The 57,671-nt window shown below is 60.2% G+C and carries 51 protein-coding genes and 2 pseudogenes (1 of these 53 running past the window's edge); 34 read left to right on the forward strand and 19 right to left on the reverse strand.

Going from position 1 to position 57,671, the window contains the following annotated elements:
• Positions 1–136: 136 nt before the first annotated feature.
• Positions 137–451: pseudogene (locus BN1800_RS23230) on the forward strand (transposase); the annotation flags it as partial.
• A gap of 52 nt (positions 452–503) precedes the next feature.
• Positions 504–818, forward strand: a complete 315-nt coding sequence (locus BN1800_RS23235; protein WP_087001346.1) for an EthD family reductase — start codon at positions 504–506, stop codon at positions 816–818.
• A 198-nt stretch (positions 819–1,016) separates the two neighbouring features.
• On the opposite strand, the gene BN1800_RS23240 is transcribed toward BN1800_RS23235, so the two are convergent.
• Positions 1,017–2,186, reverse strand: coding sequence for an IS630 family transposase (locus tag BN1800_RS23240; RefSeq protein WP_425299058.1), 1,170 nt, complete (start codon positions 2,184–2,186; stop codon positions 1,017–1,019).
• A 145-nt stretch (positions 2,187–2,331) separates the two neighbouring features.
• Between BN1800_RS23240 and BN1800_RS44005 the strand changes: the two genes are divergently transcribed.
• The 3 genes from BN1800_RS44005 to BN1800_RS40515 all read left to right on the forward strand — a co-directional run bounded on the left by BN1800_RS44005 (position 2,332) and on the right by BN1800_RS40515 (position 3,715).
• Entirely contained in the window at positions 2,332–2,646 is a 315-nt protein-coding gene (locus tag BN1800_RS44005) for an immunity protein Imm33 domain-containing protein (RefSeq protein ID WP_425299059.1), read from the forward strand.
• Between the two features lie 97 nt (positions 2,647–2,743).
• Positions 2,744–3,076, forward strand: coding sequence for a hypothetical protein (locus BN1800_RS23245; RefSeq protein WP_087001347.1), 333 nt, complete (start codon positions 2,744–2,746; stop codon positions 3,074–3,076).
• Positions 3,077–3,490: 414 nt separating this feature from the next.
• Positions 3,491–3,715, forward strand: a complete 225-nt coding sequence (locus BN1800_RS40515; protein WP_132567587.1) for a hypothetical protein — start codon at positions 3,491–3,493, stop codon at positions 3,713–3,715.
• A 416-nt stretch (positions 3,716–4,131) separates the two neighbouring features.
• Here the strand turns inward: BN1800_RS40515 and BN1800_RS23255 are convergent, their stop codons facing one another.
• The gene (locus BN1800_RS23255; RefSeq protein WP_244564610.1) at positions 4,132–4,668 is read right to left on the reverse strand and encodes a GNAT family N-acetyltransferase; all 537 of its coding nucleotides are present in this window, start codon (positions 4,666–4,668) and stop codon (positions 4,132–4,134) included.
• A 284-nt stretch (positions 4,669–4,952) separates the two neighbouring features.
• Here BN1800_RS23255 and BN1800_RS23260 point away from each other — a divergent pair, with 284 nt between their 5' ends.
• A complete protein-coding gene (locus tag BN1800_RS23260) occupies positions 4,953–5,666 on the forward strand; it encodes a DNA helicase (RefSeq protein ID WP_087001349.1) in 714 nt (237 codons plus the stop codon).
• A 224-nt stretch (positions 5,667–5,890) separates the two neighbouring features.
• On the opposite strand, the gene BN1800_RS23265 is transcribed toward BN1800_RS23260, so the two are convergent.
• On the reverse strand, positions 5,891–6,364 hold the full coding sequence (locus BN1800_RS23265; protein ID WP_087001350.1) for a nucleoside deaminase: 474 nt from the start codon (positions 6,362–6,364) through the stop codon (positions 5,891–5,893).
• A gap of 234 nt (positions 6,365–6,598) precedes the next feature.
• Positions 6,599–7,009: a GFA family protein gene (locus tag BN1800_RS23270; RefSeq protein ID WP_087001351.1), complete on the reverse strand. Its 411-nt coding sequence runs from the start codon at positions 7,007–7,009 to the stop codon at positions 6,599–6,601.
• A 280-nt stretch (positions 7,010–7,289) separates the two neighbouring features.
• Here BN1800_RS23270 and BN1800_RS23275 point away from each other — a divergent pair, with 280 nt between their 5' ends.
• Entirely contained in the window at positions 7,290–7,691 is a 402-nt protein-coding gene (locus BN1800_RS23275) for a GFA family protein (protein ID WP_087001352.1), read from the forward strand.
• Between the two features lie 83 nt (positions 7,692–7,774).
• On the opposite strand, the gene BN1800_RS23280 is transcribed toward BN1800_RS23275, so the two are convergent.
• The gene (locus BN1800_RS23280) at positions 7,775–8,173 is read right to left on the reverse strand and encodes a cupin domain-containing protein (RefSeq protein ID WP_087001353.1); all 399 of its coding nucleotides are present in this window, start codon (positions 8,171–8,173) and stop codon (positions 7,775–7,777) included.
• 131 nt (positions 8,174–8,304) lie between these two features.
• A pseudogene (locus BN1800_RS42690) lies at positions 8,305–8,473 on the reverse strand (adenylate cyclase); the annotation flags it as partial.
• 152 nt (positions 8,474–8,625) lie between these two features.
• Between BN1800_RS42690 and paoA the strand changes: the two are divergent.
• Genes paoA through paoC form a run of 3 tightly spaced genes read left to right on the forward strand, consistent with a single transcriptional unit; the run spans position 8,626 to position 12,410 of the window.
• Positions 8,626–9,261, forward strand: a complete 636-nt coding sequence (gene paoA / locus BN1800_RS23285) for an aldehyde dehydrogenase iron-sulfur subunit PaoA (protein WP_087001354.1) — start codon at positions 8,626–8,628, stop codon at positions 9,259–9,261.
• The gene (locus tag BN1800_RS23290) at positions 9,258–10,208 is read left to right on the forward strand and encodes an FAD binding domain-containing protein (RefSeq protein WP_087001355.1); all 951 of its coding nucleotides are present in this window, start codon (positions 9,258–9,260) and stop codon (positions 10,206–10,208) included. The genes paoA and BN1800_RS23290 overlap by 4 nt, the downstream gene beginning before the upstream one ends.
• Before the next feature lie 3 nt (positions 10,209–10,211).
• Positions 10,212–12,410, forward strand: a complete 2,199-nt coding sequence (gene paoC, locus BN1800_RS23295; protein ID WP_087001356.1) for an aldehyde oxidoreductase molybdenum-binding subunit PaoC — start codon at positions 10,212–10,214, stop codon at positions 12,408–12,410.
• A 368-nt stretch (positions 12,411–12,778) separates the two neighbouring features.
• Here the strand turns inward: paoC and BN1800_RS23305 are convergent, their stop codons facing one another.
• Positions 12,779–13,672: a LysR family transcriptional regulator gene (locus tag BN1800_RS23305; RefSeq protein WP_087001358.1), complete on the reverse strand. Its 894-nt coding sequence runs from the start codon at positions 13,670–13,672 to the stop codon at positions 12,779–12,781.
• Between the two features lie 487 nt (positions 13,673–14,159).
• Between BN1800_RS23305 and BN1800_RS23310 the strand changes: the two genes are divergently transcribed.
• The 5 genes from BN1800_RS23310 (at position 14,160) to BN1800_RS23330 (ending at position 17,153) form a co-directional block, all read left to right on the forward strand.
• A complete protein-coding gene (locus tag BN1800_RS23310) occupies positions 14,160–14,342 on the forward strand; it encodes a hypothetical protein (RefSeq protein WP_087001359.1) in 183 nt (60 codons plus the stop codon).
• An 87-nt stretch (positions 14,343–14,429) separates the two neighbouring features.
• The gene (locus BN1800_RS23315; protein WP_027510357.1) at positions 14,430–14,663 is read left to right on the forward strand and encodes an AbrB/MazE/SpoVT family DNA-binding domain-containing protein; all 234 of its coding nucleotides are present in this window, start codon (positions 14,430–14,432) and stop codon (positions 14,661–14,663) included.
• On the forward strand, positions 14,660–15,064 hold the full coding sequence (locus tag BN1800_RS23320; RefSeq protein WP_027510356.1) for a type II toxin-antitoxin system VapC family toxin: 405 nt from the start codon (positions 14,660–14,662) through the stop codon (positions 15,062–15,064). Before BN1800_RS23315 ends, BN1800_RS23320 begins: the two co-directional genes overlap by 4 nt.
• Before the next feature lie 459 nt (positions 15,065–15,523).
• The gene (locus BN1800_RS23325) at positions 15,524–16,846 is read left to right on the forward strand and encodes a type II toxin-antitoxin system HipA family toxin (RefSeq protein WP_087001360.1); all 1,323 of its coding nucleotides are present in this window, start codon (positions 15,524–15,526) and stop codon (positions 16,844–16,846) included.
• 13 nt (positions 16,847–16,859) lie between these two features.
• Positions 16,860–17,153, forward strand: coding sequence for a helix-turn-helix domain-containing protein (locus BN1800_RS23330; RefSeq protein WP_027510354.1), 294 nt, complete (start codon positions 16,860–16,862; stop codon positions 17,151–17,153).
• A gap of 131 nt (positions 17,154–17,284) precedes the next feature.
• On the opposite strand, the gene BN1800_RS23335 is transcribed toward BN1800_RS23330, so the two are convergent.
• Positions 17,285–17,815: a dihydrofolate reductase family protein gene (locus BN1800_RS23335; RefSeq protein WP_027510353.1), complete on the reverse strand. Its 531-nt coding sequence runs from the start codon at positions 17,813–17,815 to the stop codon at positions 17,285–17,287.
• 325 nt (positions 17,816–18,140) lie between these two features.
• Between BN1800_RS23335 and BN1800_RS23340 the strand changes: the two genes are divergently transcribed.
• From BN1800_RS23340 to BN1800_RS23365, 6 genes are all read left to right on the forward strand, one after another.
• Complete coding sequence (locus BN1800_RS23340) at positions 18,141–19,025, forward strand: AraC family transcriptional regulator (protein WP_087001361.1); 885 nt, start codon at positions 18,141–18,143, stop codon at positions 19,023–19,025.
• A 206-nt stretch (positions 19,026–19,231) separates the two neighbouring features.
• Positions 19,232–20,317 carry an ABC transporter substrate-binding protein gene (locus tag BN1800_RS23345; RefSeq protein WP_087001362.1) on the forward strand — a complete coding sequence of 362 codons (1,086 nt, stop codon included), beginning with the start codon at positions 19,232–19,234 and terminating at the stop codon, positions 20,315–20,317.
• Positions 20,318–20,399: 82 nt separating this feature from the next.
• Positions 20,400–21,221 carry an ATP-binding cassette domain-containing protein gene (locus BN1800_RS23350; protein ID WP_087001388.1) on the forward strand — a complete coding sequence of 274 codons (822 nt, stop codon included), beginning with the start codon at positions 20,400–20,402 and terminating at the stop codon, positions 21,219–21,221.
• Positions 21,218–22,468: a sugar ABC transporter permease gene (locus tag BN1800_RS23355; RefSeq protein WP_087001363.1), complete on the forward strand. Its 1,251-nt coding sequence runs from the start codon at positions 21,218–21,220 to the stop codon at positions 22,466–22,468. The genes BN1800_RS23350 and BN1800_RS23355 overlap by 4 nt, the downstream gene beginning before the upstream one ends.
• A gap of 25 nt (positions 22,469–22,493) precedes the next feature.
• Complete coding sequence (locus BN1800_RS23360) at positions 22,494–23,222, forward strand: SDR family oxidoreductase (RefSeq protein ID WP_027510348.1); 729 nt, start codon at positions 22,494–22,496, stop codon at positions 23,220–23,222.
• 2 nt (positions 23,223–23,224) lie between these two features.
• Positions 23,225–24,859, forward strand: coding sequence for an FGGY-family carbohydrate kinase (locus BN1800_RS23365; protein ID WP_087001364.1), 1,635 nt, complete (start codon positions 23,225–23,227; stop codon positions 24,857–24,859).
• A 32-nt stretch (positions 24,860–24,891) separates the two neighbouring features.
• Here BN1800_RS23365 and fhuB read toward each other — a convergent pair whose 3' ends face one another.
• From fhuB to BN1800_RS23385, 4 genes are all read right to left on the reverse strand, one after another.
• On the reverse strand, positions 24,892–26,892 hold the full coding sequence (gene fhuB / locus BN1800_RS23370; RefSeq protein ID WP_087001365.1) for a Fe(3+)-hydroxamate ABC transporter permease FhuB: 2,001 nt from the start codon (positions 26,890–26,892) through the stop codon (positions 24,892–24,894).
• Entirely contained in the window at positions 26,889–27,746 is an 858-nt protein-coding gene (locus BN1800_RS23375; RefSeq protein WP_087001366.1) for an ABC transporter substrate-binding protein, read from the reverse strand. The genes fhuB and BN1800_RS23375 overlap by 4 nt, the downstream gene beginning before the upstream one ends.
• A complete protein-coding gene (locus BN1800_RS23380) occupies positions 27,746–29,866 on the reverse strand; it encodes a TonB-dependent siderophore receptor (protein ID WP_087001367.1) in 2,121 nt (706 codons plus the stop codon). The genes BN1800_RS23375 and BN1800_RS23380 overlap by 1 nt, the downstream gene beginning before the upstream one ends.
• A gap of 152 nt (positions 29,867–30,018) precedes the next feature.
• Positions 30,019–30,783 carry an ATP-binding cassette domain-containing protein gene (locus BN1800_RS23385; protein WP_210191291.1) on the reverse strand — a complete coding sequence of 255 codons (765 nt, stop codon included), beginning with the start codon at positions 30,781–30,783 and terminating at the stop codon, positions 30,019–30,021.
• 185 nt (positions 30,784–30,968) lie between these two features.
• Here BN1800_RS23385 and BN1800_RS23390 point away from each other — a divergent pair, with 185 nt between their 5' ends.
• From BN1800_RS23390 to BN1800_RS23420, 7 genes are all read left to right on the forward strand, one after another.
• Positions 30,969–32,690 (forward strand): ABC transporter ATP-binding protein, encoded by a 1,722-nt coding sequence (locus BN1800_RS23390; RefSeq protein ID WP_087001389.1) that lies wholly within the window; start codon positions 30,969–30,971, stop codon positions 32,688–32,690.
• Between the two features lie 60 nt (positions 32,691–32,750).
• Positions 32,751–33,419 (forward strand): GntR family transcriptional regulator, encoded by a 669-nt coding sequence (locus BN1800_RS23395; protein WP_027510342.1) that lies wholly within the window; start codon positions 32,751–32,753, stop codon positions 33,417–33,419.
• A gap of 156 nt (positions 33,420–33,575) precedes the next feature.
• Positions 33,576–34,583, forward strand: a complete 1,008-nt coding sequence (gene bioB, locus BN1800_RS23400) for a biotin synthase BioB (protein ID WP_027510341.1) — start codon at positions 33,576–33,578, stop codon at positions 34,581–34,583.
• Entirely contained in the window at positions 34,580–35,725 is a 1,146-nt protein-coding gene (locus BN1800_RS23405) for an 8-amino-7-oxononanoate synthase (RefSeq protein ID WP_087001370.1), read from the forward strand. The genes bioB and BN1800_RS23405 overlap by 4 nt, the downstream gene beginning before the upstream one ends.
• Positions 35,722–36,360, forward strand: coding sequence for a dethiobiotin synthase (gene bioD, locus BN1800_RS23410; RefSeq protein ID WP_087001371.1), 639 nt, complete (start codon positions 35,722–35,724; stop codon positions 36,358–36,360). The genes BN1800_RS23405 and bioD overlap by 4 nt, the downstream gene beginning before the upstream one ends.
• The gene (locus tag BN1800_RS23415) at positions 36,357–37,637 is read left to right on the forward strand and encodes an adenosylmethionine--8-amino-7-oxononanoate transaminase (protein ID WP_087001372.1); all 1,281 of its coding nucleotides are present in this window, start codon (positions 36,357–36,359) and stop codon (positions 37,635–37,637) included. The genes bioD and BN1800_RS23415 overlap by 4 nt, the downstream gene beginning before the upstream one ends.
• Entirely contained in the window at positions 37,625–38,614 is a 990-nt protein-coding gene (locus BN1800_RS23420; protein ID WP_087001373.1) for a beta-ketoacyl-ACP synthase III, read from the forward strand. Before BN1800_RS23415 ends, BN1800_RS23420 begins: the two co-directional genes overlap by 13 nt.
• A gap of 34 nt (positions 38,615–38,648) precedes the next feature.
• On the opposite strand, the gene BN1800_RS23425 is transcribed toward BN1800_RS23420, so the two are convergent.
• The 6 genes from BN1800_RS23425 to BN1800_RS23450 all read right to left on the reverse strand — a co-directional run bounded on the left by BN1800_RS23425 (position 38,649) and on the right by BN1800_RS23450 (position 46,989).
• Positions 38,649–39,635 (reverse strand): ABC transporter permease, encoded by a 987-nt coding sequence (locus BN1800_RS23425; RefSeq protein ID WP_087001374.1) that lies wholly within the window; start codon positions 39,633–39,635, stop codon positions 38,649–38,651.
• Positions 39,632–40,612: an ABC transporter permease gene (locus BN1800_RS23430; RefSeq protein WP_027510335.1), complete on the reverse strand. Its 981-nt coding sequence runs from the start codon at positions 40,610–40,612 to the stop codon at positions 39,632–39,634. Before BN1800_RS23430 ends, BN1800_RS23425 begins: the two co-directional genes overlap by 4 nt.
• Entirely contained in the window at positions 40,609–42,162 is a 1,554-nt protein-coding gene (locus BN1800_RS23435; protein WP_087001375.1) for a sugar ABC transporter ATP-binding protein, read from the reverse strand. Before BN1800_RS23435 ends, BN1800_RS23430 begins: the two co-directional genes overlap by 4 nt.
• Before the next feature lie 81 nt (positions 42,163–42,243).
• Positions 42,244–43,368 carry a sugar ABC transporter substrate-binding protein gene (locus tag BN1800_RS23440; protein ID WP_027510333.1) on the reverse strand — a complete coding sequence of 375 codons (1,125 nt, stop codon included), beginning with the start codon at positions 43,366–43,368 and terminating at the stop codon, positions 42,244–42,246.
• Positions 43,369–43,762: 394 nt separating this feature from the next.
• Complete coding sequence (locus BN1800_RS23445) at positions 43,763–45,130, reverse strand: sigma-54-dependent transcriptional regulator (protein ID WP_087001376.1); 1,368 nt, start codon at positions 45,128–45,130, stop codon at positions 43,763–43,765.
• Positions 45,127–46,989 carry a sensor histidine kinase gene (locus BN1800_RS23450; RefSeq protein ID WP_087001377.1) on the reverse strand — a complete coding sequence of 621 codons (1,863 nt, stop codon included), beginning with the start codon at positions 46,987–46,989 and terminating at the stop codon, positions 45,127–45,129. Before BN1800_RS23450 ends, BN1800_RS23445 begins: the two co-directional genes overlap by 4 nt.
• Positions 46,990–47,227: 238 nt before the next feature.
• On the opposite strand from BN1800_RS23450, the gene BN1800_RS23455 reads away from it, so the two are divergent.
• Entirely contained in the window at positions 47,228–48,562 is a 1,335-nt protein-coding gene (locus tag BN1800_RS23455; protein ID WP_027510329.1) for a dicarboxylate/amino acid:cation symporter, read from the forward strand.
• 65 nt (positions 48,563–48,627) lie between these two features.
• Here BN1800_RS23455 and BN1800_RS23460 read toward each other — a convergent pair whose 3' ends face one another.
• Positions 48,628–49,632, reverse strand: coding sequence for a LacI family DNA-binding transcriptional regulator (locus BN1800_RS23460; RefSeq protein WP_087001379.1), 1,005 nt, complete (start codon positions 49,630–49,632; stop codon positions 48,628–48,630).
• 181 nt (positions 49,633–49,813) lie between these two features.
• Between BN1800_RS23460 and BN1800_RS23465 the strand changes: the two genes are divergently transcribed.
• The 5 genes from BN1800_RS23465 to BN1800_RS23485 all read left to right on the forward strand — a co-directional run.
• A complete protein-coding gene (locus BN1800_RS23465) occupies positions 49,814–51,739 on the forward strand; it encodes an ABC transporter substrate-binding protein (protein ID WP_087001380.1) in 1,926 nt (641 codons plus the stop codon).
• Between the two features lie 82 nt (positions 51,740–51,821).
• Positions 51,822–53,930, forward strand: a complete 2,109-nt coding sequence (locus BN1800_RS23470; RefSeq protein ID WP_087001390.1) for a family 10 glycosylhydrolase — start codon at positions 51,822–51,824, stop codon at positions 53,928–53,930.
• 108 nt (positions 53,931–54,038) lie between these two features.
• Positions 54,039–55,025, forward strand: coding sequence for an ABC transporter permease (locus tag BN1800_RS23475; protein ID WP_087001381.1), 987 nt, complete (start codon positions 54,039–54,041; stop codon positions 55,023–55,025).
• 10 nt (positions 55,026–55,035) lie between these two features.
• The gene (locus BN1800_RS23480; protein ID WP_087001382.1) at positions 55,036–56,226 is read left to right on the forward strand and encodes an ABC transporter permease; all 1,191 of its coding nucleotides are present in this window, start codon (positions 55,036–55,038) and stop codon (positions 56,224–56,226) included.
• A 10-nt stretch (positions 56,227–56,236) separates the two neighbouring features.
• Positions 56,237–57,671, forward strand: the 5' portion of a protein-coding gene (locus tag BN1800_RS23485; protein WP_087001383.1) for an ABC transporter ATP-binding protein. 272 nt of this gene lie beyond the right edge of the window; 1,435 of the gene's 1,707 nt are visible here — the first part of the coding sequence; the start codon lies at positions 56,237–56,239; the stop codon falls past the right edge of the window.

Consider the following 57,671-nt stretch of genomic DNA (forward strand, 5'->3'; position numbering starts at 1 on the left):
GCAGACGAAATCCTCGCCTCCGTCAGACGCTTCTGCCAAAAAACAATGAACCGAACTTCGGATTCAGGTGACTAGGTCACACACTCATAAACTGCTGGCGGTAGCTGCAAGGTTCTGATTCAAGCTTCTTGAAGGGAGCGCCGCCGACATGCTCGATACGCTCGGCTGTGGCGACGTGCTGCTCGCCGATCGCGCCTACGACAGTGATGCCTTGCGCCTCGATATGGCCGCGCGCGGTGCATGGGCCGACATCAAGCCGATGCCCCGCCGCAAACGCCGCCCGCCGTTCAGCGCCTTCCTCTATCGCTACCGCAACCTCGTCGAACGCTTCTTCAGCAAACTCAAGCACTTCCGTGCCGTCGCCACCCGCCTCGAAAAGCACAGCGAAAACTACCTTGCTCTCGTCAAACTCGCTTCAGCCAAAATCTGGATGCGCTTTACGAGTCGGTGAGCTAGAAAGGCCCATCGGACGCTCGGAGAGGCGTTCAGACAGGAGCCCGACCATGATCAAGATGAGCGTCTACTATCCGGCCGATGGCGGCTCGAAGTTCGATCACGACTACTACCGCACTCGCCACATGCCACTGATCCAGGAACGGCTCAGCGATGCCTGCCTGCGCTACGAGGTCGATAAAGGCCTTGCGGGTCGCGAACCTGGAAGCGCGCCGGAGTTCGTCGCGGCGTGCCACATCTACTCGCCGACCCTGGAGATATTCCAGGAGGCGTTCGGTCCTCACCGCGCGGAGATCGTCGCGGACGTCGCCAACTATACGGACATCGCACCCATCGTGCAGATCAGCGAAATCGTTGGAGGGTAGGGGGCTTCGGCGCGTCAGGCGTAGCCGTGGAACTTTCCGGGATCGGCGTAGTGCCGGCGCACCTGATCCATGGTGACGTAGCCGGTGCCGAACCGGTCGACGATCGGGAACATGTGGTTGCCGTTGAAGCGAAAACTACCTTGCTCTCGTCAAAACTCGCTTCAGCCAAAAGCTGGATGCGCTTTATGAGTCGGTGACCTAGTCACCTGAATCCGAAGTTCGGTTCATTGTTTTTTGGCAGAAGCGTCTGACGGAGGCGAGGATTTCGTCNTAGTCACCTGAATCCGAAGTTCGGTTCATTGTTTTTTGGCAGAAGCGTCTGACGGAGGCGAGGATTTCGTCTGCGGATTTGACCCATTTGTAGGGCTTGGGGTTTTCGTTGTGGGCCTTGATGAAGGCGGCGATGTCGGCTTCGAGTTCCGCCGTGGATCGATGGACGCCGCGTTGCAACTGCTTGCGCGTCAGCTCGGCAAACCACCGTTCGACCTGATTGATCCAGGACGCCGATGTTGGTGTGAAGTGAACATGCCAATGGGGTCGGCGCGCCAGCCAGGCCTTGATCTTCGGTGTTTTGTGGGTGGCATAGTTGTCCATCACGAGGTGTACGTCCGGTCCCTCGGGCATCACGGCGTCGATCCGCTTGAGAAAGTCGAGGAACTCGGTTGCCCGGTGACGTTTGTAGCATTTGCCGATCACGGCACCGGTGGCCACATCGAGCGCCGCGAACAGGGAGGTCGTGCCATTGCGGACATAGGTATGAGTGCGCCGCTCAGGCACGCCTGGCACCATGGGCAGGACGGGCTGCTCGCGATCCAGCGCCTGAATTTGCGATTTTTCGTCGACGCACAGCACGACCGCCCGGTTCGGTGGTGACATGTAGAGGCCGACAATATCCTGAACCTTGTCGACGAACAGAGGATCGCTCGACAGCTTGAACGTCTCAGACCGGTGCGGTTGCAGTCCAAACGCGGCCCAGATCCGGCGGATGGTGGTATGCGATAGCCCGGTCTCGGCTGCCATGGAGCGGATCGACCAATGGGTGGCGTCCTTCGGAGTGGTGTTCAGCGTGCGCTCGATCACCCGAGCCACCTGCGCATCCGATACCGTTCGTGGTCGGCCAGTACGATATTCGTCGGTCAGCCCTTCAATGCCATCCTGAACGAACCGCCGCCGCCATTTGCCGACCGTGTGCTCGTGGACACCGAGGCGTTCGGCAACTTCCTTGCTCTGCAGCCCCTCTGCACACAAAAGGACCATTCGGCATCGATCCGACAGTGAACGCGGCGCTTTGTGCCGCCGAACCTGCGCTTCGAGAAAAGCTCGGTCCTCGCCGCTCAACACGACCAAATCCGCCGGTCTGCCAACCATCACTAACCCTCCTGCCGTTCCAACAGAAGCAATATATAATGAGGCTTACTTCAGTTCCAGGTGACTAGTTACAGCCAGCATCATCTTTGATAACGGTTTTCCTGAAAAAAGGCAGGGGGCACTGGTGGATCGAGCGCAAGCCAAAGTGTGTCGACGATACGATGTGCTTCTCACACCTCCTGCGTCTTCGTCAAGGCTAGGAATTTCCGCGAGTGCGCTGCGCGGTGAACAGCCATTAAATGGTCTGAGGCATTCACCTGACGTGGGGATCAGTGGATGGTTCATTTGGGGTGGGCAAGAGTTTTCGACAGACCCGAAATTCTTCAACCCGATGCATGTCTCCCATTTGCAAGAACGTTGCCCCGCCGTGCTGCCGTACTTGGGTCTGCCGCCCGGTTGGCGCTTCTTGATTGCGCCCGACTACGAGGATGTGGTTCGACAGTGGCCTCCTCGACCTTGACTGACAGGCCCTTGCGGATGTTGGACAGCTCGCGGCGGCCCATAGCTCACGCTAGCAAGTCCGTGTAGTCTCGCGGCGAATCGCCACGGACACTGAAATGGCTCCGCTTACGCCGTCACCTAAGATCAAGCTTTCAAGATTGCGCGACATCGGTTGGTCCTCTTGGGACCCAATTGGCCTTCTGTCTGCGGGAACAAGATGGGATGAAGACGACAACCGATCATTCGCGGATGAATACGACAGCTATTTAATCGAAGCAGCCGGACGGCTGCGACGAGGCGCATCTGATGCTGACGTCGTTGATTTCCTCATGAGTATTGAAGCTGATCACATGGGCTTGGGGGAACAGCCCGACGCCCGCGCGAGGGCTCAATCAGTCGTGGCTGCGATCCGCGCGGACGATCAGCTTTGGACTTATCCCGATAAGTAAGCGCCGAATGCGCACGATGTTTGTCTCTGAAATAATGGCCGCTCATGGCGGCGCGAAGCGGAAGCGGCTCCTTGGCAGCTTCCGTACCGAGGCAGTCATCTGGTCGATGTGTAAATAAACAAAAGACCGAGTGTCCCCATCCCGAAAGAAAGCCAAACCAATTGTTTGCGTGGGACTTCGTGGATCGATTTGTATCGAGAGATGGCGGGGCCATAAGAGACCCCACATTGCGAATATGATGAGAAACGGGATAGCTTCGTCAAAGCTTTCGACCACTCCGCGTCTCCTGGTCCCGCAATGAATTCGATCTCGGCCAGCCGATACTGCTGTAAAAAAATTAATCCACGATTATTGACCGCAACTGGCGCATTTGCGTCATGACGGCCGTCGGCCCGAAGCGGACGAGACGCCCTCATGGATCAAAGCCAGTTCGACACGAGCAGAGGGAGAGCTAAGGCCATCCCGACCGGCGTCGCCATTCCGAACAGAAGGAAAAAAGCAACCGACGCAACACCCCAACTCCACCAGAAGATACGAAACCTCCCTGTCGTAAGCCCCGTTGCGCAGAGGGCCAAGGTGAGCAAGAAAAAGGTTAAACCAACTGCAAATCCTCTGATCCCGAACACCATCAGGACATGAGGAATGATCCCTACCAACATGGCTGTCGCAACAAGAGCTGGGGCCCTCGCAGACAGTTTTTGCATTGCATTGCCTTCTGGCATGGCGGTGGTCATCCCCAATGAAACGCACATTCGCGTGCGAGTTGCAGCCACTCTTTCTGAAAAGTGTTAATGTCCGATGTTGGCGCGATACGGCCGAAAACGACTATCGCTAACCCTTACGGATGGAATACCTCGGAAAGCTATTCCATCTCCGACACTTACCGCTATCGAGTTTTCAACGAACTCGCTTTAGCGACCATCGCCAGTTTCGGCAGTAACAGTTTTCGCCGCTAGGGTAGGAGGGATTTTCTGCCTGGCCTCTATCCGAGGTGGGCATCAATATCGTGCTCCGCCGCTGCACCTGAGCGAGGACTGATCAAGAGGGCGACGGAGCTACCCCGCCAAGGGGGCTTCCATGAAGATGAGATGCTTGCGCAGTTCAGGAGGTGCTTCGTAGTAGGGCGCGATCTCCTGGAACCCGAGAGAGCGGTAGAGGCTTAGCGCCTCATCGTGGTTGCGGCCGGTATCCAGCCGCATGGTGGTGTAGCCCCGCTCAGCAGCCACGCGCACGATGCTCTCGGCGAGACGGCGGCCCAGCCCTAAGCCTCGGCCATCAGGGCTGATGAACATGCGCTTCATCTCGCATGTGTGTTCGTCGATCCGCTGCATCATCACGCAGCCGACCACGTTTCCGTTCAGGCGGGCGACAAGAATCTCCCCATCTGGAGCCGAGTGGAGCCTCGGCAGGCTGTCCAGGAGTGCGGCCCATGCTTCTGGCGTGTAGTAGCGGTCGACGAACCAAGCGTTCTCCCCGTAGCGCGACCGACACCAGTCGATGAAGCCGTTGCACAAGGCTCGAATCGCAGTGAAGTCGTCAGGTCTGGCTGGGCCGATCTCCGAGTTCTGTTCCACCTCTGCGCCCCCACTCACGAATTCTGCTTTTGGTCTGGTGGTTTTTGCTTCCTAATGCCGCAAATTACTCGGCGCTTTTCAAGAGCGCAATGGCTTCTGTTTGGCGCGAAGCGGAAGCGGTCTTTAACGCTTGTGACGAATCATCAGGCCCGCTAGCTTCCGCTGTACAGGCTTGGCCCGCGCCTCCTCCCTCCTTTCGGGGAAGTATCGCACATACGGGGTGACATCATCATCATCGAACCATCTGTTCGAGCATCGCATAAGGAGGGGTTGCGTTTCTGGCTCGGAACGGAGGTCCTTTGATGAAACTTTCTGCCCCCATCTTCCAATTGAAACGCCGAGCCAAGCTCATGGCTCGGAATAGTAACGTCCCGCTGCACGAAGCCCTGGATCAAATTGCGCGAGAGGAGGGGTTCGCAAGATGGAGCCTGCTTTCCTCTCAAATCGCAACGGGGTCACTGTCCAAAACAATACTATCCCGACTGGATGATGGTGATCTGCTATTGATGGCCGGTCGGCCGGGACATGGCAAAACCACGCTGGGACTTCAGCTTTTGCTCGACGCTGCCCGAGACGAGAGAAAAGCGGTATTATTCACGTTAGAATTTACCGAGCAGCAGGCACGGAAACACCTTCAGTCTGTGGATGAAGGCTCTCACGGCGTTGGCGACAGTCTGGAAATCGTGACGTCGGATGAAATCAGCGCAGATTACATCATTCGCTATTTGTCGGGATCGAGGCCAGGAACGGTCGCCGTTATCGACTACCTGCAGATACTCGACCAGCAGCGAAGCAAGCCCGCACTTTCGGATCAGGTTCTCGCTCTTGGAGATTTCGCCAGAAAAACTGGTGTTGTTCTTGGGTTCATCTCACAGATTGATCGGTCGTTTGATCCAGAGAGCAAACGCCTGCCGGATATCCGCGACATTCGTCTACCCAATCTCGTCGATCTAGGGCTCTTCACCAAAGCCTGCTTCCTGCACAACGGCGAGGCCCAGCTTCAAGACGTGGCCTAACGTGCTCGATTACCGCGATGCCGCAGACTGGTCGCGGCAGTCGATCTTGCAATGACTGGTGTTGGCGCGAAGCCGCCGAAGGGTTCGTCTGCAGTCGGCCCACAGCGGCCATAGGGCGCGCGTTGCGCGGGCAATGGGTGAAGACCCCATTTGCGAAGATGCGTCGGAGGTGTCCAGACACACCTCCTCGATGTGCCCTCCAGCGGCATTTCGGACGAAAGAGACTATGCCTTGCCCAGATGCTTCGGCCAGAATTCCTGATGGACTTTGGCGGCATCGTCTTCGAGGTTCGTCGGACCAATCACAGTGACGTTGCGCGCGCCCGTTTGCAACACCGCCCGGCTCGGCACGTTCAACCCGATCCCAGCGATCTCGCCAAGCCGCGTTTCGGAGCACGCAAACACCATACGCCCGATGCCCGACCAATAAATCGCCCCGGAGCACATCGCGCACGGCTCCGTGCTGGTGTAGAGCGTGCAGTCACCGAGAAAAGCAGAGTCGTAGTGCTGCGCCGCCAGTCTTACCAGGTTCATCTCGGCGTGGTTCGTCATATCGTGGCCGGTGAAGACGCTGTTTTCGGCACGAAGGATTATTTCGCCGTCCTTCACAAGCACCGAGCCAAATGGTTCGTCGCCGCCTTCCATCGCGGATTTTGAGAGCGCAATCGCCTCGCGCAAAAACGGCTCATGGTTTTCCATCGGCGTCCCCCCCAACACTAGAGCGTGATGATCTTGTCTTGAATCGAAGAGATTTCCAAGGGCTGCCAATCAGATTCAAGATGCTGGCAGGGGGAAGGAGGCCGATATGGATGTCTCCTATTGTGAAGGGTTTCGGATGCCGGCTATCCACGTGTTGGCCTGGCGCCGGGCCGGCGTCCGAAAGCCGAAGCTCGGTGCGCCCACCGACTGCTAGCCTTCCCGCGTCGATTCCCGCTAATATTGGCCAATTGGAAGGCTTGGGAAAGGCTCTATCGTTTCGTCAAGCTGCACCCACTTATGTTTCGATTGTTCGAATACTGACATGGCAGGCGGCGCGAAGGCCGGCTCGGCAAATGAACCTACCGCCACCCCGATCCAGGACGGCGAAACATCAGCCTTCCAATAGACGGTCGAGCCGCAAATGGGACAAAAATGCATTCGGACCTTGCGACCGCTGTCGCCAGTACGAATGAATTCTGTCGACGTTCCAAATATTTCGACACAGTCAATCGAGTGGAACGCATTAGCGCTGAATGGCGCACCAGTCCTTCGCTGGCAAGCGAAACAGTGACACAGCGCAGTCAGTTGTGGTGGTTCGCTAAACATCAGTCTAAGAGCGCCGCAGGCGCATTGGGCAGTGGCCATGGAAACTCCTCCCGCTTGCACGGTGAGATTACGCTGGATTGAGGGCTGAAGCGCAGGCCCGAACCGCAATTCTTTGCGGTGGGCGACGCGAAGGGGCTGAGACCTGATACAATTTCAGGCTCACAGAAGCTCGAATGTAGATCGCGCAAATGCCGAAGTCTAGAGGAAACCCATCTGACCGCTTAGGGCGCGACACCAGCCGGACCGCGGCAATTGCGGTCATCGCGTGATTGGGGCAGGATGCCGTCCCTAAATGTGGAGCAGGATTGAACCTACGCTCATGCTGACGGGCTCATGTCATTGCGGCAAGGCGAGCTGGACGCTCGAAGGTGATCCCGGCTCGATCACGGCGTGCAACTGCACGCTCTGCCGACGCTACGGCGCTCTATGGGCCTATGATTACGAAGGAGAGCGTATCGCGGTCACCGGGCAGACTGCCTCCTACACCCGCGCAGGCAGGGATAAGTCGTCTCTCGAAATATTGTTCTGCCCATCCTGCGCGTGTGTATTGAGCTGGCGCGGCTTACGGCTTCAAGAGGATGGCCGACGGCGCATGGCTGTAAACTTGCGGCTTGCGCCGCCGGATCTCGTTCATGATCTGCCTATTGATCATTTCGACGGCCTCGACACGTTTGAAGACCTTCCTTCCAAAGGGCGCTGTGTGCGCGATCTTTGGTTTTAAGAGCATGCCGCGTGACTGCTTGGGGCCGATACTGTTAAACAACCCCCAAATCGGCGTTCGCCAAAAAACGAGGTTCGCGGGACCTACTTTGCAGGCTCGACGAGTGGTTGGCCTTTGCGGACGATGTAGGTTGCCAACTCCGATGCTTTGCCCCTACCGACATTCTTTGCCGAGTGAACCACGCCTGATGGAATGAACAAGGATTGCCCGGCCGCAAGTATGACCGGCTCTCGGCCTTGGAGCTCGTATTGCAGCGTTCCCTCGAGGACATAAGCAACCTCCTCGCCGGGGTGGAAATGCCTTGCGGCCAGAGCGCCTGGTGCGAAGTCAACGCGGACCTGCACGACTTGGTGACCGGGTATATCGACATCGTTCTTCAGCAGATCGGTGCGTTGCAATGGCTGCTCAGCCAGCGCCACGCTGAGAGGAGATAAGCTTCCCGCGAAAGCAAGGGCAAGCGCGATAGCATGGATAGTTTTCATTTCGTCATCCTTCGTAAAATTAGGCCATTCTCGGCCCTATGGGTCACATTGGGATTTCACACGAAATTTGAACCAGGGATGTGTCCCGAAACCTCATTTTTGTATCCGCGTGTATCTATGGCAGCACCGGTGGCCATTGCTCCGGCACAAGGTGAAAACATCGTTCCCCCCGCGTCGAAAACTGCAAGCAGACGCTTTGCGAGCGTCGTGAAGATCTCGGGCGTGATAGGATCCTGCGGCTCCACGAGATGAGAGCATTTCGCCCCGCTGGCTGGGGATTGGTGCCCACTCGCAGGTGAGACAAGGGACCTTTCATGAGCCAGATCGATAACGGCATGCGCGAAAGTCCCCCTAATCGCCGTCCCAGCATTCTCTACGTTTAGAACGGTGTCGTTGCTCGAGCGAACTCGCGCGCGCCTCCCCTCCGTCCAACGAACGAAGTGGAACTGGACATGAAGACCCTGAACCAACTTGAAATGTCCCGCCGGGACTTACTTATCTCGTCGGCCGCGACTGTCGCGGTCACCGGGGCCGCCGGGAAGGCGGTGGCACAGTCCGCGGGTAATGAAATGGCCTATACATCGAAGGTTTCATTCACGGTCAACGGCGAGAGCCGCGACCTCGACGTAGACAACCGGACGACGCTGCTCGACGCGTTGCGCGAGCATCTTCATCTGACGGGCACGAAGAAGGGATGCGATCACGGCCAGTGCGGCGCGTGCACGGTCATGGTCGACGGCCATCGCATCAATTCCTGCCTGACGCTGGCCGTCATGCACGAGGGTGACGAGATCACGACGATTGAAGGTCTCGGAAAGCCAGGCGATCTCCACCCGATGCAGGCGGCCTTCGTCAAGCACGACGGATTCCAATGCGGCTACTGCACGCCCGGACAAATCTGTTCGTCCGTGGCGGTGCTGGAAGAGATCAAGGCGAACATCCCGAGCCACGTCACTGGCGACCTAACCGCACAGACGGCCGTCACGCCGGCCGAAATCCGCGAGCGCATGAGCGGCAACATTTGTCGTTGCGGCGCTTATTCCAACATTCTCGACGCCATCGTCGAAGTCGCGGAGACAAAAGCATGAGAGCCTTCACCTACGAGCGTGCCTCGTCCGTCGAGGCCGCGGCCAAGGCGGCCGCCTCCAATCCGGACGCGAAGTTCATCGCCGGCGGTACCAACCTTCTCGACCTCATGAAGCTCGAGATCGAGACGCCGACGCATCTGATAGACGTCAACGACCTCGGCCTGGACAAGATCGAAGCCACCCCGGAGGGCGGGCTGCGCATCGGAGCGCTTGTCCGCAATACCGAGCTCGCCGCACGCGAAACAGTCCGTCGAGATTACGCGCTGCTCTCCCGAGCGCTCGTCGCCGGCGCATCCGGCCAACTCCGCAACAGGGCGACGACGGCGGGAAACCTCCTGCAGCGCACGCGCTGTCCCTATTTCTACGATACCAATCAGCCGTGCAACAAGCGGCAGCCAGGCACCGGCTGTTCGGCCATCGGCGGCTTCAGCCGCCAGCACGCTGTCGTCGGCACGAGCGACGCCTGCATAGCCACCCATCCGAGCGACATGGCGATCGCCATGCGGACGCTGGATGCCGTGGTCGAAACGTTGAAGGGGGACGGCAGCCGGCGTTCCATCCCCATCGCCGATTTCCACCGTCTGCCGGGCGATACGCCGCATATTGAGACCGTCTTGGAAAGCGGCGAGTTCATCACGGCGGTCATTCTCCCGCCGCCGATCGGGGGGCGCCACATCTACAGGAAGGTCCGCGATCGCGCCTCCTACGCCTTCGCGCTCGTCTCCGTCGGCGCCGTCATCCAACCGGATGGAACCGGACGGGTCGCCGTCGGTGGAGTTGCCCACAAGCCTTGGCGTGTCGAGGCGGCCGAAGCCGCTCTTGCGAAAGGTACGCGCGCCGCCGCCGGTATCCTTCTCGCGGACGCACGTCCTACCGAACAGAACCGTTTCAAGGTTGACCTGGTCGAGCGCACGCTCGCCGCGGTCATCGCCGAAGCCAGGGGGTGAGCCATGCAGTTCGATACGCCAGCGACAACCAACCCAATCGACCAGCTCAAAGTGGTCGGCCGCCCCATCCCCCGCATCGACGGCCAGCTCAAGACCACAGGCCGGGCCATGTACGCATACGAGTGGCATGACCCGACCACACCCTATGCCTATGGCTACCCGGTCGGAGCCGCGATTGCCAAGGGACGCATTAAGTCAATGGACGTCTCCGCTGCCAAGAAGGCGCCGGGCGTACTTGCCGTTGTGAGCGCGCCTGAAGTCGGCGAGCGGAAGAAGGGCAGGTTCAACACTGCCAAGCTCTTCGGCGGCGATGAGGTCCAGCACTACCACCAGGCGATCGCCGTCGTCGTGGCCGAAACCTTTGAACAAGCCCGCGCCGCCGCAGCGCTGGTCAAGGTCGACTATGCCGAAGAGAAGGGCGTCTTCGATCTCAGGGAGGCGATGGATTCGGCGGTGAAGCCGGACGAGTCGCAGCAGCCGGACTCAGCCGCCGGCGATTTCGAAGCAGCCTTCAGGACGGCTCCGATCACCCTGGACGAGACTTACACGACGCCGGACCAGTCCCACGCGATGATGGAGCCGCATGCTTCCATCGCCGCCTGGAACGACGAGGAGCTGACGGTCTGGACGTCCAGCCAGATGATCGACTGGTGGCGGTCGGATCTCGCGACGACCCTCGATATCGACAAGCAGAAGATCCACCTGATGTCGCCTTTCATTGGTGGCGGCTTCGGGGGGAAGCTGTTCCTGCGGGCCGACGCCGTCCTTGCCGCTTTTGGAGCAAAGGCTGCGAAACGACCCGTGAAGGTGGCGCTGCCGCGTCCGCTCATGATGAACAACACGACCCACCGGCCGGCGACCATCCAGCGCATCCGCATCGGAGCGGAACGCGACGGCAAGATTACCGCGATCGCTCATGAAAGCTGGTCGGGCGACCTTCCGGGCGGCGGTCTGGAGACGGCCGTCAACCAGACAAGGCTGCTTTACGCCGGTGCGAACCGCATGACGGCAATGCGGCTGGCAACGCTCCACCTCCCCGAGGGTAATGCCATGCGCGCTCCGGGGGAGGCGCCGGGGTTGATGGCGCTGGAGGTCGCTATTGACGAGATGGCCGAGAAACTCGGCATCAATCCGGTCGAGTTCAGGATCATCAACGACACCCAGGTCGACCCCGAGAAGCCTGAGCGGCCGTTCTCACACCGCGATCTCGTCGGATGCATGAAGCTCGGCTCTGAGCGCTTCGGGTGGAGCGCAAGAGGAAGACCGGGGTCGAAGCGCGAGGGCGACTGGTTGATCGGCATGGGCGTCGCGGCCGCCTTCCGCAATAATCTCCTTCTTCCCTCCGGAGCTCGCGTCCGCCTCGATCGGGAAGGGGTCGTTACCGTTGAAACAGACATGACCGACATCGGAACGGGAAGCTACACCATCATCGCGCAGACCGCGGCCGAGATGATGGGCGTCACCGTCGACAAGGTTGGCGTCCATCTCGGGGACTCCCGTTTCCCGATTTCTGCCGGTTCCGGCGGGCAGTTCGGCGGCAACTGTTCGACAGCGGGCGTCTACGCAGCCTGCGTCAAGCTCAGGGAAGCCGTCGCACAGAAACTTGGTTTCAATTCCGAGGACGTCGTCTTCGAAAACGGCGAGGTCCGTTCGGGCAACCGCTCAGTGCCGCTTGCTGAGGCGGCGGGTCCTGACGGTCTTATGGGCGAGGATACGATCCAATGGGGCGAGCTCTCCGAAACGCACCAGCAGTCGACCTTCGGAGCGCACTTCGTGGAGGTGGCCGTCGACGTCGCCACGGGCGAGAGCCGCATCCGCCGGATGCTCGCCGTCTGCGCGGCAGGGCGCATCCTCAACCCGATCACGGCGCGCAGCCAGGTTATCGGCGCGATGACAATGGGCGCGGGCGGCGCCTTGTCCGAGGAGCTTGCGGTAGATATCCGCCGCGGCCTCTTCGTCAATCATGACCTCGCAGGCTATGAGGTGCCGGTGCATGCAGATATCCCCCATCAGGAGGTGATTTTCATGGACGAGACGGATCCGATGTCGTCCCCGATGAAGGCTAAGGGCGTCGGCGAGCTCGGCCTGTGCGGTGTCTCCGCCGCGATCGCCAACGCCATCTATAACGCGACCGGCGTCAGGGTCCGGCACTATCCGATCACGCTCGACAAGTTAATCGGCGGCCTTCCGGACGTCGCTTGAAGCCAAGACGGCGGTCTCCGCAGGCCGCCGTCAACTCCAAAGGACCCGCCGCGAAGCAGATCTTCCCTCCAAACTTGCTACCAACGCCCGAGAACGCTTGCGACCGACGATCCCGCCCTTGCCGTCGATGCCTATCCTGAACCTGGTCGCAGCGGGAATTCCCTCGCTCTACGGCGCATGGAGTGTCGTTGCTGTCGTTTTCTCCTCCGCGTCCGATCCGCCTCGGGTCGTCGCTTCCCTTGGCCATCTTCGTCCAGTGACGCTGGCTCAACGCGAAGGACGCGGCAATCCCTCCGCCCAGTCCCAGGCGATGACGGTGTCGCCAGATTGCCAAAAATCGGATCGTCGCCGCACCTGACGGCCTGCCGTCATTCCCGATGGCGCAGAGCGTTCACAAGCGCCACGAAGGCCGGAGAGGGTTGTCTTCTGCTGGGGTAATAGAGGTGGTAGCCGTCCCAGTAAGGCGAATATGATTCCAGGACGCGTACCAGACGGCCTTCCGCTATATGAGGCAGAGCCTCGTCCTCCGGCACGTATGCCAGGCCAAACCCTTCCAATGCCGCCTCCAAGCCCTGATAGGAATTGTTGAACGCAAGCTGTCCCTCGACCCGGATCTTGATCTCGTGCCCGTTGTCTTCGAACTCCCATGGCCAGAAACCCCCATAGGTGGGCAGGCGCTCGTTGATGCAGTTGTGTCGGACGAGGTCCTGCGGAGTCTCGGGAACTCCCTTGGTCTCGAAATATGAGGGGGCGCCGACGACGGCGAACCGGAAATCAGGACCGATGCGTGCCGAGATCATGTCCTTGGCCACCTGCTCGCCCATCCGGACTCCTGCGTCGAAACGCTCCGTCACGATGTCCGACAGCCCGTTCTCGCGCACCAGCTCCACCTTGATGTCAGGGTTGTTTGGCAGAAAACGCCGGAGCTTGGGCCAGATGACCCAGTTTATCGCGTGGTCAGAGGCCGTGATGCGGATGTTCCCCGCCGGCTTTTCCCGCAGCTCTGTTAGAGCCTCGAGTTCGGCCTCGATCTCATCGAAATGCGGGCCAACGCCCTGGAACAGTCTCTCTCCGGCGTCAGTCAGCGAGACGGCGCGCGTCGTACGGGTCAGAAGGCGGACGCCGAGCCGCGTTTCGAGCTGCCGGACGATGTGGCTGAGCGCAGACTGTGAGACGCCGAGCTTCGCGGCCGCTCTCGTGAAGCTCCTCTCTCGGGCGACCGCCAGAAAGGCCATCAGATCATTGACACTCGCTCGCGGCATTCATCAAGCTCCTGCAGGGCAAATCGCGGTTGTACCGAATTTGCAGAGACTGGACATTGAAATCATTGTGAGCACTTGGCCAGCCCACCTTGCATCGTAGATGCGTCAATTCATGAAACTAGCTCACAACTACATGCGAGATCAGTCGACTAATCCAGGCCTCGTCATTCTGTTAGACGCTAAGCGACCATGGATCCGAACGAGAAACCACGATCAATGCAGGTCTCGATCGACGGCGTCTCATTGCCGTGGCGTTGGCGGGCTGCCTCTTCGCGATCTCGCAGCCCGACGACGTCGATGTGAATGAGCTCCTGTTCGGGCCTACCACCCAGGCTCAGTAGCCTGCCATTCGCCTATGTCTTGACCCGCTCAACGCGCGGAGTGTGCGGTTCCCACGACGTGAAACGAACAAGCTCAACAGTCGGACCGGGTCACTGATACCGCACGCGCCGAACCCAACAGCAGTACCCGCAAAAAGGAATGATCAATGTCGTTGCAAGCTATATCAGAGGAGTACAAGGACGAAGGACGTGTCGCCGCGTGGAGCGGCGTGCTCGCTCTGTCGCTTACTGCGTTCGCGCTTATTTCGTCCGAGTTCATGACGCTTGGTGCCGGAGGCCAGATCCCGCTTTCGACCTCCGCGGGTAGCAATCGGCTGGTTACTTTGTAAGGCCCTCGAGTGAATAAGGCGCATGATATTGATTTTAGTGCCTGAAGGTAATACCTTTGTGGCGTCCGGTATTACAAGGTCGCGGAAATGACGACAACAGTCACAGCAAAAGGTCAGGTCACGATTCCGAAGGCGGTTCGGGACCTGCTCGGAATCGCTCCTGGCAGCAAGGTAGATTTCCTTCGAGCTGCAGATGGAAGCGTTGTTCTGACAAGGGCTGACAAGAAGCAGCCGCCGAGCCGCTTCCAAAGACTTCGTGGCCATGCCGGGAAGGGTCTCGATACCGATGCCATCATGGCGATGACACGTGGCGAAGCGTGACGCTTGTTGACACAAATGTCCTGCTCGATCTTGTAACCAATGATCCGATTTGGGCGGACTGGTCTGTCGCGCAGCTGGAAGCTGCCAGCCTTGCAGGGCCATTGTTGATCAACGATGTGATCTATGCAGAACTCGCTGTTCGTTATGAACGCATCGAAGACCTGGATGCGTTCATTGAAGCGGCTGGCTTTGAACTTGCCTCGTTGCCGCGCGCGGCGTTGTTTCTCGCCGGAAAGGTATTTAGGCAATACCGCAGGGCCGGCGGTTCGCGCACTGGTGTGTTACCGGACTTTTTCATTGGTTCGCAAGCCGCCGTGCAAAAACTACCCTTGCTGACGCGGGACATAGGTCGTTATCGGACCTATTTCCCGACAGTTGAGCTGATCACGCCGGATTCGTAATGTCATATGGGGCAGGCGAGAAAGCTCCGCCGCTTCGGTTAGAGTCCGGCCGCCTTATGCCAAACCGGTCGCGTCGCCGAAGGAAATTCGCCGGCGCACAGGTCTCGCGGCGGCACGGCTCAGGCATATCGCAGCCAGCCAGTGGTCCACCCGCAAGTACATGAACATGGGTCCTCTTTACGCGGAGCAATATTTAACCCACGGAGCTGTCGCCTGAAAAAGTGCGAAACAATCTGGATACTACCTTTTGACGACATCAGAGAGCAATTTACACTCGATGACTAAAGCGGCTTTATCAGCGCGCCAACGAAGATCGCTCCGCACAGACAGCGAAGAAAATACAGACGCCGAGCCGAACTCTCTTGGCAGCAGAAGCGAGTAGCATCGTCTTTCAACCCATTAAAGTGGGTTGATTTTCTTTTAAATTAGCATTAATTGATCCACTGAAAGGGTCAAATAATGCAGCTGGCGCTTCAAACCCATCTTAACGGAGAGTGGCATCAAGCCGCGACCCTGGAACTTAAGGACGACTCGGCCGGCTATCAAGGTGCGTCAATAGTCGATTTCGATCTTGACTATTTCGTCACGCAGGCCTCGGCGGAATTCGCGGCGGGAAAGACGGTTCGCGACCATCGCGCCTTGTCCGTCCGCAATCCCGTGGACCTTGAAAGCCGATACAGCCCTAACTGGCCACCATTCCTTTTGGACCTGATGCCACAAGGGCACGCTAGGAGAAAACTGGCCGAATACCTCGGGCTTGCTGAAGGCTCGCGCGCTTCGGACCTTCCCCTGCTTCTCCGTTCGGCGACGGGCGGAGTAGGCAATATTCGCATCAAGGAAGCCGCTGACGCTCAAGCGGACCGATTGCGCGGCGTACGACGCCAAGGCGTGACAGAGGCGGAAATCCTCGAGCGGTCGGATCGCTTCATGGAAGTCGCAGATCGGTTTGGAATGCTCGCCTCGGGCTCCAGTGGCCTGCAAGGGGAGTGGCCAAAGGTTTCCATGACGCAAGCGAATGACGGGCTCTACTACCCAGACAGCTTCGTCGCCGATGGTGAGGCCGTGCGTTATGTCATCGTCAAGCTAGTTCGAAGCACTGAGCCCGTCGATCGCCTCATTCTCGAAGGCGAGGCGCTTTACTCTCGAATCGCCCTTGAGATCGGTCTGAATGTCCGCGAACCCTCCACCTATGCCGAAGGCGTGCTGATTATCCCCCGTTTCGACCGGAAGAAGGGTGGAGGCGGTGAAACCGTGCGGCTGGGACAGGAAAGCCTCGTGTCCGCGATCGGTGTCGCGGATTTCGGCCATGTCGGCACGCACGAGGCGTACATCGATGTTCTGCGTCGTTACTCGGCCGATCCGTTCGCGGATATTGCCGAATACCTGAAACGCGACGTCACCAACTTGGCGCTCGGCAATCCTGACAATCACGGCCGGAACTCGGCCCTCAGCAAACATCCTGACGGAACAATCCGTCTGTCTCCGCTATTTGACTTCACGCCCATGCGGCTCGCCAAAGAGGGGATTGTTCGCTCTACCCGCTGGGCTCTGATGGGCAACGGTGGTCGAGACCATCTCCCGGATTGGAAGTGCATTTGTGCCGAACTTATGCCTGAACCAGATCAGCAAGGCGGGCTTCTGATTACGCTTTCCGCGTTTGCCGAACGCCTACGACACGCACCCAGTATGGCAAAAGATATGGGCGCCCCATCGGAAATTCTGGAACGAGCCATGGGGCGGTGTGCCGAAATTGCTGATAGCGTTTCGGCGACGTGCTCGTGATTGGGAATGAGATATGGCACGCTGGAAGAAGCCCACCAAAGAAGAAATCCTGGAAAACAGGCGCAACCTGGCAGAGCGTGCGCGCAATGGCGACCTGCGGTTACCCGGCGCGGTCAGGGAAATCCGCAAGAGCTTTGGCACGACGCAAGACGAGTTTGCCAAGATGCTGGCACTTACTAGGCGCCAAGTCGCGGAGATCGAAGCCGGCACGGCAAACCCAACGCTTGAAACATTGGAGAAGATTGGTCGGTTGTTCGGATTTGGGGTGGGCTTTGTGCCGAGGACGCCGAACTCCAGCCAAATATAATAGATGGTTGAGTGCTCTGGGGTGGATTTCTCATTGCGCCCGCCGATAGGCAGTGAACTTCACCTCGATCGAATGCAAGCCCCAGCGCTGATTTGGCGAGCGTGTAGGCGGACGCGCGGCGAGTTGCGTGTTCAGGCAGGAACGTACGTCAACCTGATCACGTCCTCGCCGATTAAATCGCTCGCCATGAGGCGGAGCGGCGGCCGTGGGCCGGCAAAGAATGGCTTGCCGCGACCAAGCACGATTGGGTGGAAGTAGAGTCGATACTCATCGACAAGACCAAGGTCGGTTAGGCTTCGTGCCAGGTCTGGTCCGGAAACTGCAATCTCCCCAACGAGTTGAGCTTTCAGGCCACGGATCACCGCCTCGATGTCGTCCTCGACAAGTGTGGCGTTGGGACCGACCGCCTTCAACGAGCGCGACACGACCCACTTCGGTTGGCGCCGCCACGCCGCCGCGAACTCGTGTTGCTCCGCACCCCACTCAGGACGGTTTTCGTCCCAGTAGCGCATGACCTCGTACATGCGGCGCCCGTACACACTGCCGGTGAGGTCGCGCACGTGCTCTATCCAGTGACGAAAGAGCGCGGGATCTGGTGCAAATTCCTGATGGTCGACATAGCCATCCAGGGACTGGTTCATTCCGAAGACGATCTTCGCCATGCTGCAAAATCTCCATCCCACGTTCTTCAGCATAGCTTGAACAGCCGTTACACGTAAGTGAGGTTTGGGGCCGGTGTCGCACAACTCGGCGCCGGAACGTGCTGGCTTCGACGTTTGCCGTTGATCGGCTGTGCCGAGACGGAGAAACTTGCGCGATTTGCCACAAATTGCAGTAGAATTGTCAAAAAAGTATCAGTGAGGGGTCGATGGCGTAGTAGCGATCGCTGATGTCCGCGCGTAAAGTTCTGTCATAAGAAGCGATGACCTCTGGGAGGAGGCGCCATTACCGGAGAAACTCCGGTCAGAGCGCAGGGAGGAAGGTTCCATGAATCCGGATTTGGAAGTGGTCGCGATCGGCAGCGGCGAGTCCTTCAAGGCCTGGGAGCATGGCTACCCCTACCGTACGGTCCGTTGGCATTTCCATCCCGAATATGAAATCCACCATGTCGTCGCAACGACGGGGCAATATTTCGTCGGTGATTTCATCGGCGAGTTCGAACCGGGCAACCTTGTGCTCACCGGACCGAACCTGCCGCATAATTGGGTAAGCGACGTGCCGCCGGGCACATGCCTACCGCTGCGCTGCCGGGTGCTTCAATTCACTGAGTCTTTCCTTGCGGATGCAAGCCGGGTTTTTCCGGAGCTTTCGGCTTGTGCCGGCATTCTGGAAATGAGCCGCCGGGGTGCGCTATTCACGCCCGAAACGACGACGCGCGTCGGCCCGCTCCTCGGGGAACTGGTCGAAGCCAAAGGAATTCGCCGGATCGAGCTTTTCATGAACGTGCTCAACGCGCTGAGTTCTGCACAGGGCACGCGTGCCCTTGCAAGTGCGCTCTATCATCCGGATCCGTCGGGGTTCATGTCTGCTGGGGTGAACCAGGCGCTGGCCTATATCAACACGCATCTAACCGAACCCTTCAGCGAGGGTGACCTTGCCGAGTTGACTGGGCAAAGCCCGAGCGCGTTCTCCCGCAGCTTCCGCCGGCACACCGGAATGGCGCTCGTTCAATATGTGAACCGGCTGCGGATCAACTTTGCCTGCCACCTGCTGATGAGCGAGACAGCCATGTCGATCACCGACATCTGCTTTGCGGCCGGCTTCAACAATATCTCGAATTTCAATCGCCGATTTCTGGATCAGAAGGGCATGGCGCCCTCGCGCTTCAGAACATTGCTGGCACAAAACGCAAGAGCGGTGGAGGCCGCCTAAAAGGGAGGACCGGGGAGGAGGAAACGAACAATCAGGGCGAGGCGAACGGACACCAGTTGTCTGAACGGGATTGCTTGTCCGCACACCAGCCTGAAGCGCCGGTCAAGAACCCGCTTCGAAAGGCCGGATCGCACAAAGGGTGTCGAGCTCGAGGCGAGCTTGAGGCTTCATCGAAACAGTTACAATTTGGGAACGGAGAGATTCCTATGACTCAATTCGCATGGAAATTAGCAGGCGCAGCAGCGCTCGCCGTCGGTCTTCTCAGCGGTACGTCCGCCTTTGCGCAGTCTGCAAAGGTGACCGATGCAACGGTCGCCTTTCTGATGCCAGATCAGAGCTCCACACGCTACGAGGAGCACGATTATCCGGGCTTCGAAGCGGAAATGAAGAAACTCTGCGCCGGCTGCAAGGTGATCTACCAGAACGCAAACGGCGACGCTTCGCGCCAGCAGCAGCAGTTCAACTCGGCGATTTCGCAGGGCGCCAAGGCAATCGTGCTCGACCCGGTCGATTCCACAGCTGCCGCGTCGCTCGTCAAGATGGCGCAGAGCCAGGGCGTGAAGGTCATTGCCTATGACCGGCCGATCCCATCTGCCGCCGCAGACTATTACGTCTCCTTCAACAACGAGGAAATCGGCAAGATGATCGCCAAATCCCTCGTCGATCATCTGAAGGCGAAGAACGTCCAGGCCGGCGACGGTGGCCTTCTTCAGATCAACGGCTCGCCGACGGATGCTGCAGCAGGCCTGATCAAGAAGGGTATCCATGCCGGCCTTGCCGAAGGCGGCTATCCGATCCTTGCGGAGTTCGATACGCCGGAGTGGGCTCCGCCGAAGGCTCAGCAATGGGCAAGCGGCCAGATTACCCGGTTCGGCAAGAAGATCATCGGCGTTGTGGCCGCCAATGACGGCACGGGTGGTGCTGCCGTTGCAGCGTTTAAGGCTGCCGGCATCGATCCTGTGCCGCCGGTCACCGGCAACGATGCGACGATCGCGGGTCTGCAGCTCATCATCGCGGGCGATCAGTACAACACCATCTCCAAGCCAAGCGAGATCGTGGCCGCGGCTGCGGCGAATGTCGCCATCCAGCTTTTGTCGGGCGAAGCGCCGAAGGCCGACACCAAGCTCTTCGATACGCCGACGCAACTCTTCACGCCGGCGCTCGTTACCGCTGAAAACCTGAAGGCCGAGATCATCGACAAGACGGTCAATGGCAAGCCGATCCAGACGCCGGAGCAGCTCTGCACGGATCGCTACGCCGAAGGCTGCAAGACGCTCGGCATCGGCGGCTGATCGGTTCCCTCCCAAGTTGCCCTTCGACCGTCCTTGTGGGCGGCCGGAGGGTCGAAAATTCATGATGAAAGGCTCGCGACAGATGACTGACGCTCCCGATCAAACAGCCTCTGCCGGCGAATTGGTGCTCAGCCTACGAGGGATCTCGAAACATTTCGGTGCCGTCTCGGCGCTTACCGATATCGATCTCGATGTTCATGCCGGCGAAGTGGTGGCGCTCGTCGGCGACAACGGCGCCGGCAAGTCCACGCTGGTGAAGATCCTTGCCGGCGTGCACCAGCCGAGTTCGGGTGAGATCACCTTCCGCGGCAACAAAGTGACGCTGACCGACCCCAGTGCGGCCTTATCCCTGGGCATCGCGACCGTGTTTCAGGACCTTGCACTTTGCGAGAATCTTGACGTCGTTGCCAACATCTTCCTCGGCCGGGAGCTCGCTCCGCTGAGGCTTGACGAGACGGCGATGGAGGTTCGTGCCTGGACGCTCCTGAACGAGCTTTCTGCCCGCATTCCGAGCGTCCGCATTCCGATTGCATCGCTTTCCGGTGGACAACGCCAGACGGTGGCGATTGCCCGGTCGCTGCTCCTGGAGCCGAAGCTCATTTTGCTCGATGAACCCACGGCTGCCCTTGGCGTGGCCCAAACGGCCGAGGTGCTGAACCTGATCGAGCGCGTGCGCGACCGCGGGCTCGGGGTCGTGATGATCAGCCACAACATGGAAGACGTTCGTGCGGTGGCTGATCGCATCGTCGTCCTCAGGCTAGGGCGGAACAACGGAGTTTTCTATCCTGACGCATCCAACCAGGAACTCGTCACTGCTATTACCGGGGCGACGGAAAACGCGGTCTCGCGTCGCGCTGGCCGCCGCCAGGCGCAGCAGGATATCAGGCAGGAGGGTCACCCATGACCAGCGATGTGAAACAAACCGCAACGCTGCTTGATCGCGGCGATGTTCGCGTCAGTCATGATGCGGGCATCAGTGCGAAGATCCGCTCGTCCATCGACAAGGTGCGCTCCGGCGATCTCGGGTCACTGCCGGTGGTCGTCGGCCTGGTGATCATCTGGACCGTGTTCGGCACTCTCAATCCGACCTTCCTTTCCAGCAACAACCTTGCAAACCTGCTTTTCGACGCGTCGACTGTCGGTGTGATTTCGCTCGGTATAGTCTGCGTGCTGATGGTTGGCGAGATCGATCTGTCTGTCGGCTCAATCAGCGGCTTTGCTTCGGCCATGGTCGGCATGCTCTGGGTCAATCAGGGCTGGCCCGTCGCGGCCGCGATCATCGCCGCCGTCCTTGTCGGCGGATTGATCGGCTCGCTCTATGCGCTGCTTTTCAATCGTCTCGGAATGCCGAGCTTCGTTTCGACGCTCGCGGGTCTGCTGGCGGTGCTCGGAATGCAGCTCTATCTGCTCGGCGCCACAGGCTCGATCAACCTGCCCTATGGCTCGTCCTTGGTGAACTTCGGTCAGCTGCTCGTCATTCCACGCCCGCTTGCATATCTTTTCGCGCTGCTGCCGGGAGTCGTGATGCTGATTGCAGGCTATCGGGCCGCTCAACGGCGCCGGCAAGCCAACCTCTCGTCTCGCTCGATCGGTGGCCTCGTCACCAGCGTGGCTGCCATCACCATCCTTCTCGAATTCGTCGTCTTCTATCTCAATCAGGACCGCGGCATCCCCTGGATGTTTGCCCTCTTCGTCGTGCTGGCGATCGTGATGAACTACGCGCTGACACGGACTCAATGGGGGCGGTCGATGGCGGCCGTCGGCGGCAATCGCGAGGCCGCGCGCCGCGCAGGCATCAATGTACGGCGGATATACACCAGCGCCTTCGTTCTCTGCGCAATGTTTGCCGCACTTGGCGGGGTGCTCGCCGCGGCGCGTCTTGCCTCGGCGAGCCAGCAGGCCGGGACGGGAGACGTCAACCTGAATGCGATTGCAGCAGCCGTCATCGGCGGAACAAGCCTCTTCGGTGGTCGCGGCAGCGCTTACTCAGCACTTCTCGGCATCATCGTCATCCAGTCGATCGCAAGCGGTCTGACGATGCTCGATCTGTCTTCGGCCCTTCGCTACATGATCACCGGTGCTGTTCTTGCCATTGCAGTCATCGTCGACTCGCTGGCGCGCCGGTCGAGAGTTTCGCACGGCCGTGCCTGATACAACTACGAAAGCAAGGATTGATATGGGACAGGAACTTTCTGGAAAGGTCGCAGCGATTACCGGGGCTGCCTCGGGGATCGGTCTTGAATGCGCCAAGTCTTTATTAAAGGAGGGTGTGAGCGTTGCTCTCATCGACAGAGCAGGCGATTCTCTGAGGAGCATATGCTCCGAGCTGGGTACGGACGCCTTCCCTCTGGTCGTCGATCTGACCAACCCTGCCAGCGTCTCGACGATGATGCCGCAGATCCTGGAACGGTTCGGAAAGCTCGACATTTTCCACGCCAATGCCGGTTCCTACATCGGCGGAGACGTCGTCGACGGTGATCCCGATTCCTGGGACCGGATGCTGAACCTGAACATCAATGCGGCCTTCAGATCTGTCCAGGCGGTGTTGCCTCATATGGTGGAAAGGAAGACCGGCGACATCATCATGACCAGTTCGATCGCCGGTCTGGTGCCCGTGGTCTGGGAGCCGATCTATACCGCGTCCAAACATGCGGTGCAGGCGTTTGTCCATACGGTCAGGCGCCAGGTTATAAAACACGGCATTCGCGTCGGCGCGGTAGCGCCCGGTCCTGTCGTCACGGCGCTGATCAGCGACTGGCCTCAGGAAAAGCTCGATGAGACGATAGCCGCAGGAGGATTGATGGAAGCCACGGAGGTTGCAGAGGCGGTGCTGTTCATGCTGACGCGGCCACGCAACGTGACGATCCGTGACCTCGTCATCCTGCCGCATAGCACGGACCTTTGACCATGGCGCGGTTTTTTATCGGCGTCGACGTGGGTACAGGCAGCGCACGGGCAGGGGTCTTCGACGAGAACGGGGCGCTGCTGGCGTCCGCCAAACGTCCGATCACGATCTGGTATGAGGCGGGCCACATCGTCGAGCAATCCAGCGAACAGATCTGGAAAGCCGTCTGCGACAGCGCCAGGGAAGCCGTCTCAATGGCTGGGATCTCAGCCACCGCCGTCGCCGGCCTGGGATTCGACGCCACCTGTTCTCTCGTTGCGGTGAAATCCGATGGCGCGCCGGTCGCCGTCGGTCCTTCCGGCGATCCCAACCGCAATATTGTCGTCTGGATGGATCACCGTGCCGCTGGCGAAGCGGCCGAGATCAATGCTGGAAGCCACGCGGTCCTGCGTTATGTGGGCGGGCGGATCTCCCCGGAAATGGAAACGCCGAAGCTTCTCTGGCTGAAGCGCAATCTGCCGGCCTCCTTTTCCGCTGCCGGCCATTTCTTTGACCTTGCGGACTTTCTGACCTGGCGTGCAACCGGCTCGCTTAGCCGGTCTGTCTGCACGGTCACCTGCAAATGGACCTATCTTGCCCACGAAAAGCGCTGGGACGCCCAGTACTTTGAGGCGATTGGGCTCGAAGAATTGGCAGCAGAAGGCTTTTCCAGGATAGGTACGGACATCGTCGACCCAGGCACGGCACTGGCAGATGGGCTCAGCGAACACGCCGCTGCCGATCTTGGGCTGCCGGCCGGAACGCCCGTCGGAGCGGCACTGATCGACGCGCATGCGGGTGGCGCCGGCACACTCGGCGGCGCGGATGCAAACGGCCGTTCGGATGTCAGAAACAGGCTTGCCTATATCTTCGGTACGTCGGCCTGTTCGATGGCTTCAAGTGACAATCCGATTTTCGTCGGTGGCGTCTGGGGACCGTATTACTCAGCAATGGTGCCGGGGCTCTGGCTGACGGAAGGCGGGCAGTCGGCTGCAGGTGCGGCCATAGACCATCTGGTGACCATGCATCCGGCATCTGCCGAGGCGCGTGCAAAGGCGGAAGCGGCCGGTCTCACTCTCGTTGCATGGCTGGACAGGCAGGCCACGGAAATATGCCCGGACCTAACGCGTGCCGTCGAACTTGCGAAGTCTATCCATGTCGTGCCGGAATTTCTTGGAAACCGGTCGCCGCATGCCGATCCCGATGCACGGGCGATCGTCGCAGGCATTGGACTGGATGTCGATATCTCCAATCTGATTTCGCTCTATATTGCCGGCCTTTGCGGCATTGGTTATGGCCTCAAGCAGCTTTTGGAAAAGCTGGCGCAAGACGGCATCAAGCTTGACCTGATCGTTGCTAGCGGCGGTGCCGCGCAAAGCAATCTTGTCCGACAGCTTCTGGCCGACACGACGAATGTGCCGGTGGCAATCTCTGACACCGAAGAGCCGGTGCTACTGGGTGCGGCAATGCTCGGCTCCGTTGCCGCCGGACACAATGATTCTCTGCCCGAAGCGATGAAGGCGATGTCGCATCTGTCGAAAACGTTCCATCCAACGGGTGGCGCGATTGCGGTCCTGCACAAAAACAGGTTCCGCGCTTTCGAAGTGCTCCAATCGGCGGATCGCGAAATTCGTTCGCTTGCATTGAACGGCGATTGATCGTTTCGCCTCCAAAAGGCGGAAGGCGATGTCTATCGGGAGCGGCTCATCGCGATCAGAAAAAACGGGCCGCCGGCGAGAGCTGTCAGCAGACCTGCCGGTATCTGCCACGGAAAAATGATGGTTCTTCCCGCCCAGTCGGCCGCAATCAGGATGATTGCGCCGTAAAGGCCAGAAGCGAATATTTCGGCGGCCGGTTTGCGGAAACCCGACATTCTCGCGAAATGCGGCGCCATCAGCCCGACGAAGCTTAAAGGTCCAATCGCCAGTGTTGCGACGGCCGTCGGAATTGCGATGAGGCAAAGCAGGATGGCGCGAGCGGAAACGACACCGAGGCCTAGCGAGCGCGACACGGTTTCGCCAAGCGGCAGGACGGCGAGCCAGCGGACCGTCAAAGGCGCCAAAGAAAGAAGAAGGAGCGCAACAACCACTGTCGCAATCGCCTGGCTGGGCGTCGCCGTATAAGTGGAACCTGAAAGCCAGGCGAGCAGGAAGTCCGTTCTCGGATCGCCGCTCGCAAGAACGAGAGCGGCCAGCGCCGAAGCAAGCGTCGTCACAGATGTGCCTGCTAGTAGAAGCTTCTCCGGCGAAAGGCGCTGCCGGCCAGCGATAAACAGGACGAGCGCGAGTGTTGCGAAGGCGCCGAAGCTTGCGGCCACTCCCAGTGAAAGCCGATCGATGCTGGACGTGCCGACAAAAAGAGCAAGTACGCCGAGGCTCGCCCCACCTGAGACACCGATCACTTCGGGAGCGGCCATGCTGTTTGTGGTCATCCCCTGGAGCAATGTGCCGCAAACGCCAAACATGGCTCCGGCCGCAAGCGCCACGCCGATCCGTGGCAGCCGCAATTCGGCCAATTCGCCAATCTGTGCTGCCGCGATCCAACCCCAGCCGTTTGCACCCTTTCCCAGGAAGAAAGCAAGACCTGTTGCAACAACGAGTGCGACGGCAAGCAGAAGAAGCGCCGGCATTCCGCAAGGAGTGACGGCGGTGAATGTGCCCTCTCGGCTGCCCAGGGTGACGGTCTTCAAACGAAGCAGGAAGATGAACAGCAAGGGCGTGCCGAGTAGTGCTGTCGCAGCGCCTGCCGGAAATGCCACCTCTCCGAAGTGGAACTGGATCAGTTGATCGACCAGCCAAAGCTGCGAGGCGGCAATCAGAGGCGACCAGACCATGCGCTGCAGCAGCGTCCTTGCACCGGCTATGCGCGCGAAGGCAGGGGCGGCTAGTGCAATGAAGCTTATGACACCGGCTGCCGCAACGACGAATGCGCTCATTGCTACTGCAATCGAAAGACCGATCAGCCTGATGGCTGCCGGCCTCATGCCAAGGCTGCCGGCGCTTTCATCGCCGGCTTCCAGCAGCCGCAAAGGCCGCAGGAACATGAATGCCAAGACACTGCAAACAGCAATCTGCGGAAGGAGGGTTCGGGCGATGGCGTCGCCATTCTGGATCAACGATCCGCTCTGCCAGATGAAAAGATCCTCGGTGTACTCGCGGTTGATCGCCATGAGGAGGGCGCTCGCCGAGCCGCAGGTCAAACTGACGACAAGCCCCGAGACAATGACGGCCACCGGCGAAAATTGCCGGCGCTGTGCGAGCGCGAAGACGACGAGCGTCGTTAGCGCGCCGCCCAGAAGGGCGATGGCACCGCGTCCGTTTGCGAGCGCGTCGGGGGCGTAGAGCGTTGCGACAGTCAAGGCCAGCCCCGCTCCGGCATTCGTGCCAATCGTCGTCGGCTCTGCCAGCGGATTGCGAAGCAGATGCTGGATTAAGATGCCGGAGAGCCCGAGCCCCAGGCCGGCGAGGATGCTGACAGCGACACGCGGCATGAAGGCATGCCGGAAAAGCAGCTCTTCCGATTTCGCATTGTCGGTATTGACAAGCGCGGACCACCAGGAGGCCGGCGGCAACAGCCGTTCCGCGCCGCCAAAGGTCAGGACCATCGCGGCAATTGCCGGGATGGTGACGAGCAGGATCAGTTTCCAAAGGTCGCTGCGTTGCGCCGATATTGGCTGATCGATCACCATCATGCCTGCACGAAGTTCCTGATAAAAGTGGCGAAACGGGCGGCAGCGGCCAAACCGCCGAAGGGCCAGACCGGCGGGATCGTTGCGACATTTCCGGCTCTGACACAGGGCAGGTTTGTCCAGAGCGAACTCTGCTCAATGCGGATGCGGATATGCGGCGGGATGGGATCGAGCGAAATCAGGCGGGCATTGCCGATTGCCGTAAGCGCGTCGATGCCAACGGTTGAAAATCCCCATTGGGATGTCTCTCCGGTCCACGCGTTGACAAGGCCGACGCGGTCAAGCACGTCTTGAAACAGGCTGCCCCTGCCATAGACCCGCACCTGACGGTCGTCGAACATGCTGATGATCGCAATCGGTACAGCCCGACGGGTATGAAGGGCGTCTCTGGTATCATTGATCGTCCGCATGGTTTCGCTAACAAGGTTTCGTGCTGCGTCCTGCCGTCCAACGATCGCGGCGAGCTTTATGGTTTCGGCTTCCGCCTGGGCAAGCGGCGTGCTCATGCCTTCATAAAAAGGAACCCTGAACACCGGCGCAAAGCGCGTGTAAATCGTTTCGTCGATCCCGTAGCCATAGGCGCCTGCGATCAGATCGGGACGAAGCGCGCTGATCACTTCGAGGTTCGGTTCACCGCGAGCGCCGAGATCAAGTGTCGACAGGGGCAGGGCGGGCGCAGCGACCCAGTCCCGATAGCCTTTGAGATCGGCAACCGCCAATGGCGGCACACCGAGTGATACGAGCATTTCGGCCGACGTCCATTCGAGGCAGACTATGCGTCGCGGCAGCCCTGCGAAGGCCGCCGGTGCGAAAGGCGATGCTGCAAGCGCGCCGAGTAATGTCCGCCGGGTAAACATCACCAACGGTATTTCACCGAGCCGACGATCTTGCGGCCCTCGCCAAAAAAGCATCCGGCCGTTTCTGAAAAGCAAGAGGCCACATAGCGCTTGTCGAACAGATTACTGACGTTGAGCTGGAACTCGTAGTCCTTCCACTGGTAATTTGCGGCAAGGTCGACAAGCGTGGCGCTCGGAACCTTGAAGGAATTCGCATCGTCGCCATAGGTCGATCCGATATAACGGACACCTGCGGCAAGGCCGAGACCCTCCAGCGTGCCGCGCTGGACCGTGTACTTTGCCCACAGCGACGCGCGATGGCGCGGCACGGCGTAGGGCGTGTTGCCGCCGGTTCCCTCGGTATCGTCCATGATTTCGGTATCGAGATAGGCATAAGCGAGCTTGATATCCCAGCCCTGATCGAGGCTTGCGACGCCTTCGAGTTCGATGCCGCGTGAGCGGATTTCTCCGCTCTGCACGGCAGTACTTCCTTGATAGCGAACGGCATTGTCTTTCGTCAGATCAAACGTCGAAAGAGTGACGAAGCTGTTATAGCCTTCCGGCTGATACTTCACGCCGACCTCGTACTGCCGTCCGGTTTCCGGGTCGAAGCTCGGATCGTCAAGGACCGGCATGAACGAGGTCGAATAGCTGGCATAAGGTGCAAGACCGTTGTCGGCCAGATAGACAAGGCCGAGGCGGCCGGTAAAGGCGCTGTCGGATTTGTCTGTACGGCTACCGTCAAGCTGCTCGAGCGTTTCCGTTCGCGCCCAGTCGTGACGCAGACCGCCCGTCAGCACGAATTTATCAAATTTGACCTGGTCGTTCACATAAAGGCCGACCTGGTGCTGCGTCGTCTTCGCGTCGGTATAGACATCAAGTGCTGGCAGCGGCGAACCGTAGACTGGATTGAAGACATCGATAGGATCGACGTCGGCATAAGTGCCCCAGTCTTTGAAATGCGTATACTGATAATCCAGCCCGAAAAGCATCTTATGCTCGAGCGGACCTGTGTCGAACATTGCCTCTGCCTGATTGTCGATCGCAAAGCTTGCGAGCTGCGACCGACCTTCGTCGGCATAGCGCATGAGGGTGCGTCCGTCAGCGGCAAGTCCGTTGCCAAAAACGCCTTCCTGTACGTTTTTCAGATATGAATAGCGCGCGTTCTGCCGGAAAGCCCACGTCTCGTCGATCTGGTGCTCGAACTCGTAGCCGATCGTCGCAATCGTCAGATCATAGCGGTCAAAATCCGGTTCGCCGACAAACCTGTCGCGTGGAATTTCGCCGTTTTCGTTCGGCAGGACGGTTCCGGATGCCGGCAGAAACTGGATGCCCCAGCCGGTGAAGTCCTTCTGGTATTTCGCAAAGACCGTCAGGCTCGTTTCGTCGTCCGGCGCCCATTTGACGGAGGGTGCGAGGTAGATGCGATCGTCGTTGACGAAGTCCACGTGTGTATCGCCCTTGCGGCCGAAACCCGTCAGACGGTAGCTGAACACGCCGTCTTCGGTGATCGGACCGCCGATGTCGAATTGTGCCTCGTAGCGATCGAAGCTCCCGACGCTGAGGCCTACTTCGCCGAACGCTTCGGAAGTCGGGCGTTTGCTGGAGTAGTTGATGATGCCGCCGGGGCTGTTCTGCCCGTAAAGTACGGAAGCCGGGCCGCGCACAAGCTCGATGGCTTCGGCGCCGTAAGTCTCCAGCGACAGGAAGGAGGCGAATTCGGTTCCCTTCGAATGAAGGCCATCGACATAGAAGATTTCGTCGGAGACGTTGAAGCCGCGGATTTGCAGGCCATAGCCGCGGGTATCCGAGCCGTTGTTCTCGCCGGCGACGCCTGCGCTATAACGCAGGGCCGCATTCAGCGTTTCGGCACCTTGCGCCTCGATCTGACTCGCCGTGATCACGGACACGGACTGCGGCGTTTCGATGAGCGGGGTATCGCTCTTTCCGGCTGCGCGCCCGGCTTTCGCAACGTAACCATCCTCTTCGAAAATGCCGCTGCTGCCTGCACCGCCATCCCCTTGGATGACGACAGGCTGCAGCACGGTCGCTGCCTGATCCTGCGCAATCGCTGGTAGAAAAAAGCCTGTGCTGCATGAAAGAGAAAGAATGGTGCGGCCAAGCGTGGAACGAAAGGACATCGCTGCTCCCCGTGCAAATTCGATATCGAAATGAAATGCTGGTGGCTGGGGCGCGGGGCCGTGGCTTCCAGGCCGAGACCTATTAAAGTTGCCAATGACTGTCAACTTTCAGGCGTGAAAAAGCCCGCCTTCGAACTTGCAATCCAGGGATTTTATTGGGCCACCGCCACAAGCCGGCCGGATCGTTGCTGCATCACATCCATCCGGACATTGTAGATCTTGTCGAGTTCGGCAGGTTTCATGATTTCGGCGGGTGTTCCTTGCGCGATCAAGCGCCCCGAATGCAGCGCGACGATTTCGTCGCAGAATCTCGCCGCCATGTTGACGTCGTGAAGCACGGCAATGACGCTGAGGCCCTTCTCGCGGGAGAGTTTCTGGGTCAGTGTCAGCACTTCGAGTTGATGGCCGATGTCGAGTGCGGAGATGGGTTCGTCAAGCAGCAGGCAATCGGCATCCTGCGCCACAAGCATAGCCAGCCATACGCGCTGGCGCTCTCCGCCCGACAGTGTATCGACAAGCCTGCCGGCGAATGAGGCGATGCCTGTAAGTTCCAGCGCTTCGGAAACCTTAATGCGATCTGCTTCTGCGAAGCGGCCAAGCGCACCATGCCAGGGGTAGCGGCCGAGTGCGACAAGCTCATTGACAAGCATCCCCGGCGCTGCCGGCGTCTGCTGCGGCAGGTAGCCGAGGCGGCGGGCAAAGGCGCGGCCCGGCCATTCGGCAAGCGCCTTGCCTTCGAAGCGTATCGTGCCGGAAGAAGGCTGTTGCTGGCGGGCGAGAAGCTTCAGCAGCGTCGATTTTCCGGAACCGTTATGGCCGATCAGCCCGACTGTTTTGCCGGCTTCAAAATCCAGCGTCAGCGGATGCAGCAGCGTACGGCCTTCGATGACGAAGCTGACGCCTCGAAGCGAGAGCATGGAAGCGGTGCCCGCGTCGGAACCTTTCGCCTCAGCGGCAGTTGCCCGTTTCTTATCAAGATGCAATGTCATGCACAGCGCCCTATTGGCTCCCGTCAAAAAATATGAGAATGCGGGTCACGTTTCGCATCAATGCGCGCTTATCGTCAATGCCGCCGCTTAAGCTCATACCTTTAAAGGTCGAAATGCTTCGCCGTTTCCTTTCTTACTACAGGCCTTATCGCGGCCTTTTCGTGCTCGATTTCAGCTGCGCGATCGTCTCCGGCCTGCTCGAGCTCGGCTTTCCGATGGCCGTGAAGCTGTTTGTCGACAGGCTGTTGGTCGGCCAGGATTGGCTGCTTATTCTGCTGGCCTCTGCCGGTCTTCTGGTGGTCTACGCGATCAACACGGGCCTGATGGCGATCGTCACCTATTGGGGGCATATGCTCGGCATCAATATCGAGACTGACATGCGCCGCGCGGCCTTCGATCATCTTCAGAAACTCTCCTTCAGTTATTACGACAACCAGAAGACGGGGCATCTGGTCGGCCGCCTCACCAAGGATCTCGAAGAGATCGGCGAGGTTGCCCATCACGGTCCCGAGGATCTTTTCATAGCGGTGATGACGTTCATCGGCGCACTTATCCTGATGGTGTCAGTGAATTGGCAGTTGGCGCTGGTCACCGCCGTCATCGTGCCGCTGACGGCGTGGGTGACGAGCCGCTACGGGACCCGGATGACGAGGAATTCGCGGGCACTCTTCGGACGCGTCGGCGACTTCAATGCCCGGATCGAGGAGAGCGTCGGCGGTGTCAGGGTCGTGCAGGCCTTCGGCAATGAGGACCATGAACGTGCGCTCTTCGAAAACGACAATCAAAGCTACCGGAAAACGAAGCTCGAAGCCTATCGCATCATGGCCGCCAGCACGTCGCTCAGCTACATCAGCATGCGGTTGACGCAGATGATTGTGATGATCGCCGGCAGCTACTTCGTTCTGGCCGGACAGTTGACGGCGGGAGGCTTCATCGGCTTCCTGCTCCTGGTCGGCGTCTTCTTCCGGCCCGTCGAGAAGATCAATTCCGTCATCGAGACTTATCCGAAGGGCATCGCCGGCTTCCGGCGGTTTACCGAATTGATCGACACCGAGCCCGACATCGAAGACGCACCCGATGCGATCGATATCGACCACCTGAAGGGCGAAATCATCTATGAAGACGTGTCCTTCGCCTACAGTTCCGGCAAGCCCGCACTTCAGGATGTCAATCTGACGATCAAGGCAGGCGAGACAGTTGCATTTGTGGGCCCATCCGGTGCCGGCAAGACGACGATATGCTCGCTGCTGCCGCGCTTTTATGAAGTCGGCAACGGGGCAATCTCGGTGGACGGTATTGATATCCGCCATATGACGCTTGCCTCGCTCAGGCGTCAGATCGGCGTTGTGCAGCAGGATGTCTTCCTGTTTGCTGGGACGATCCGCGAGAATATCGCCTATGGAAGGCTCGACGCCACCGAAGCGGATATCGTCGAGGCGGCCAGGCGCGCCAAGCTCGACGACATGATCGTATCGCTGCCGAACGGATTGGACACCCTCATCGGCGAGCGCGGCGTCAAATTGTCGGGCGGACAAAAGCAGCGCCTGGCGATTGCGCGCATGTTCGTAAAGAACCCGCCGATCCTCATTCTCGACGAGGCGACGTCCGCGCTCGATACCGAAACAGAACGCGAGATCCAGCAATCGCTGGCCATGCTCGCGCAAGGCCGCACCACGCTGATCATCGCACACCGGCTGGCAACGATACGCGATGCAGACAGAATTATCGTCGTCGCCGGCTCGCGTGTGGTCGAGCAGGGCTCGCATGCCGAATTGCTGGAGCGCCGCGGCCATTACAGGCGGCTCTACGATGCCCAGGTCGCGATCAGTTCCTGAGAATTGCCCCATGATGGCTGCCGTCTCGACAGCCGTGCCGAAGCGAATTATCTATAAAAAATGACCGACCATAATGACGAGACCATTGCCGCACGGATAAGCCGCGTTCTTGCCGACCGGATCGTAACAGGGCAACTCGAACCCGGCTCCAAACTCAAGCAGGATCACATTGCCGAGGAATTCGGCTCCAGCCATGTGCCGGTGCGCGAAGCACTCCGGCGGCTGGAGGCGCAGGGGCTTGCGATCAGCGAGCCAAGGCGGGGCGTCAGGGTCGCATCGTTTGATCTTGCAGAAGTGCAGGAAGTGGCGCGCATGCGCGCCGCGCTCGAGGTCCTGGCGCTTCGTCATGCCGCTCCCCATTTGACGCCGTCCATCCTCGATCAGGCAGAACGCGCCATCCTTGAAGGCGACCAGGCGCTCGACGTTCGCGGCTGGGAATCCGCCAACAGGCGCTTCCATCGCCTGATCCTGTCGCCATGCGGGATGCCCCGTCTGTTGGCGGCAATCGACGATCTGCATGCCGCCAGCGCGCGGTTTTTGTTCGCGACCTGGAATTCAGGCTGGATGACGCCGAAGGACCGCGATCATCGGGCGATCCTTAGCTTCCTTCGTGAGGGCGAAACGGAGCACGCGGCAACGGTGCTGGAGCGGCATGTTCAGTGGATCGGCCGCCGGCCGGCAAGAAGCGGCGCCGCTCCTGATGCCGAACGTTTCGCGATCGTCGGCTAGATGCCGCCGGTCTGATTTGCATCGCCGCAATCTGTTATCTGCAGAAATCTGGACTCTGCCCCTTGCGCTACCTTGCGCCGGATAATTATAGATAAAAATGCAAGATATCTATATCAACGCATTTGCGGGAGAGGATTTGATTCGATGCAGGGTAAAATGGCTGATAGCGCGAGCGGAAATGAGCGTGAGATAGCATTCCCGGTCCCATATCAGATCGATGAGGCAGAAATTATCTATAATCTGCCATTCAATGATCTCCTCTTTCGTGCACACAGCGTCCATCGCGAGAACTTCGACCCCAATGCGATCCAGATGAGCCGTCTGCTTTCGATCAAGACCGGCGGCTGCGCGGAGGATTGCGGCTATTGCAGCCAGTCCGCACACTATCCGACCGGGCTCAAGGCTTCGAAGCTGATGGAAGTCGAGCGCGTCCTTGCCGAAGCGCGGAAGGCCAAGGAGGGTGGTGCGACGCGCTACTGCATGGGAGCGGCATGGCGCAGCCCCAAGGACCGCGACATGGACGCGATCGTCGCTATGGTTCACGGCGTCAAGGCGCTCGGCATGGAAACCTGCATGACGCTTGGGATGCTGACGCCCGCTCAATCGGCCTCGCTCGCCGAGGCCGGCCTCGACTATTACAACCACAATGTCGACACTTCCGAGCGCTTCTACAGCGAGATCATCACCACGCGGACCTTTGCCGACCGTTTGGAGACGCTGTCAAACGTCCGGGATGCCGGCATAAAGGTCTGCGCCGGCGGCATCCTCGGCATGGGTGAAACGACGAAGGACCGCATCGCGATGTTGGTGACGCTTGCCAACCTTCCCGTGCCGCCCGAGAGCGTGCCGATCAACATGCTGATCCCGATCCCGGGATCAAAGCTTGCCGACGCCGAACCCGTCGACCCGATCGACTTCGTGCGCACGATTGCGCTTGCCCGCATTCTGATGCCGGCCTCGCATGTGCGGCTTTCGGCGGGACGCACCGGCATGAGCGACGAGATGCAGGCCCTCTGTTTCTTCGCCGGCGCCAATTCCGTCTTCATCGGCGACACCTTGCTGACGGCCGACAATCCCGGGGAAGATCATGACAGCGCTCTATTTCGCCGTCTTGGCCTGAGGCCAATGGAGCTGGGTGCAGCAGAACCGGAGACGGCACAATGAGCTTTGCGGGCCTTGCCCGCTACGAGCGGACGCTGGCTGGCCTTGAACGAAAGGGCCGTGCACGTGCGCTGATCGGCCAGAGCGGCATCGACTTCACGTCGAACGATTATCTGGGGCTTGCTCAATCGAAGCGTCTCAAGAACGCGATTGCCGAGGCGATCGAGCGCGGCGTTCCGGTCGGGGCAGGGGGGTCAAGACTGCTGCGCGGCAATCATCCGGAGCACGAGGCGCTGGAGGCCGAAGCTGCCGCATATTTCGGGACCGGAAGGGTCGTCTATTTCGGCAGCGGCTACGCCGCCAATACCGCCCTCTTTTCGACCCTTCCGCAACGCGAGGACCTCATCGTCTACGATGGTCTGATCCATGCCAGTGCACATGAGGGGATCGCGGCGGGCAAGGCGCAGGCGATGCCGGTCCTGCACAATGATGTCGAGGCCTTCGATGCGGCAATCAGGAAATGGCGCCAGGCGGGCGGTACCGGCAGGCCCTGGATTGCCGTCGAGAGCCTCTATTCCATGGACGGCGATCGCGCGCCACTTGCCGAACTTGCAGGCATCGCGAACGCGCATGGCGCCTTCCTGGTCGTGGACGAAGCGCATGCGACCGGTGTCTTCGGCCCGGGGGGGCGCGGTCTTTCGGCAGGTCTGGAAGCGCAAGATAACCTCATCGTCCTTCATACCTGCGGCAAGGCGCTTGGCGTTTCGGGAGCGCTGCTTTCGGCCAGTGCCGTCATCTGCAACTACCTCGTCAACCGCGCCCGTGGTTTCATCTATTCGACGGCCCCGTCGCCTTTGATGGCGGCCGTTGTTCGCGAAGCACTGCGGGTTCTTGACGACGAGCCGCAACGGCGCTCGGAATTCGACGCGCTGCGGGCTTTTGCAAATTCCGCACTCACGGCTGCAACTGGTGTCGAGGGCAGCGGATCGCAGATCCTGCCGGTGATGATCGGCGACAATGTGCGTGCCGTCCGGATTGCCACGCGCATGCGTGACGAGGGCTTCGACATCCGGGCAATCCGGCCGCCGACCGTTCCTGAGGGTACCGCCCGGCTGAGGATCGCGATCACGCTGAACGTCGATTCCAGCATGATCTCCAGCATGTTAGAACGGCTTGCGGCAGTGATGGTGGAGGAGCGCGCGTGACGAAGCGTTACGTTGTCACCGGCACGGATACCGGGATCGGCAAGACCATGTTCGCCGCGGCACTGACGCAAGCTCTCAACGGCTATTATTGGAAACCGGTGCAATCGGGACTTGAGGAAGAGACCGACAGCCAAACCGTCATGCGGCTTGGCGGGGTTCTTCCCGCGCGGATCATTCCGGAGGCCTATAGGCTGAAGACGCCGGCATCCCCGCATCTTTCTGCGAGGCGCGACGGCATTACGATTGCCTCCGACCGATTGGCCCTGCCTGAAACCGATGAGCCGCTGATCGTGGAAGGTGCCGGCGGCCTGCTCGTGCCGCTTACTGACCGGCTGTTATTCGCGGATGTTTTTGCCGGCTGGCAGGTTCCTGTCATTCTCTGCGCCAGGACTGCGCTCGGGACAATCAATCATACGCTGCTGTCGCTCGAGGCGCTGAAGCACCGCGCAATCCCGATCCTTGGGATTGCCTTCATCGGTGACGAGAACGCCGAAACGCAGCGGGTCATTGCCGAGATCGGGGGCGTTCGCTCGCTTGGCCGCCTGCCGTGGTTGCCGACCGTCACGCCCGAGACACTGCGCGAAGCCTTCAGCAGAAACGTCGATATCGAGCACATCAAGGGAGCGCTGGCATGACACGCTCGGTCGTATGGCATCCCTTCACCCAGCACGCGCTGGAACCGCCGATGAAGCGGATCGTGGAAACGGCAGGCGCTTACCTCATCGACGAGGACGGCAACCACGTTCTCGACGCCATCTCGTCCTGGTGGGTGATCACCCACGCCCACCGGCACCCTACGATCATGAAGGCGATTACTGCCGCTGCGGAGCGCTATGACCAGCTCATCTTCGCCGAATACACACATGCGCCGGCCGAAGAGCTGGCCGAGGGCCTGATCGCCGTTGCGCCGCCGGGCCTGGCCCATGTTTTTTACTCCGACAGCGGATCGACCGCAGTCGAGGTCGCGCTGAAGATGGCGCTCGGTTTTTTCCACAATAAAGGTGAGCGGCGCAATCGTATCGCGGTCATGGAGCATGCCTATCATGGCGACACGATCGGCACGATGTCAGCGGGCGAGCGCGGCGTGTTCAATGCCGCTTACGAACCGCTGCTTTTTGCCGTCGACCGGTTGCCGTTTCCAGCGGCGGGCCGCGAGCTGGAAACGCTCGATGCCTTCGAGTGCTTCTGCCGGTCAGGCGAAGTCGCAGCCCTGCTGGTCGAGCCGCTCATTCTCGGGGCAGGCGGCATGAAGATGTATCCACCGTCGCTTCTTGCCGGCCTCAAGGAGATTGCCGAGCGTCATGGAACGCTTCTCATCGCCGATGAGGTGATGACCGGCTGGGGGCGCACGGGAACGCTTTTTGCCTGCGAACAGGCTGCGATCACGCCGGATATTCTCTGCACGTCGAAAGGCCTCACAGGGGGCGCTCTGCCGTTGGCGGCGACTTTGTGCACGGCGGAAATATTCGAGGCCCATCTCTCTTCCGACCGCCGCAAGACCTTCTTCCATTCAAGTTCCTACACGGCCAATCCGATCGCCTGCGCAGCAGCCCTTGCCAATCTTGCGGTCTGGCGGGATGAGCCGGTCAAGGCGCGGATCGATACTCTCGCGGAGGCGCATCGCGGGCCTTTGGCCCGCTTCGCCGCGGACACGCGCTTCCGGAACGTCCGGCAAAAGGGAACGATTGCTGCTCTCGACCTCAATGTGGGAGTCGGTGGTTACGGCTACTTGGCAAACGTCGGGCCGAAGTTGCGCGCGTTCTTCCGTGAACGTTGTCTGCTGATCCGGCCGCTCGGCAACGTCATCTACCTGATGCCGCCCTATTGCGTCACCGCCGAAGAGCTCGGCCGCGCCTATGACGCGATCGGGGAAGCCGCCTCGCATTTTGGAGCACCCGCATGTCGATTGTGAGGTCGTCGCGGCTGGCAGGCTTCGGTCACAGCGTGCCGGGGCGACGGGTCGACAACAGCGAGATCGAGACGGCCCTTGACCTCGAATCCGGCTGGATCGAACGTCGTACGGGCATTCTCTCCAGATATTGGGCGGAAGAGGGTGATACGCTTAGCGCTTTGGCGGCCAACGCGGGCGCCATGGCGCTTAGCGATGCAGGTGTCGACCGGGCCGAAATCGCCTTGACGCTGCTTGCAACCTCGACCCCTGACCATTTGCTGCCGCCGTCCGCCCCCTTGCTTGCCCATCACCTCGGCCTTACGAATTCCGGAGCGATCGATCTTGCAGGCGCCTGCTCGGGTTTTCTTTATGCGCTCACGCTCGCCGACGGCTTTGTCCGCACCCAGGGACAACCGGTGCTCGTCGTTGCGGCAAACATCTTGAGCCGCCGGATCAACCCGGCCGAGCGCGCAAGCTCGGTTCTGTTTGCCGATGCTGCCGGTGCGGTCGTGCTTTCGCCATCAACGGGATCCGGCACCGGTCTCCTCGGCGTCGATCTTATTGCTGACGGAAGCGGCTATGACTTGATCTCGATTGCGGCCGGAGGCAGCAGCCGCCCCTTCGCGCCGGGCATGAGGGCGGAGGATTTTCTCATGACGATGCGCGATGGACGCGAGGTGTTTTCGCGCGCCGTCGAGATGATGACGGCCGCTTCAATGCGGGCGCTCGATCAGTCGCGTGTCGCGGTCGAGAATGTCAGCCGGTTCGTCCCGCATCAGGCCAACACGCGGATATTCAGCGCTGTATGCGAGAAGCTGGGCATACCAGCCAAGAAGGCCGTCAGCACGATTGGTGATTACGGAAACTCGTCCGCCGCAACCATTCCCCTGTCGCTGTCGATTACCAACGAAGAACGTCGTTTTGCTTCCGGGGAAACGGTGCTTCTGGCCGCTGCGGGTGCTGGATTGACCGGTGGTGCCGTGGTGCTCGGATTCTGAGACCCTGACGCTGGATAAAGCCGACGGGCCCAGATCACCGGTTGGCAGGGCTGCGGCCATAAAGCAGCAACATCGCGATGATGACCACGCCGTAGATGATCTGCCGCCCGGCCTCCGGCATCTGCATGACCGAGAGGATCGATTGCAGGAGCGTAATTAAGATCACGCCGGCAACCGTGCCGACATAGGAGCCCTTGCCGCCGAGAATGGATGTTCCGCCGAGCACGACGGCGGCGATCGAAGGCAGTAGATAGGTATCGCCCATCGATTGGGCCGCCTTCGATGCATAGCCGGCAAGTAGGGCGCCGCCAAAGGCGCTAAGCGCCCCGGAAGCGATGAAGGCGATGAGGACGATCCGGCGGGTGTTGATGCCGGAAAGATAGGCCGCGCTCTCCCGGTTGCCGATGCCGTAGACGGAGCGGCCGAATGTCGTGCGTGTGAGGGCAAAGACCGTGCAGGCGCCGACCACTGCCCAGATGAGTACGGCGTTGGGTATGCCCGGCACAAGAAAGCCGGTTGCGAGATAACGCATCGCGGACGTTGCTGAATCCTGCGGCGAGAAACCGCCGGTATAAAGGACCATCAACCCTTGAGCGACGGCGTTGGTCGCCAGCGTGATGATCATCGAGGGGATGCGCAGATAAGCGACGCCGATCCCGTTCGTAAGCCCGATCGCCATGCCGCAGACAATGCCGAAGGGAACAGCAAGAATCTCGCCTGCAGGACCATAGGCGGCGGCCGCACAAGCCATCATTCCGCCGACGGCGACCGACCATGGAACGGAAAGATCGATCTGGCCGAGCAGGATGACTATCATCATGCCGGTGGCAATGACGCCAAGGAAGGATGCCACTTTCAACTGCTGCAGGAGATATTCCGGGGACAGGAAGCTCCTCGAATAAAAACTTCCGATGATCAGCAGAAGGATGATGCAGCCGAAGGCTGTCGCGATCGCCGGATCGAGCCGGCGCACGGATTTCGAAAGAAGGCTCACGGGCTCTTCTCGCGTTACATTGCTCATCCGAACCACTCCAGGCGATTGCGGACGCGGAACAATCCGAACGCTCCGAGGCTGACGGCGACGAGCAGCACCACGCCCTGGAACAGCGGCTGCCACAGCGGATCGAAATCGAAGACGAAAAGCAGGTCACCGATGGTGCGGAAGGCGAGCGCTCCGAAGATCGCACCGATCGCGCTGCCCTTGCCGCCAAACAAGGACACGCCGCCAAGCACGACCGAGGCGATTGAAAAGAGCGTATAGGCGTTACCGCTGGCAAGAGCTGCCTCGCCGGTAAAGGTGAAGAAGGTGAGGAACAGCCCGCCGATCGAGGCAAGAAGGCCGGCCAGCGCGTAGGCTGTAAACTTGGCGCGGCGGATCGGCAGCCCGGACATGTAGGCCGCAATCTCCGACGAGCCGGATGCATAGGCCGCCCGCCCGATGATCGACCGGCTGAACGGCACCCAAATGACGAGAACGACGGCAGTCAGAGCGACCAGGCTGGCAGGTACGAGCCCGAAGACCTTGCCGGTCATGATATCGGCCAGGCCCTCATTGACCGAGCCGCCGGGAAAGGGCCGCAGCAGCAGGGCGATCCCGAAGAAGACCGCGCCCGTCGCGATGGTGGCGACAATCGGCTGCAATCTGCCATAAATGACGATCAGGCCGTTCAATGCCCCGCAGGCAAGGCCCGTGGCCAGCACGGCGATGACGCCGAAGGCCGTTTCGATCGGCGTGCCGAGGACGATCCAGGAGGCCAGCGCATTGGTGAGGATGAAGATCATGCCAACCGATAGGTCGATGCCCGCCGTGATCACGATCAGCGTCTGCGCCATCGCCACAAAGGCGAGCAGAACACCCTTGTTGGCGGCGGTCTGCACGACATTGGCCGTCAATCCGGCGGGATGATTGGAGACATAGATGGCGAACATGACGAGAAAAATGCCGGCCGCCATCAGCGTGCCGCGCCGTTCGTTCAACCGGTAACGCCATTCCTTCATGCCGCGCTCTCCGCCTTTTCGCCCTCGACGTTGAGTGCGCTGGCGACCAACGCATGCTGCGTGATGCCGCTATCCTTCAACTCGCGCACGATGCTGCCATTGTAGAATACCAGGACACGATCGCAGCAGCCGATCAGCTCGTCATAATCCGTCGAATAGAACAGGATGGCCGCGCCTGCTTCGGCAAGCCGCCGGAGCAATTGGTAGATTTCCTGTTTGGTGCCGACATCGATGCCGCGTGTCGGATCGTTGAGGAGAATGATCCGCGGCCGGCGCATCAGCCACTTGGCAATGACGACCTTTTGCTGATTGCCGCCGGAGAGCGCACCGACCGGGATGTCGAGGCCGGCCGTCTTGATCGCCAGCAACTGCACCATCTCATCGATCAACTGTTCTTCTTTTTCCCGGTCTATGACGCCGCCCTTGGAGACCCGGTCCAGCACCGCGAAGGAGAGATTTTCTCGGACGGTCATCGGCAGCATCAAACCTTCGGTCTTGCGATCCTCGGGGATGAGAGCCATGCCGATTTGGCTTGAGCGTGCCGCCGCCGGGCTGGCGAGCGCGACGGCCTTGCCATCAACAAGGACAGTGCCGGTTGTGCCGCGAAGCACGCCGAAAAGGGCAAGCAGCAGTTCGCGCTGCCCTTGCCCGTCCAGACCACCAAGGCCGACGACTTCGCCCTTGCCGACCGTGAGCGAAATGTCGCGCAGGCTGTCCCCCCAGCCGAGATTGCGGCATTCAAGAGGCGGAGGAGGCGTATCGGCGGCCGCTCGTGTCGGCTTCGGCGGGAAGGCGTTGCTATATTCGCGGCCGATCATCATTTCGACGATCTCGTTGTCGCTGCGCGTCCCGGCCGCAAAATGCATGACGTTGCGGCCGTTGCGCAAAACCGTGCATTCATCGGCCAATTCGGCGATCTCCTGCATGCGGTGCGAAATATAAAGCAGCGCCAGTCCTTCCGACCTCAGCCGCCTCAATACCGAAAAGACCTTGGCGACATCTGCTGCCGTCAGCGCCGACGTTCCCTCGTCGAGGATCAGAATGCGCGGCTTCCACGCAAGCGCCTTGGCGATCTCGACGAGTTGCCGGCGCGACAATGATAGATCCTTGACCAGCGCCCGCGGATGAATGTCCTCGGCGCCTGCCCGGGCGAGCATCTCCTCGGCGACCGCACGCTGGGCCTTGCGATCGATCAGGCCGAAGCGCCGTGGCGGCGCGGCGATGCAGATGTTGTCGGCTACGCTCAAATCGGGAATGAGCGAAAGCTCCTGGAACACGCAGGTGACGCCGGCAGCAGAGGCCTCGGCGGGGGATCTGAAACTGACCGGACGTCCTTCGAGCAGCATCCGGCCCTCGTCGGGCGCGACGACGCCTGCCATGATTTTTATGAGGGTCGACTTGCCAGCGCCATTCTCGCCGAGAATGGCGTGGATCCGTCCCGGCTCCACGGCAAGCTCGGCATTTTCCAGCGCGTGAACGCCGCCGTAACGCTTTGAAACACCACTCATCTGGAAGAGGGGCGTTGCTGCCGGTATCTCTGGTGCGGTCATAGGGTTCCTCGAGGCCGGTTTTTCATGTGCGCCGCGGGCAAGGCCGCGGCGCACCGTTCAAGCGATCGGCTTGGACCCGGTCTACTGGTTTTCCTTCGACTGCCCCATGATCTCCTGGGCCGTGAAGTTGATGCCGCAGGTCGGGAAGGCGTTGCCGACGAAGAAATTGTCGGATTGGTCGGGATAGAAATCCTGGCCTGCCTTGAAATTAGGGTCTTCAACGATTGCCAGCGGCAGCTTGATGGATTGCGGCACAACCTGTCCCTCAAGTGCGGCAATCGCCGTCTTGATGGCAACCGCGACCTGTGCGGGTCCCGTGCCGGCCGACGAGCATTTCAGGCCCTCGGCGGCATGCTTGGCGCAGAACTTGCGAAACCCGTTTTCCGTCTCTCCCCCGAAAGGCACGAACGGATGTCCGGCATCGATCATCGCCTGCACGACACCGGTATCGCCGCCCTGCGCCGTGATGCCGTCGAACTTCTTGTGCACGGCAATTGCGTCAGCGGTCGCCTTTTGCGCCGTCGGATCGTCCCATTTGCCGAGCACTTCGACGACATCCCATTTCTTGCCGGTCGCGGCGAAGGTTTCCTGGATGCCGTTGTGGCGGTCGGTGTCGACCGACGTGCCGGCCACGCCGCGCACTTCGAGGACCTTGCCACCGTCAGGCAAGTGCTTTGCCAGCCAGTTTGCCCACAAGACGCCGAGACCCTTCTGGTCAACATTGACATTGATCGCGTCTTCGGTGTCAAGAATGTTGTCGAAGGCAACCAGAATGACGCCGGCCTGTTTGGCGCGCTTGATGACCGGTCCGAATGCCGTCGGGTTCTGGGCATTGACGACGATGGCGTCATAACCTGAATCGATGAAGTTGTTGATTGCCGAGATCTGCGCGGGCACGTCCTCTCCGGTCGAAACGACTTTGAACTCCTTGAGCTTGGCGGCGACGTCCGGCTGCGCCGCATAGGCCTTCGCCGTCTGAATCATCTGAATGCGCCAGGTATTGGCGATATAACCGTTGGCGAGCGCTATGCGGAATGGGCCGTCCTTCTTGGGGAACTTGAAGAATTTGGTTTCGGCCGCCCACGGCACGAAGCAGTCAGCTTCGGCCGCAGGCCCGCTGACGATTTCCGGCTCGGCAAGAACCGTGGAGTGGGAAAGCGTGAATGCAGCCGCGGCCAGGATGCCGCCGACCAGTGTCTTGTACATCGAATCCTCCCATTTGTTGCCATGTTTGGACTGGCATCGAATGGGTGCCGGCATGGTCGACGCTCCGCTGCGGATCTTATGATCTGCAGTCGGCTGCCGGTCCGGCAAGGCATGTCGATACGCTATCCAGATGACGTCAGACGGGCTCCTCCCCGGGGCGTCACGCGAGCGATGGTAGCGCTGCCAATCATGATTGTAAAGCAGCATGGAACGACCTGCTTTGCTGCGGATTTTTGCGATTCTGCAGCATTCATTTTTGCGAGTCCCGATGTCGAAATCGTGGTCGAATGGCAGGTCTTCTGCAGAGCTTGCGGAAGCGTTGCGCGCCAAACTCTGGCCGGCCAAGGTTTAGAGGTACGGACGCAGCCGGCTCCGGTGGCATTTGCTAGCTCTGTTAAATCTGCCCGGATTTGGATGCTGCGAACTGACTGCGGACGATGCCGTGGCGCTGTAGCTTATCGTAGAAAGTCTTGCGCGGTATGCCGAGCTCCGCAATCGTGCGGCGGACGTCGCCGTCATTGGCATCGAGCGCCTCGCGGATGATGCTGGCTTCATAGAGGTCCAGACGTTCGGGCAGCGGAAGCACGTCGCCCATCTCAGGCGCCGCATCGGAACTATTTGCCGGAACCTGCTCAACGCCGAGAACGAAGCGTTCGGCAAAATGCGACAGCTCGCGCACGTTTCCCGGCCAGCCATGATCCTGCAAATGACGGTGGACGGCGGACGAAATCGCCGGAACCTCCCGTTTGAAGCGAGAAGCCGCACGCTCGGCAAAATGGCCAAAGAGAAGCGGAATGTCGTCGCGGCGCTCGCGAAGCGGCGGGATGGAGATAGTGACGACATTGAGCCGGTAATAGAGATCCTCGCGAAAATCACCACGCTGGCCCGGGTCTGCGAGATCCACCTTTGCCGCAGCGACAACGCGCAGGTCAACGGGCCGGACCTCATTGGTGCCGAGCGGCGTCACCTCCCGCATCTCGAGAACCCGCAGCATCTGCACCTGGGTTGAGGGCGGCATGCTCTCGATCTCGTCGAGAAAAAGCGTGCCGCCGCTTGCATGCTCGATGCGCCCGACGCGCTTCTTCTGCGCACCGGTAAAAGCGCCGGGTTCGTGGCCGAAGAGCTCGCTTTCGATGACCGTTTCGGGCAGCGCCCCGCAGTTGAGTGCAACGAAGTTGCCTGACGCCCTGCGGCTCCATCGATGCAGCAGGCTCGCGACGACTTCCTTGCCGCTGCCGGTTTCGCCCGTGACGAGCACGTCGACCTCGGTATCGGCGATCTGCCGCAACGTCCGGCGCAGCCGCTCCATGGTCGCCGTCTGGCCGATCAGTGGCAGGTCGTCGCGGGCCTGGTCGGCTGCCCGGCGCAAAGCCCTGTTTTCCAGAACGAGACGGCGCTTTTCCACAGCCCTTCTGACGGCCTGGACCAGCCTGTCGGTTGCAAACGGCTTGGTGATGAAGTCGTAAGCTCCATCCTGAATGGCCTTCACCGCCATTGGAATATCGCCGTGGCCAGTGATCAGGATGACCGGCAGGTCCTCGTCTTCCTTGCGCAGGCGATTGAAAAGCTGCAGCCCGTCAATCTGCGGCATGCGGATATCGGAGACGACTGCGCCTGCAAAATCGGCGTTAAGGGCAGAAAGCGCTTCGCTCGCCGCCGAAAAGGCAGAAACATTAAAGCCCGCAAGCTCCAGCGTTTGTTTGGTGGCCCGGAGAAGGTCCTTGTCGTCGTCTATGAGAAAGATCGATAACGGATCGCTCATGCTGTTGCCCTTAGAAGGTGAACGGTAAAGCATGTGCCGTTGCCGCTGCTTGTGACATCGATCCGGCCGCCGTAATCGGCGACAATATCCTTTGAGATGACGAGACCAAGCCCGAGGCCCTTTTCCTTGGATGTCTGGAATGGCGTGAACAGCGTGTCGAGGACTGCCGGCGCAATGCCGGGACCATTGTCCGAAACAGTAATAGCGATGTGCTCGGCCGTTTCGGCAACGGATATCTCCACCTTCGCATCGTCACGGCCTTCGAGCGCCTCAAGGGCGTTCTGGAAGAGATTGATCAGGACCTGCTCCAGCCGGATTCGATTGCCGAGCACGAAAAGACCCGGCTGCGGCAGACGGATGTCGAGCGCATTCAACTGCCCGGCAAACCGGCTCTTCAGCAAGACGACGGCACCTTCGATGATGGCGCGCAGCTCGACGGGTTCGGCCGCCGTCCTTCCCTTGCGTGCAAAGGCTTTTAGTTCCTCGGTGATCGTGCCGATCCGTTCGGTGAGCTGGGCAATGGCGCCTAGATTTTCCTCGGCCGGGCTCGATTGCTTTCGCTGGAGGAAGACGCGGGCATTGTCTGCATAAGCGCGGATGGTGGCGACCGGCTGGTTGATTTCATGGGCGACGCCGGCTGCGACCTGCCCAAGGATGGCGAGCCGGTTTGCCTGCACGAGTTCCTGCTGCACGATTTGCAGCTTCTGCTCGGTATCGCGGTGATCGGAAATTTCCGCCTGTAAGTGATCGCGCGCCCGGCTCAGTTCCTCCGTCCGGGCAATGACCCGCCGTTCCAGTTCCTCGCGCATGGCCTGCTCGCTGGCGATCCTCAGTACGGAGACCTGCCGCCGTCTCAGCAAAAAAGCGGCGATTGCGAGAACGGGCAGTAAAAACGCCAATGCAAGAAGCCGCATCTCCCGCACGGCGGAGGCAACCGGCAGTTCGGTCCCCACCAGATACTCCAGCCGCCACGGCGTTCCCGGAACGGCTGCAAAGAGGCGGAGATACTGGGCCTCTCCGCTGCCGGGCAGAACGGCAGAAACGATGGAGGCGTCCGGATTGACGGCTGCCGGATGCATGATCGGAAGCTGCGCCAGCGGTGCATCTCCGAATTGCAGGCTGCTTCGAATCGACGCGAGCTGCTGCTGCGGCACCGGCCCGGTCGTCATGAAACGCCAGGAAGGGATGCTGGTGATCAGAACGACTCCGCGGTCGTCCGTCACGTAAGCCGGCCGGCTTGCATCGCGCCAGTCAGCTTCCAGACGGTCGAACTCCATCTTGACGACCACGACGCCAAGCGGGGCGGCTGCGCTCCCGACCCGACGCGAGATGTAAAGGCCGGGACGCTTGCTGACGCTGCCGAGCGCGAAGTGCTCGGCGCTGCCTTGTTCCATCGCGCGGCGGAAATAATCCCGGAAAGCGTAATCGTTGCCGACGAAACTGATGGGCTCGCGCCAGTTGCTCGAAGAAACAGCGATCCCGTCCGGGCCGATGACGTAGAGGACGGCGGCTTGCGTGCCGGTGACAAGCCTTTCCAGCTTGCGGTTCAAGAGATCGGTTGCGTCGCTCTTTGCAGCCGAAAGCGCGTCGAGAACCTGTTGGTCCTCCGAAAGCAACAGCGGCAGGGCGCGAGGGCGCTCCAGCACGGCGGTCAGCAATGCGACCTTGAGATTGGCGTCGGTGCGGCTTTGGCCTTCCAGCGCTTCGATGGCGGACCGGCGTCCGTAAAGTTCGGCGCCCACGAGCGCTGCCGCAACCAGGATCGCCGATGCAGCCAAGAACAGGACCCAGGCACTGCGTGCCTGCCGGGTGACGTCCTGCGGCGCTCGAAAGCCCTGCGTGGTTGATCGCTGAAGCATGGCGGAGAGTGTGCGCAATTTCGCACAAGGGTCAAATCAATTTGTGCGAAAAGACGCTCAAGTGGGCTTGCGTTCCCGGGGCGATTTTCAAGAACGTATGAGAAAACAGCGCCTTAACCGCAGAAAAGCAGACTGGCACGCCCATTGCAAAGTATCTGCAAACAGCCGGGTGGCTGTTGAATTCCAAATTTTCCGCCCCGGGAGGCCGTCATCGGTTTGGGGCTTTATGGAGGACACTATGGGTGTAGCAATTCCAGCCGCGCCGGCGCGCGGCAAAGTTCCATTCTATCGGCACCTCTATGTGCAGGTAGTTTTCGCGATCTGTGCGGGCATTCTGCTCGGGCACTTCTATCCTGAGATCGGCACGTCCTTGAAGCCGCTTGGTGACGCCTTTATCAGGCTCGTCAAGATGATCATTGCCCCGGTCATTTTCTTGACGGTCGCAACCGGTATCGCCGGCATGTCCGACCTGCAGAAGGTCGGGCGCGTCGCCGGCAAGGCGATGATCTATTTCCTCGTCTTTTCGACGCTCGCACTTGCCGTCGGTCTTATCGTCTCGAATGTTATCCAGCCGGGTGCGGGAATGCATATCGATCCGGCCACGCTCGATGCCAAGGCCGTGGCGACTTATGCCGAGAAAGCGCATGACACAACGATTACCGGCTTCCTGATGAACATCATCCCGACGACCATCGTCGGTGCTTTTGCCGATGGCGATATCCTGCAGGTGCTGTTCTTCTCGGTGCTGTTCGGCATTGCACTTGCCATGGTCGGCGATCGCGGCCGGCCGGTCGTCGATTTCCTGCATGCCGTGACGGCGCCGATCTTCCGCCTCGTGGCGATCCTCATGAAAGCAGCCCCCATCGGCGCCTTCGGTGCGATGGCGTTTACCATCGGCAAATACGGCATCGGCTCGATCGCCAACCTTGCCATGCTCATCGGCACCTTTTATCTGACGTCGCTGCTTTTCGTGCTTGTCGTGCTTGGCGCGGTTGCACGCTACAACGGCTTTTCGATCCTGGCGCTGATCCGCTACATCAAGGAAGAGCTGCTGCTGGTGCTCGGCACGTCGTCTTCGGAAGCTGCCCTTCCTGGCCTGATGGCCAAGATGGAGCGGGCCGGTTGCAAGCGTTCCGTCGTCGGTCTGGTCATCCCGACCGGCTATTCCTTCAACCTCGACGGCACCAACATCTACATGACGCTGGCAGCTCTCTTCATCGCCCAGGCGACGGACACGCCGCTTTCCCTTGCTGACCAGATCCTGCTCTTGCTCGTCGCCATGTTGAGCTCGAAGGGTGCTGCTGGCATCACCGGCGCAGGCTTCATCACGCTTGCCGCCACGCTCTCGGTCGTTCCGGCGGTTCCCGTCGCCGGTATGGCGCTCATCCTCGGCATCGACCGCTTCATGTCGGAATGCCGCGCGCTGACGAATTTCGTCGGAAACGCGGTCGCGACGGTTGTCGTCGCACGCTGGGAGAACGAACTGGACCAGACGAAATTTGCTGCGGCAATGGCCGGTGACCTGCCGGAGGAAGGCGATGCTTCCATGCCGGAACTGCAGGCTGCTGAGTAAAGACTGATCTGTCACGATCGAGACATGGCCGCGCCCTGAAGAGGGCGCGGCATTCTGCTGCCGGATCAAGCAGGAATCGAGGTCTTGCAGCGCCCAGCCGACCGCCGCTCGATGATACGGGATGCGACATGGATACGACGTGCAGGGGAACCCGGCAGCGGTGGATTTTCAATGCGTTCCAGCAGAAGCCGCAATCCGACCGCACCGCATTCCTGCCCTTCCATGCGCACCGTCGTCAACGGCGGCGAAATCTGCGTGGCGGGTGAATAGTCGCCAAAGCCCACGACAGAAATATCATCTGGAATGCGGTAACCCTGTCCAAGCAGCTCGGAGACAACCGTCAGCGCCAATCCGTCATGGGCGCAGAAAAAGGCCGTTGGGTTAATCCCCTTCTTCTGCAGCGCGCAGAAGGCATCTCCGAAACCGCTGCGCTCATCGAACTGCATAACGCCCAGTGTGACATCAGAATAAAGTTCGGCGACTTCCCGTGCACCGTAAAAGCGCTCCCGGCGGCCTCTGAGGCCCGGCATGCCTTCGACATAGGCAATCGAGCGATGCCCCAGATCGATGAGATACTGGACCACGGCCTGGCCTGCCTCATGATCGGTTCCCGTCACCTGGTCGGCCTGTTCCAGCGGACCGACCCAGCCAAACCTCACGATCGGCGCTCCCGTTGCCGTTATCGCGGCAATGGCCTCGCGATCATGGGGGCCGACAAGCAGCAGACCTGCGCAGGAGCGGGCGAGTTCTTCAAGCTGGCCGGGATTGTGGGTCCAGCGGAAACGCAGGCCCATTCCCAGGCGATGCGCTTCCCCTTGCACGCCATTCTGGATCTGCATGTAAAGCTCGCTGTTCAACGGATCGGCGTCGTGGAACACGACGGCGATATCGTTGGATGCAGCCGGGCTCACCGGCTTGACATAGCCCAGGCGCTCGGCGGTTTCGCGGATCAGCTCGCGCGTGGTCTCGCTGACGCCGCTCTTGCCGGCGAGCGAGCGCGACACGGCGTATTTCGACAGGCCGACCTCGCGCGCGATCGTCTGCAATGTTACCCGGCCCCTGCTTCCCATCCATCTGGTCTTTCAATCGCCATTCAATCTGCCGCTTGGGTATCGTGCGCATAACGACACCGATTTTCGGCAATAACGGAACATAACGCTTTACCTAACAATATCCAAATGTATTCTTCCTTTATCCGGGGCCCAGAACCAAAAATAACGCTAAGGGCATGGATTCTTGGAGGAGAGACCTATGATCAAGCTGAAACGTCGTGCGTTTCTGGCCGGGACCTCGGCCGTTCTCGTTTTGCCGGCACTGCCGGCTTTCGCCGCCGACTTCAAGGAAGCGGATATTCTCAAGGACAAGATTTCGAGCGGCGCCATCCCGCCCCTTAAGGATCGGCTGCCGGAAAATCCGCTGGTCATCAAGCCGGTCGAAAGCGTCGGCAAATATGGGGGCGACTGGAATATGGCGCTGGTCGGGGGCGGATCGCTGTCGATGCTTTTTCGTTATCAGGCCTATGAACCCCTGCTGCGTTATACCCCCGATTGGTCGGGGGTGACGCCGAATGTCGCTGAATCGTTTGAAGTCGACGCGGAATCAAAGGTTTATACGGTTCGCCTGCGCAAAGGCATGAAATGGTCGGACGGTCATCCCTACACGACGGCAGACATCAAATTCTGGTATGATACGGTCTTCAGCGACAAACGCGTCGCCTTCGTCGGCCAGGATCATTGGAAATCGGGCGGCAAGCCGGCGATGCTCGATATTGTCGATGAGCAGACGTTCAAGGTGACTTTCGAAAAGCCGAACGGTTTGTTCCCGTTGCAGGTTGCCTGGGCCAATGCCGACCAGACGACGCGTTGCCCGAAGCACTATCTCGAGCAGTTCCATATCGACTACAATCCCAAAGCCGACGAGCTTGCCAGGCAGCGTGGTTTTGAAAGCTGGATAGCCTCCTTCCAGGCTGCCGCCGGCTTCCAGGACGATAATGCCTTTTTTCTGAACTCCTCGAAGAAGCCCTGCCTGCATCCATGGATGTTCACCATCGCGCCCGGCGAAAACACCGAACGCGCCGTCGCCGAGCGCAATCCCTATTATTGGAAGGTCGATACAGAGGGTAACCAACTGCCCTACATGGATCGGATCATCTACCAGATGGTTGCCGACCCGCAGGTTCTGCTCTTGAAAGCCATGCAGGGCGAAGTCGACCTGATGGACCAGTATATCGCAACGCCGAACAATAAATCGGTGCTCTACGATGCGCGCGCTCAGGGCGATTACGACTTCTATACGCTGACGTCGACCGAAGCCAATGTGATGAACTTCATATTCAATCTGAACCACAATGACGAGACGAAGCGGAAGCTCTTTCGAAACAAGGACTTCCGGGCGGCACTTTCAACGGCGCTCGATCGCCAGTCGCTGATCGATGCCGTGCTTGTCGGGCAGGGCGCACCGGCGCAACCGTCGATCAAGAAGGAAGATCCGCTCTATAACGAGCAGCTTGCCACGCAGTTCACGGCCTATGACGCCGACAAGGCGAATGCCATGCTCGATCAGATCGTGCCGAAGCGCGATGATCAGAATTTCCGCCTGGACGAAGAGGGACGGCGTTTGACGATCATCTTCGAGATCGATCAGGCACGTGCCGTCTTCCTCGATCTCTTCCAATTGGTCATTCCGATGTTCCAGGCGGTGGGCATAGACGCGCAGATGCGCACCATGGACCGTTCGCTCTGGGAAACGCGCGTGCGCCAGGGCCGCGATTTCGATGCGACCGCCCACCAGTTCGGCGCAAACGGCGGCGTCGCGGCCATGCTCGACCCGCGCTACTACGTGCCGACGGATGCAAACGCCATGTATGCTCCGGCCTGGCAACTCTGGTACCGCGATCGGGGCAATGCCAATGCCGAAGAACCACCGGTAGAAACGAAAAGCCAGCTTGAGCTGTACGACAAGCTCAAAGCGACCTCCGACCCCGCCGGCCAGCGCGAGGTCATGAAGCAGATCCTGCAAGGGGCTGCCGACAACTTTTATGTTTTCGGCGTTTCGTTGCCGCCCGACGGCTACGGCATCGTCAAGAACAGCATGAAGAACATCACCAGGACCATGCCGAACTCCTTCGGCTGGCCGACACCCGCTCCGACCATGCCGGAGCAGTTCTACAAGGTCTGACGGCCTGAACGAGATGCAACTTCGGCGCCGGCCATGCGGTCGGCGCCGAAGCCTCCCTTTGCCGAATGATTGGACAAAGACGATGCTCGACGCCAAAAGACAGAACACCGACACGCTGCGGACGCCGGACTGGTTTACGACAGCAACCCGCTGGACCCAGCTTACCTTCGTGGAGGACGATCCGGAGAAATACGACCCGGCCTTCTGGATTGATGTCTTCAGGCGCACGAAATCCAACGCCGTCTGCCTCAGCGCCGGCGGCTACGTCGCTTACTATCCGAGCGAAGTGCCTTATCACTATGTCAGCAGGTATTTGGGCGACAAGGATATCTTCGGCGCGCTTGTCGAGGCCGCCCGCAAGCTTGATATGCATGTGATGGCCCGCGTCGATCCGCATGCGATTCATGAGGATGCGGCCAAAGCCCATCCCGAATGGGTGATGGTCAATGCCGACGGCACGCCGCGGCGCCACTGGGCCTATCCCGATGTCTGGGTGACGAATGCCTATGGCGCCTACAATACCGTCTTCATGCCGGAGGTCGTCAAGGAGATCGTCCGCAAATATGATATCGACGCTGTCTTTGCCAACCGGTGGCAAGGCCACGGCATCGACTACAGCGAAGACAGCGCCCGCCGCTTCAAGGATATGTTCGGCCATGCTCTGCCGAAGAAGCCGGATGCCGAAGATCCCGCCTGGCAGGCATGGGTGCAGTGGCGCCGCCGGGTACTGACCGACATGATCGTTCAATGGGACGAAGCCGTGAAGGCGATCCGGCCGCATGCAAGCTTCATCCCCAATATGGGCGGCGCCTCGCTGATGGAGTTTGACCTCTCGGTCATCGCCAAGCACTGCCCCTTCCTCGTCGTCGATCACCAAGGCCGCAAGGGACTGGAACTCGGCTGGTCAGCCGGACGCAACGGCAAGCGCATCCGCGCCACGTTTCAGGATCGTCCCGTGGTGCTCATCACCTCGATCGGCCCGGAAGAGGAATATCGCTGGAAGGATGCGGTGACGTCCGGCGAGGAGATGCAGCTCTGGATCAACGACGGCACGGCACATGGTCTTTATGCCTGGTTCACCAAATTCAACGGCGTTGTGCCGGACAAGCGCTGGGTCGAACCGGTTGCCGACGCTTTCGCCCTGCAGGCCGCTGTCGAGCCGGTGCTCGAAAGCATGAAGCCGGTGGCCGAAGTCGCGGTCATCGATCCCTCGACGACGCTGCGCCACTGGGCGCCGGAAGAAAGGCATGCCGCTGAAAAGCACGATCTCGGCGTCTATCATGCCCTCGTTGAAGCGCGTCTGCCCTTCGAGCTGCTCTCGGATCAGGTCCTGAGCGAGCAAAATCTCGACCGCTTCAAGCTGATCATTCTCGCCAACGCGGCCTGCCTGTCGGATGCGCAATGCGGCGCCGTCCGTGCCTATGTCGACCGCGGCGGCAGCGTGATTGCGGCTTACGAAACCTCGTTGCGCGACGAATTCGGCCGCAGGCGTGACGAATTCGGCCTTTCGGACCTCTTCGGCGCGAAATTCGTCTCCGGCCCACGCGGCATCGTCAAGAACACCTATGTCGCGCTCGCCGGCGACCATCCGCTCAATGCGGGCTTTGGCGGCGCCGAACGTATCATGGGCGGCACACGGCTGATCGACGTCCAACCGGCCGGCGATGCGAAGACCCCCTTTCTCTATGTTCCGGATTTTCCCGATCTGCCGATGGAGGAGGTCTATCCGCGCAAAGCGCCGGAAGGCGCTGCCGTCATCGCTCGCGAAACCGGCAAGGGCGGCCGTTCGGTTTACTTTCCCTGGAATGTCGGCGAAATTTTCTGGGAGGTTTTCGCCGTCGACCACGCCCGGCTTCTCGCCAATGCCGTTCGCTGGGCGCTTGGCAAGACGCCGCGCGTTACCGTCGCCGGTCCCGGGGTCGTCGATTTGGCGCTGCGCGAAAATGCCGACGGTATCGCGCTCAGCCTCTTCAACCTCACCAACCCGATGATGATGAAAGGTCCGATACGCGAAAATTACCCTCTGGGGGGTCAGACCGTTTCGGTGGAGATTCCTGAAGGAAAATCTGTGGCGAAGGCCTGGCTCGTAGTGGCCGACCGTGCCGCGAGCTTCAGCATCAAGGATGGCCGCGCTGAGGTGGAGGTGCCGGGCATCGAACGGCTTGAGGTCGTGCATATCACCTGGAACTGAAGTGACAGACTGATGCCGGAGGAGTGCTTTCGGCCTGGTGGGGCCGAAAGCGGACGGAGGTCCGAAGGAAGCGCCTGACCGGCGCTCTCAACGGGAGGAGAACATCCGATGCTTGGCTATATATTCAAGCGCCTGCTCTACATGATCCCGACCTTGTTCGGCATGTCGCTGATCTCGTTCCTGATCATCCAGCTGCCGCCGGGCGACTATCTGACGTCGATGATCGCCACCATGAGCGACAGCGGCCAGACCGTGGATCCGGCCCAGATCGAACGGCTGAAGGAGATCTACGGCTTCGACGATCCCTTCTATATCCAGTATCTGAAGTGGATATGGGGTATCCTCAGCCGGGGCGACTTTGGTCATTCCTTCGAATGGAACCAGCCCGTCTCTGGCCTCATCTGGGCGCGCATGGGCTCGACGCTGGTCATCTCGCTGCTGAGCCTGCTTTTCGTCTGGATCGTTGCGCTGCCGATCGGCATCTATTCGGCCGTGCGCCGTCAGTCGCTCGCTGACCACGTCTTCACCTTCTTCGGCTTCATCGGCCTTGCGGTGCCGAACTTCATCCTGGCGCTGACGCTGATGTACGTCGCCTACAAATATCTCGGTCAGAGCGTCGGCGGCCTGAACTCTCCGCAATATACCGGAGCGCCGTGGAGCCTCGCGAAGATTGGCGATTTCCTGGCGCATCTCTGGATACCGATCATCATCATCGGCGCGTCGGGAACGGCGGCGCTGATCCGCATCCTGCGCGCCAATCTGACGGACGAATTGCACAAGCCCTATGTGATCACCGCCCGCGCCAAGGGTCTGCCGGAATACAAGGTCATCCTCAAATACCCGGTGCGCATCGCACTCAATCCCTTCGTCTCGGCGATCGGCTGGGTGCTGCCGCATCTTGTCTCCGGCGTGACAATCACCGCGATCGTCCTCAACCTGCCGACCGCTGGGCCGCTGCTCTTCAGGGCTCTCATCTCGCAGGACATGTATCTCGCCGGCAGCTTCATTCTGCTATTGAGTGCGCTGACGCTCGTCGGCATGCTGCTGTCCGACCTCCTTCTTGCGCTGCTCGACCCGCGCATCCGGTTCAATTGAGGAGGCCGACATGAGCGTTCGCGAGACATTGGGAAAGCATTCCGAACCGTCGCTGATCACTGTCGATGGACCGTCGATCAGCCCGCTGAAGGAGGGCAGGGCGATCTCGACGGCTGCGGTCGGGCCATGGCGGCTGGTGGCCGGCAAGCTGGTCCGCCAGAAAGTGGCGATGGCAGCCGGCGCCATCATTCTCCTGCTCTATCTGGTCGGCCTCTTTGCCGAATTCCTGGCGCCGGCTCTGCCGATGACCTCGCGCCCGCAGTACACTTACGCCCCGCCGCAGGGCCTCAGCCTCTTCGTGACGAAACCGGACGGCAGTTCCGAGTTCAATTTCCACGTGAAGGGCTACAAGGTCGAGATCGACAAGGTGGCCCTGCGCCGCACCTTCGTCGTCGATGATACCAAGGTCGTGCCGGTCGGCTTCTTCGTTAAGGGTCCGCTCTACAGGCTCTGGGGCCTAATTCCGACGGAGCGTCATCTGATCGGCCCGATCAACCGGAGCGATCCGATGTATCTGCTCGGTGCCGACCGGCTCGGCCGTGACGTATTCTCGCGGCTGATCTACGGCACTCGCGTTTCCATGTCGATCGGCCTCGTCGGCGTCGCCATGTCGCTGATCCTGGGTGTCGTGCTCGGCTCCATTTCCGGCTTCTACGGCGGCTGGGTCGATACGATCATCCAGCGCATCATAGAGGTGGTCAGCGCAATGCCGACCATTCCGCTCTGGCTGGGCCTGGCAGCGGCGATCCCGCTGACATGGTCGCCGGTCAACGTCTATTTCGTCATCACCATCATCGTCTCGCTGCTCGGCTGGACAAGTCTCGCCCGCGAGGTGCGGGGACGGTTCCTGGCACTGCGCAGCGAGGATTTCGTCACCGCCGCAAGGCTAGACGGCTCAAGCGAGACGCGGCTGATCTTCCGCCACATCCTGCCGTCGCTGACGAGCCACATCCTGGCCGTCGTGACACTCGCCGTGCCGACGATGATTGTTGCCGAGACCTCGCTTTCCTTCCTCGGCATCGGATTGAAACCGCCGGTGGTGAGCTGGGGCGTGCTGCTGCAGGACGCTCAGAATATTCGCACGGTCGCGACGGCTCCATGGCTGCTGATCTGGCCGTCGCTCGCAGTGGTCATTGCCGTGCTTTCCTTCAACTTCTTCGGCGACGGCCTTCGCGATGCCGCCGACCCCTACGACAATTGAGGAGGAAACGATGGCCGATCTTCCCGAAGATGTCGTCCTCTCCGTCGAGAACCTCTCGATCGATTTTAAGCTCAGGACACATATCCTGCACGCTGTCCAAAATGTCAGTTTCCAGTTGAAGCGCGGCCAGACGCTCTGCCTCGTCGGCGAGAGCGGCTCGGGCAAAAGCGTAACCGCCCGCTCGCTGCTGCAGATCGTTGACAGGCCTGGCCGCATCGCCGACGGGAAGATCCTGCTGCGCAATGGCGGCGAGGTCACCGATATCGCGACGCTTTTCCCCGGCAGCAGGCCGATGCGCGCAATCCGGGGGCGGCGCATCGGCTTGATATTCCAGGAACCGATGAGTTCGCTTTCACCGGTACACACGATCGGCTCGCAGATCATCGAGGCCATTCGCGTCCACAGCGATGTCGACAAATCCACCGCGCGGGCCAGAATGATCGATCTGCTGCGCCAGGTCGAAATTCCAAATCCGGACCAGATGGCCGATCGATATACCTTCGAATTCTCCGGCGGCATGCGCCAGCGCGCCCTGATCGCCATGGCGCTCGCCGGAAATCCGGACATCCTGATTGCCGACGAGCCGACGACAGCGCTCGATGTCACGACGCAAGCCGAAATCCTCGACCTCATCAAGCGCCTGCAGGTCAGCCGTGGAATGGCGATGCTGCTGATCACCCATGACATGGGCATTGTCGCCGAGGTGGCCGACGAGGTTGCCGTCATGCGCTTCGGCCGCATCGTCGAACGCGGTCCGGTCGATGCGATTTATCATGCCGCCGAACATCCCTATACGCGTGAGCTCCTGGCCTCGACGGTCAAGCTCACACACCACGTCGAAGGCAAAGCGCCGGCCGTTGCGCTGTCTGCGGCGCCGCAGCCGATCCTTTCTGTCCGCAATCTCAGCAAGATCTACGGCTGGCACGGCAAGGCGAACGCGCTGCGTGCCGTCGACGACGCCAATTTCGATCTCTATCCCGGTGAAAATCTCGGCATCGTCGGCGAGAGCGGCTCCGGCAAGACGACGCTCGGCCGTCTCATCCTGCGCACCGTCGAGCCGACCGGCGGCAGCATAACCTATCGCGGCAAGGACGGCGGCGCGATCGACGTCACCACGCTCACGACGCGCGAGCTTCGCAGCTTCCACCGCGAAGCCCGTCTCATCTTCCAGGATCCCTTCGCCTCGCTCAATCCGCGCATGACCGTCAAGGAGGTGATCGGTGACCCGCTGGTCGTCAACGGCCTTGCCAAGGGCAGGGCGCTGGAGGATCGCGTGGCCGAATTGATGCGCATGGTCGGCCTCGACCCGATCGGCATGGAACGGTATCCGCACGCCTTTTCGGGCGGTCAGCGTCAGCGTATCGGCATCGCCCGGGCGCTTGCCCTTGATCCGCGTATCATCATTGCCGATGAAGCCACCTCGGCGCTCGATGTCTCGATCCGCA

The organism is Rhizobium sullae (assembly GCF_900169785.1).
In the GTDB taxonomy this organism is placed as follows: domain Bacteria; phylum Pseudomonadota; class Alphaproteobacteria; order Rhizobiales; family Rhizobiaceae; genus Rhizobium; species Rhizobium sullae.

Coding starts and splice junctions, on each gene's coding strand:
- BN1800_RS23265 (WP_087001350.1), bottom strand. CDS start 6,364: ATGGAAAACCATGAGCCGTTTTTGCGCGAGGCGATTGCGCTCTCAAAA.
- BN1800_RS23380 (WP_087001367.1), bottom strand. CDS start 29,866: ATGTCCTTTCGTTCCACGCTTGGCCGCACCATTCTTTCTCTTTCATGC.
- BN1800_RS23415 (WP_087001372.1), top strand. CDS start 36,357: ATGACACGCTCGGTCGTATGGCATCCCTTCACCCAGCACGCGCTGGAA.
- BN1800_RS23355 (WP_087001363.1), top strand. CDS start 21,218: ATGACCAGCGATGTGAAACAAACCGCAACGCTGCTTGATCGCGGCGAT.
- BN1800_RS23310 (WP_087001359.1), top strand. CDS start 14,160: ATGTCGTTGCAAGCTATATCAGAGGAGTACAAGGACGAAGGACGTGTC.
- BN1800_RS23385 (WP_210191291.1), bottom strand. CDS start 30,783: ATGCTCTCGCTTCGAGGCGTCAGCTTCGTCATCGAAGGCCGTACGCTG.
- BN1800_RS23465 (WP_087001380.1), top strand. CDS start 49,814: ATGATCAAGCTGAAACGTCGTGCGTTTCTGGCCGGGACCTCGGCCGTT.
- BN1800_RS23405 (WP_087001370.1), top strand. CDS start 34,580: ATGAGCTTTGCGGGCCTTGCCCGCTACGAGCGGACGCTGGCTGGCCTT.
- BN1800_RS23280 (WP_087001353.1), bottom strand. CDS start 8,173: ATGAAAACTATCCATGCTATCGCGCTTGCCCTTGCTTTCGCGGGAAGC.
- BN1800_RS23270 (WP_087001351.1), bottom strand. CDS start 7,009: ATGGCCACTGCCCAATGCGCCTGCGGCGCTCTTAGACTGATGTTTAGC.
- BN1800_RS23395 (WP_027510342.1), top strand. CDS start 32,751: ATGACCGACCATAATGACGAGACCATTGCCGCACGGATAAGCCGCGTT.
- BN1800_RS23450 (WP_087001377.1), bottom strand. CDS start 46,989: ATGCTTCAGCGATCAACCACGCAGGGCTTTCGAGCGCCGCAGGACGTC.
- BN1800_RS23345 (WP_087001362.1), top strand. CDS start 19,232: ATGACTCAATTCGCATGGAAATTAGCAGGCGCAGCAGCGCTCGCCGTC.
- BN1800_RS40515 (WP_132567587.1), top strand. CDS start 3,491: ATGGATCAAAGCCAGTTCGACACGAGCAGAGGGAGAGCTAAGGCCATC.
- fhuB (WP_087001365.1), bottom strand. CDS start 26,892: ATGATGGTGATCGATCAGCCAATATCGGCGCAACGCAGCGACCTTTGG.
- BN1800_RS23420 (WP_087001373.1), top strand. CDS start 37,625: ATGTCGATTGTGAGGTCGTCGCGGCTGGCAGGCTTCGGTCACAGCGTG.
- BN1800_RS23375 (WP_087001366.1), bottom strand. CDS start 27,746: ATGTTTACCCGGCGGACATTACTCGGCGCGCTTGCAGCATCGCCTTTC.
- BN1800_RS23425 (WP_087001374.1), bottom strand. CDS start 39,635: ATGAGCAATGTAACGCGAGAAGAGCCCGTGAGCCTTCTTTCGAAATCC.
- BN1800_RS23365 (WP_087001364.1), top strand. CDS start 23,225: ATGGCGCGGTTTTTTATCGGCGTCGACGTGGGTACAGGCAGCGCACGG.
- BN1800_RS23350 (WP_087001388.1), top strand. CDS start 20,400: ATGACTGACGCTCCCGATCAAACAGCCTCTGCCGGCGAATTGGTGCTC.
- BN1800_RS23290 (WP_087001355.1), top strand. CDS start 9,258: ATGAGAGCCTTCACCTACGAGCGTGCCTCGTCCGTCGAGGCCGCGGCC.
- paoA (WP_087001354.1), top strand. CDS start 8,626: ATGAAGACCCTGAACCAACTTGAAATGTCCCGCCGGGACTTACTTATC.
- BN1800_RS23275 (WP_087001352.1), top strand. CDS start 7,290: ATGCTGACGGGCTCATGTCATTGCGGCAAGGCGAGCTGGACGCTCGAA.
- BN1800_RS23455 (WP_027510329.1), top strand. CDS start 47,228: ATGGGTGTAGCAATTCCAGCCGCGCCGGCGCGCGGCAAAGTTCCATTC.
- bioB (WP_027510341.1), top strand. CDS start 33,576: ATGGCTGATAGCGCGAGCGGAAATGAGCGTGAGATAGCATTCCCGGTC.
- BN1800_RS23460 (WP_087001379.1), bottom strand. CDS start 49,632: ATGGGAAGCAGGGGCCGGGTAACATTGCAGACGATCGCGCGCGAGGTC.
- BN1800_RS23315 (WP_027510357.1), top strand. CDS start 14,430: ATGACGACAACAGTCACAGCAAAAGGTCAGGTCACGATTCCGAAGGCG.
- BN1800_RS23480 (WP_087001382.1), top strand. CDS start 55,036: ATGAGCGTTCGCGAGACATTGGGAAAGCATTCCGAACCGTCGCTGATC.
- BN1800_RS23445 (WP_087001376.1), bottom strand. CDS start 45,130: ATGAGCGATCCGTTATCGATCTTTCTCATAGACGACGACAAGGACCTT.
- BN1800_RS23325 (WP_087001360.1), top strand. CDS start 15,524: ATGCAGCTGGCGCTTCAAACCCATCTTAACGGAGAGTGGCATCAAGCC.
- BN1800_RS23305 (WP_087001358.1), bottom strand. CDS start 13,672: ATGCCGCGAGCGAGTGTCAATGATCTGATGGCCTTTCTGGCGGTCGCC.
- BN1800_RS23335 (WP_027510353.1), bottom strand. CDS start 17,815: ATGGCGAAGATCGTCTTCGGAATGAACCAGTCCCTGGATGGCTATGTC.
- BN1800_RS23235 (WP_087001346.1), top strand. CDS start 504: ATGATCAAGATGAGCGTCTACTATCCGGCCGATGGCGGCTCGAAGTTC.
- BN1800_RS23360 (WP_027510348.1), top strand. CDS start 22,494: ATGGGACAGGAACTTTCTGGAAAGGTCGCAGCGATTACCGGGGCTGCC.
- BN1800_RS23435 (WP_087001375.1), bottom strand. CDS start 42,162: ATGACCGCACCAGAGATACCGGCAGCAACGCCCCTCTTCCAGATGAGT.
- BN1800_RS23475 (WP_087001381.1), top strand. CDS start 54,039: ATGCTTGGCTATATATTCAAGCGCCTGCTCTACATGATCCCGACCTTG.
- paoC (WP_087001356.1), top strand. CDS start 10,212: ATGCAGTTCGATACGCCAGCGACAACCAACCCAATCGACCAGCTCAAA.
- BN1800_RS23440 (WP_027510333.1), bottom strand. CDS start 43,368: ATGTACAAGACACTGGTCGGCGGCATCCTGGCCGCGGCTGCATTCACG.
- BN1800_RS23340 (WP_087001361.1), top strand. CDS start 18,141: ATGAATCCGGATTTGGAAGTGGTCGCGATCGGCAGCGGCGAGTCCTTC.
- BN1800_RS23330 (WP_027510354.1), top strand. CDS start 16,860: ATGGCACGCTGGAAGAAGCCCACCAAAGAAGAAATCCTGGAAAACAGG.
- BN1800_RS23390 (WP_087001389.1), top strand. CDS start 30,969: ATGCTTCGCCGTTTCCTTTCTTACTACAGGCCTTATCGCGGCCTTTTC.
- BN1800_RS23260 (WP_087001349.1), top strand. CDS start 4,953: ATGAAACTTTCTGCCCCCATCTTCCAATTGAAACGCCGAGCCAAGCTC.
- BN1800_RS23245 (WP_087001347.1), top strand. CDS start 2,744: ATGGCTCCGCTTACGCCGTCACCTAAGATCAAGCTTTCAAGATTGCGC.
- BN1800_RS23430 (WP_027510335.1), bottom strand. CDS start 40,612: ATGAAGGAATGGCGTTACCGGTTGAACGAACGGCGCGGCACGCTGATG.
- BN1800_RS23470 (WP_087001390.1), top strand. CDS start 51,822: ATGCTCGACGCCAAAAGACAGAACACCGACACGCTGCGGACGCCGGAC.